Source organism: Pseudomonas putida, assembly GCF_001976065.1.
In the GTDB taxonomy this organism is placed as follows: Bacteria; Pseudomonadota; Gammaproteobacteria; order Pseudomonadales; family Pseudomonadaceae; genus Aquipseudomonas; species Aquipseudomonas serbica.
In genome coordinates this window covers 115,344-173,014 of sequence record NZ_MNAH01000001.1, presented here as the reverse complement: position 1 = coordinate 173,014, position 57,671 = coordinate 115,344, and the positions used below count along the sequence as shown (strand labels likewise).

At 60.3% G+C, this 57,671-nt stretch carries 53 protein-coding genes (2 of these 53 cut by a window edge); 31 read left to right on the top strand and 22 right to left on the bottom strand.

Features of this window, described 5'->3' with window-relative positions; all coding sequences use genetic code 11:
- Positions 1–294, bottom strand: the start of a protein-coding gene (gene mlaE / locus BKX96_RS00755; RefSeq protein WP_046820545.1) for a lipid asymmetry maintenance ABC transporter permease subunit MlaE. Its footprint begins 504 nt before the window's first position; the window shows 294 of its 798 coding nt (coding positions 1–294); it begins with the start codon at positions 292–294; its stop codon lies beyond the left edge, outside the window.
- The gene (locus BKX96_RS00750) at positions 294–1,103 is read right to left on the bottom strand and encodes an ATP-binding cassette domain-containing protein (protein ID WP_077182440.1); all 810 of its coding nucleotides are present in this window, start codon (positions 1,101–1,103) and stop codon (positions 294–296) included. The genes mlaE and BKX96_RS00750 overlap by 1 nt, the downstream gene beginning before the upstream one ends.
- Before the next feature lie 276 nt (positions 1,104–1,379).
- Here BKX96_RS00750 and BKX96_RS00745 point away from each other — a divergent pair, with 276 nt between their 5' ends.
- The 10 genes from BKX96_RS00745 to BKX96_RS00700 all read left to right on the top strand — a co-directional run bounded on the left by BKX96_RS00745 (position 1,380) and on the right by BKX96_RS00700 (position 8,408).
- Positions 1,380–2,354: a KpsF/GutQ family sugar-phosphate isomerase gene (locus BKX96_RS00745; RefSeq protein WP_046820681.1), complete on the top strand. Its 975-nt coding sequence runs from the start codon at positions 1,380–1,382 to the stop codon at positions 2,352–2,354.
- The gene (locus BKX96_RS00740; protein ID WP_046820547.1) at positions 2,354–2,878 is read left to right on the top strand and encodes a KdsC family phosphatase; all 525 of its coding nucleotides are present in this window, start codon (positions 2,354–2,356) and stop codon (positions 2,876–2,878) included. Before BKX96_RS00745 ends, BKX96_RS00740 begins: the two co-directional genes overlap by 1 nt.
- Before the next feature lie 8 nt (positions 2,879–2,886).
- Positions 2,887–3,459: an LPS export ABC transporter periplasmic protein LptC gene (lptC, locus tag BKX96_RS00735; RefSeq protein ID WP_046820682.1), complete on the top strand. Its 573-nt coding sequence runs from the start codon at positions 2,887–2,889 to the stop codon at positions 3,457–3,459.
- Positions 3,446–3,994, top strand: coding sequence for a lipopolysaccharide transport periplasmic protein LptA (lptA, locus tag BKX96_RS00730; RefSeq protein ID WP_046820548.1), 549 nt, complete (start codon positions 3,446–3,448; stop codon positions 3,992–3,994). The genes lptC and lptA overlap by 14 nt, the downstream gene beginning before the upstream one ends.
- Positions 3,994–4,719 carry an LPS export ABC transporter ATP-binding protein gene (gene lptB, locus BKX96_RS00725; RefSeq protein ID WP_008054366.1) on the top strand — a complete coding sequence of 242 codons (726 nt, stop codon included), beginning with the start codon at positions 3,994–3,996 and terminating at the stop codon, positions 4,717–4,719. The genes lptA and lptB overlap by 1 nt, the downstream gene beginning before the upstream one ends.
- Before the next feature lie 184 nt (positions 4,720–4,903).
- Positions 4,904–6,397 (top strand): RNA polymerase factor sigma-54, encoded by a 1,494-nt coding sequence (locus tag BKX96_RS00720; RefSeq protein ID WP_046820549.1) that lies wholly within the window; start codon positions 4,904–4,906, stop codon positions 6,395–6,397.
- Between the two features lie 74 nt (positions 6,398–6,471).
- Positions 6,472–6,780: a ribosome hibernation-promoting factor, HPF/YfiA family gene (gene hpf / locus BKX96_RS00715; RefSeq protein ID WP_046820550.1), complete on the top strand. Its 309-nt coding sequence runs from the start codon at positions 6,472–6,474 to the stop codon at positions 6,778–6,780.
- Between the two features lie 12 nt (positions 6,781–6,792).
- A complete protein-coding gene (ptsN, locus tag BKX96_RS00710) occupies positions 6,793–7,257 on the top strand; it encodes a PTS IIA-like nitrogen regulatory protein PtsN (protein WP_046820551.1) in 465 nt (154 codons plus the stop codon).
- A gap of 2 nt (positions 7,258–7,259) precedes the next feature.
- Positions 7,260–8,117, top strand: coding sequence for an RNase adapter RapZ (rapZ, locus tag BKX96_RS00705; protein WP_046820552.1), 858 nt, complete (start codon positions 7,260–7,262; stop codon positions 8,115–8,117).
- A gap of 15 nt (positions 8,118–8,132) precedes the next feature.
- On the top strand, positions 8,133–8,408 hold the full coding sequence (locus tag BKX96_RS00700; protein WP_075947622.1) for an HPr family phosphocarrier protein: 276 nt from the start codon (positions 8,133–8,135) through the stop codon (positions 8,406–8,408).
- 90 nt (positions 8,409–8,498) lie between these two features.
- On the opposite strand, the gene pmbA is transcribed toward BKX96_RS00700, so the two are convergent.
- A complete protein-coding gene (pmbA, locus tag BKX96_RS00695; protein ID WP_046820559.1) occupies positions 8,499–9,845 on the bottom strand; it encodes a metalloprotease PmbA in 1,347 nt (448 codons plus the stop codon).
- A 108-nt stretch (positions 9,846–9,953) separates the two neighbouring features.
- Here pmbA and yjgA point away from each other — a divergent pair, with 108 nt between their 5' ends.
- On the top strand, positions 9,954–10,478 hold the full coding sequence (gene yjgA, locus BKX96_RS00690; RefSeq protein WP_034148278.1) for a ribosome biogenesis factor YjgA: 525 nt from the start codon (positions 9,954–9,956) through the stop codon (positions 10,476–10,478).
- Between the two features lie 48 nt (positions 10,479–10,526).
- On the opposite strand, the gene tldD is transcribed toward yjgA, so the two are convergent.
- From tldD to mreB, 8 genes are all read right to left on the bottom strand, one after another.
- Positions 10,527–11,969 (bottom strand): metalloprotease TldD, encoded by a 1,443-nt coding sequence (gene tldD, locus BKX96_RS00685; RefSeq protein WP_046820560.1) that lies wholly within the window; start codon positions 11,967–11,969, stop codon positions 10,527–10,529.
- 18 nt (positions 11,970–11,987) lie between these two features.
- On the bottom strand, positions 11,988–12,836 hold the full coding sequence (locus BKX96_RS00680) for a carbon-nitrogen hydrolase family protein (protein ID WP_077182439.1): 849 nt from the start codon (positions 12,834–12,836) through the stop codon (positions 11,988–11,990).
- Between the two features lie 151 nt (positions 12,837–12,987).
- Positions 12,988–16,791, bottom strand: coding sequence for a YhdP family protein (locus BKX96_RS00675; RefSeq protein ID WP_077182438.1), 3,804 nt, complete (start codon positions 16,789–16,791; stop codon positions 12,988–12,990).
- A gap of 76 nt (positions 16,792–16,867) precedes the next feature.
- The gene (gene rng, locus BKX96_RS00670; protein ID WP_046820563.1) at positions 16,868–18,325 is read right to left on the bottom strand and encodes a ribonuclease G; all 1,458 of its coding nucleotides are present in this window, start codon (positions 18,323–18,325) and stop codon (positions 16,868–16,870) included.
- Positions 18,326–18,373: 48 nt separating this feature from the next.
- A complete protein-coding gene (locus BKX96_RS00665) occupies positions 18,374–18,970 on the bottom strand; it encodes a Maf family protein (RefSeq protein WP_046820564.1) in 597 nt (198 codons plus the stop codon).
- Between the two features lie 33 nt (positions 18,971–19,003).
- Complete coding sequence (gene mreD, locus BKX96_RS00660) at positions 19,004–19,495, bottom strand: rod shape-determining protein MreD (protein ID WP_046820565.1); 492 nt, start codon at positions 19,493–19,495, stop codon at positions 19,004–19,006.
- Positions 19,495–20,613 carry a rod shape-determining protein MreC gene (mreC, locus tag BKX96_RS00655; protein ID WP_077182437.1) on the bottom strand — a complete coding sequence of 373 codons (1,119 nt, stop codon included), beginning with the start codon at positions 20,611–20,613 and terminating at the stop codon, positions 19,495–19,497. The genes mreD and mreC overlap by 1 nt, the downstream gene beginning before the upstream one ends.
- Positions 20,614–20,755: 142 nt before the next feature.
- On the bottom strand, positions 20,756–21,793 hold the full coding sequence (gene mreB / locus BKX96_RS00650) for a rod shape-determining protein MreB (RefSeq protein ID WP_002555108.1): 1,038 nt from the start codon (positions 21,791–21,793) through the stop codon (positions 20,756–20,758).
- Positions 21,794–22,004: 211 nt separating this feature from the next.
- Between mreB and gatC the strand changes: the two genes are divergently transcribed.
- The 8 genes from gatC (at position 22,005) to BKX96_RS33030 (ending at position 28,977) form a co-directional block, all read left to right on the top strand.
- Positions 22,005–22,292 carry an Asp-tRNA(Asn)/Glu-tRNA(Gln) amidotransferase subunit GatC gene (gatC, locus tag BKX96_RS00645; RefSeq protein WP_046820567.1) on the top strand — a complete coding sequence of 96 codons (288 nt, stop codon included), beginning with the start codon at positions 22,005–22,007 and terminating at the stop codon, positions 22,290–22,292.
- Positions 22,293–22,308: 16 nt separating this feature from the next.
- Entirely contained in the window at positions 22,309–23,760 is a 1,452-nt protein-coding gene (gene gatA, locus BKX96_RS00640) for an Asp-tRNA(Asn)/Glu-tRNA(Gln) amidotransferase subunit GatA (protein WP_046820568.1), read from the top strand.
- 10 nt (positions 23,761–23,770) lie between these two features.
- A complete protein-coding gene (gene gatB / locus BKX96_RS00635; protein WP_046820569.1) occupies positions 23,771–25,216 on the top strand; it encodes an Asp-tRNA(Asn)/Glu-tRNA(Gln) amidotransferase subunit GatB in 1,446 nt (481 codons plus the stop codon).
- Positions 25,217–25,395: 179 nt separating this feature from the next.
- Complete coding sequence (locus BKX96_RS00630; protein ID WP_046820570.1) at positions 25,396–25,767, top strand: septal ring lytic transglycosylase RlpA family protein; 372 nt, start codon at positions 25,396–25,398, stop codon at positions 25,765–25,767.
- 50 nt (positions 25,768–25,817) lie between these two features.
- Positions 25,818–26,879 carry a calcium/sodium antiporter gene (locus BKX96_RS00625; RefSeq protein ID WP_046820571.1) on the top strand — a complete coding sequence of 354 codons (1,062 nt, stop codon included), beginning with the start codon at positions 25,818–25,820 and terminating at the stop codon, positions 26,877–26,879.
- The gene (locus tag BKX96_RS00620) at positions 26,876–27,247 is read left to right on the top strand and encodes a carboxymuconolactone decarboxylase family protein (RefSeq protein WP_046820572.1); all 372 of its coding nucleotides are present in this window, start codon (positions 26,876–26,878) and stop codon (positions 27,245–27,247) included. The genes BKX96_RS00625 and BKX96_RS00620 overlap by 4 nt, the downstream gene beginning before the upstream one ends.
- A 292-nt stretch (positions 27,248–27,539) precedes the next feature.
- Positions 27,540–28,238, top strand: a complete 699-nt coding sequence (locus BKX96_RS33035; RefSeq protein ID WP_256721359.1) for a PhoPQ-activated protein PqaA family protein — start codon at positions 27,540–27,542, stop codon at positions 28,236–28,238.
- Positions 28,204–28,977 carry a PhoPQ-activated protein PqaA family protein gene (locus BKX96_RS33030; protein WP_256721358.1) on the top strand — a complete coding sequence of 258 codons (774 nt, stop codon included), beginning with the start codon at positions 28,204–28,206 and terminating at the stop codon, positions 28,975–28,977. Before BKX96_RS33035 ends, BKX96_RS33030 begins: the two co-directional genes overlap by 35 nt.
- On the opposite strand, the gene BKX96_RS00610 is transcribed toward BKX96_RS33030, so the two are convergent.
- The 9 genes from BKX96_RS00610 to BKX96_RS00570 all read right to left on the bottom strand — a co-directional run bounded on the left by BKX96_RS00610 (position 28,974) and on the right by BKX96_RS00570 (position 40,592).
- Positions 28,974–29,915, bottom strand: a complete 942-nt coding sequence (locus BKX96_RS00610) for an AEC family transporter (protein WP_046820574.1) — start codon at positions 29,913–29,915, stop codon at positions 28,974–28,976. The two genes, BKX96_RS33030 and BKX96_RS00610, sit on opposite strands and share 4 nt — an antisense overlap.
- Positions 29,916–30,092: 177 nt before the next feature.
- Complete coding sequence (gene garD, locus BKX96_RS00605; protein ID WP_077182436.1) at positions 30,093–31,646, bottom strand: galactarate dehydratase; 1,554 nt, start codon at positions 31,644–31,646, stop codon at positions 30,093–30,095.
- Between the two features lie 11 nt (positions 31,647–31,657).
- Positions 31,658–33,028: an MFS transporter gene (locus tag BKX96_RS00600; protein WP_046820576.1), complete on the bottom strand. Its 1,371-nt coding sequence runs from the start codon at positions 33,026–33,028 to the stop codon at positions 31,658–31,660.
- A 176-nt stretch (positions 33,029–33,204) separates the two neighbouring features.
- Positions 33,205–34,650, bottom strand: coding sequence for an aldehyde dehydrogenase family protein (locus tag BKX96_RS00595; protein WP_077182435.1), 1,446 nt, complete (start codon positions 34,648–34,650; stop codon positions 33,205–33,207).
- 71 nt (positions 34,651–34,721) lie between these two features.
- A complete protein-coding gene (gene kdgD, locus BKX96_RS00590; RefSeq protein ID WP_020796617.1) occupies positions 34,722–35,633 on the bottom strand; it encodes a 5-dehydro-4-deoxyglucarate dehydratase in 912 nt (303 codons plus the stop codon).
- 397 nt (positions 35,634–36,030) lie between these two features.
- Positions 36,031–36,780: a FadR/GntR family transcriptional regulator gene (locus BKX96_RS00585; RefSeq protein WP_046820683.1), complete on the bottom strand. Its 750-nt coding sequence runs from the start codon at positions 36,778–36,780 to the stop codon at positions 36,031–36,033.
- Between the two features lie 171 nt (positions 36,781–36,951).
- On the bottom strand, positions 36,952–38,679 hold the full coding sequence (locus tag BKX96_RS00580) for an ABC transporter ATP-binding protein/permease (protein WP_046820578.1): 1,728 nt from the start codon (positions 38,677–38,679) through the stop codon (positions 36,952–36,954).
- A 97-nt stretch (positions 38,680–38,776) separates the two neighbouring features.
- Positions 38,777–39,337, bottom strand: a complete 561-nt coding sequence (locus BKX96_RS00575; RefSeq protein ID WP_046820579.1) for a response regulator transcription factor — start codon at positions 39,335–39,337, stop codon at positions 38,777–38,779.
- Positions 39,330–40,592: an ATP-binding protein gene (locus BKX96_RS00570; RefSeq protein ID WP_046820580.1), complete on the bottom strand. Its 1,263-nt coding sequence runs from the start codon at positions 40,590–40,592 to the stop codon at positions 39,330–39,332. The genes BKX96_RS00575 and BKX96_RS00570 overlap by 8 nt, the downstream gene beginning before the upstream one ends.
- A gap of 304 nt (positions 40,593–40,896) precedes the next feature.
- On the opposite strand from BKX96_RS00570, the gene BKX96_RS00565 reads away from it, so the two are divergent.
- The 10 genes from BKX96_RS00565 (at position 40,897) to BKX96_RS00520 (ending at position 54,274) form a co-directional block, all read left to right on the top strand.
- On the top strand, positions 40,897–41,613 hold the full coding sequence (locus tag BKX96_RS00565; RefSeq protein WP_046820581.1) for an SIMPL domain-containing protein: 717 nt from the start codon (positions 40,897–40,899) through the stop codon (positions 41,611–41,613).
- A 461-nt stretch (positions 41,614–42,074) separates the two neighbouring features.
- Complete coding sequence (locus BKX96_RS00560; protein WP_046820582.1) at positions 42,075–43,700, top strand: ABC transporter substrate-binding protein; 1,626 nt, start codon at positions 42,075–42,077, stop codon at positions 43,698–43,700.
- A 294-nt stretch (positions 43,701–43,994) separates the two neighbouring features.
- Positions 43,995–45,596 carry an ABC transporter substrate-binding protein gene (locus BKX96_RS00555; protein ID WP_046820583.1) on the top strand — a complete coding sequence of 534 codons (1,602 nt, stop codon included), beginning with the start codon at positions 43,995–43,997 and terminating at the stop codon, positions 45,594–45,596.
- 173 nt (positions 45,597–45,769) lie between these two features.
- Positions 45,770–47,203, top strand: coding sequence for an OprD family porin (locus tag BKX96_RS00550; RefSeq protein WP_046820584.1), 1,434 nt, complete (start codon positions 45,770–45,772; stop codon positions 47,201–47,203).
- A 78-nt stretch (positions 47,204–47,281) separates the two neighbouring features.
- Positions 47,282–48,877 (top strand): ABC transporter substrate-binding protein, encoded by a 1,596-nt coding sequence (locus tag BKX96_RS00545; RefSeq protein ID WP_046820585.1) that lies wholly within the window; start codon positions 47,282–47,284, stop codon positions 48,875–48,877.
- A 73-nt stretch (positions 48,878–48,950) separates the two neighbouring features.
- Entirely contained in the window at positions 48,951–49,961 is a 1,011-nt protein-coding gene (locus tag BKX96_RS00540) for an ABC transporter permease subunit (RefSeq protein ID WP_046820586.1), read from the top strand.
- 11 nt (positions 49,962–49,972) lie between these two features.
- Positions 49,973–50,899, top strand: coding sequence for an ABC transporter permease subunit (locus tag BKX96_RS00535; protein ID WP_046820587.1), 927 nt, complete (start codon positions 49,973–49,975; stop codon positions 50,897–50,899).
- A gap of 10 nt (positions 50,900–50,909) precedes the next feature.
- Positions 50,910–51,878: an ABC transporter ATP-binding protein gene (locus tag BKX96_RS00530; protein WP_046820588.1), complete on the top strand. Its 969-nt coding sequence runs from the start codon at positions 50,910–50,912 to the stop codon at positions 51,876–51,878.
- Positions 51,878–52,858: a peptide ABC transporter ATP-binding protein gene (locus tag BKX96_RS00525; protein ID WP_046820589.1), complete on the top strand. Its 981-nt coding sequence runs from the start codon at positions 51,878–51,880 to the stop codon at positions 52,856–52,858. Before BKX96_RS00530 ends, BKX96_RS00525 begins: the two co-directional genes overlap by 1 nt.
- Positions 52,859–53,086: 228 nt before the next feature.
- Positions 53,087–54,274, top strand: a complete 1,188-nt coding sequence (locus BKX96_RS00520) for a hypothetical protein (protein ID WP_077182433.1) — start codon at positions 53,087–53,089, stop codon at positions 54,272–54,274.
- 137 nt (positions 54,275–54,411) lie between these two features.
- Here BKX96_RS00520 and BKX96_RS00515 read toward each other — a convergent pair whose 3' ends face one another.
- A complete protein-coding gene (locus BKX96_RS00515) occupies positions 54,412–54,669 on the bottom strand; it encodes a hypothetical protein (protein WP_046820591.1) in 258 nt (85 codons plus the stop codon).
- A gap of 324 nt (positions 54,670–54,993) precedes the next feature.
- Entirely contained in the window at positions 54,994–56,577 is a 1,584-nt protein-coding gene (locus tag BKX96_RS00510; RefSeq protein WP_046820592.1) for a peptide chain release factor 3, read from the bottom strand.
- A 328-nt stretch (positions 56,578–56,905) separates the two neighbouring features.
- Between BKX96_RS00510 and BKX96_RS00505 the strand changes: the two genes are divergently transcribed.
- Both BKX96_RS00505 and BKX96_RS00500 read left to right on the top strand, forming a co-directional pair.
- Positions 56,906–57,622, top strand: a complete 717-nt coding sequence (locus BKX96_RS00505; RefSeq protein ID WP_046820593.1) for an ABC transporter permease — start codon at positions 56,906–56,908, stop codon at positions 57,620–57,622.
- Positions 57,623–57,642: 20 nt separating this feature from the next.
- On the top strand, positions 57,643–57,671 hold the 5' portion of the coding sequence (locus tag BKX96_RS00500) for a glycine betaine ABC transporter substrate-binding protein (RefSeq protein ID WP_046820594.1). It continues 865 nt past the right edge of the window; only the first 29 of its 894 coding nucleotides appear in the window; it begins with the start codon at positions 57,643–57,645; the stop codon falls past the right edge of the window.

The following is a 57,671-nucleotide window of genomic DNA, read 5'->3' as shown; positions in this document are numbered from 1 at the left end:
CGTCAGCGCAACCATCTGCCCCACCGCCTGCTCCGAACCGTAGCTGGAGAGGATGTTGAAGCCCTGGAGCGCCAGCACCATGCCGATGAATATCCCGGAGACCACGATGATCACCAGGGACATTACGCCCACCGAATGCAGTTGCTTGACCAGCAGGCCAAACCCGCCACCGATGCCACCGCGCCCCAGCAGTGCGTGAAACAGGAAAAGCGACGAGCGCCCGAACACTGCCAGCACATCGATGCCCGCGTGGCCGAAGCGGCGCACCCTCTCCAAAAGTGAAATCTTGCGCATCAACGCTTCCCCAGAAGATCTGCGCGGTAATCCGTCGCTGGAAAGTGATAGGCGACCGGACCGTCGGGATCGCCTGTCATGAATTGACGAATGCGCGGCTCGTCCGAGTTCATCAGTTCGTCCGGCGTGCCCTGCCCCAGTACCTGCCCGTCGCCCACCACATAGATGTAATCGGCAATGCTGGCGGTTTCGGCCAGGTCATGGGACACCACGATACTGGTAATGCCCAGCGCATCGTTGAGCAAACGGATCAGGCGCACCAGTACGCCCATGGCGATGGGGTCCTGGCCGACAAAGGGCTCGTCATACATGAGAATTTGTGGATCGAGCGCAATCGCCCGCGCCAGCGCGACGCGACGCTTCATGCCGCCGGACAGTTCGTCGGGCATCAGGTCGATGGCACCGCGCAGTCCCACGGCCTGCAATTTAAGCAGGACGATGTCGCGGATCATTTCCTCGGGCAGGGCGGTATGAACGCGCAACGGGAAAGCAACGTTCTCGAAGACATCGAGGTCGGTAAACAGTGCGCCACTCTGGAACAGCACACCCATGTGCTTGCGTGCATCGAACAGATCACTGCGCGACAACGCCGGCAGGTTCTGGCCATTGACCCAGACTTCGCCACTGGCAGGCCGCAACTGCGCGCCCATCAAACGCAGCAGCGTGGTCTTGCCACACCCGGAAGGCCCCATGATGCCGGTGACCTTGCCGCGCGGGATGCGGATATCAATGTTATTGAAAATGCTGCGCGAACCGCGCTTGAAGGTCAGTCCCTTCAGCTCGACCGCGTAGGCGTTATCGGCGCTCATCTAAACTCCTTGCGATGCAGCCTCACACTCGGACGCCTGGCTTCCTGACAAAAGCACACTACTTCCTGGGCGGGCCGAACTGGCGGCGAACTATATCACTGCAAGCGTCACGCGCCCAAGGCCAATGCCGGGCCATATTCAGCAAGATGACAGCCAGGAAGCTCCATCTAGAGGGTATTCGGTAACAACGAATGACGATGGGCAACGAACTTGCGTGAGGGTTTGAACCATACCGGCTATAATCGCCGCCTTTTCATCAGGCTAAACATTTTCGAAATGAGCCAATCCAGCGACCTGATCAAGTCAGCACAACGCACCATCCGCCTCGAACTGGAAGCCGTCAAAGGCTTGCTGCCCCGTATCGACGCGGATTTTGTGCGTGCCTGCGAAATGATTCTGGCCAGCAAAGGCCGCATCGTCGTGCTCGGCATGGGTAAATCGGGGCACATCGGCAACAAGATTGCCGCGACCCTGGCCAGTACCGGCACCACAGCCTTTTTCGTGCATCCTGCCGAAGCCAGCCATGGCGACATGGGCATGATCACCCGCGACGACATCATCCTGGCGCTGTCGAACTCCGGCACCACCCATGAAATTGTCACCCTGCTGCCACTGATCAAGCGCCTGGGCATCCAGCTGATCAGCATGACCGGCAAGCCCGACTCGCCGCTGGCCAAGGCCGCCGAGGTCAACCTGAATGTGCATGTCGAGCACGAGGCCTGCCCGCTGAATCTCGCGCCGACCTCGTCGACGACTGCCGCGCTGGTCATGGGCGACGCCCTGGCCGTCGCGTTGCTGGAAGCCCGCGGTTTTACCGCCGAGGACTTCGCCTTTTCCCACCCGGGCGGCGCATTGGGCCGACGCCTGCTGCTGAAAGTGGAAAACGTCATGCACGCCGGGCAAGAACTGCCGCAGGTAGAGCGCGGCACCCTGCTCAAGGATGCCTTGATGGAAATGACCCGCAAGGGTCTGGGCATGACGGTGGTACTCGAGGCCGACGGCAAGCTGGCCGGGATCTTCACCGACGGTGATTTGCGTCGCACGCTGGACCGCAGCATCGACGTCCACAGCGCCACCATCGATCAGGTCATGACGGCCCATGGCAAGACTGCCCGCGCCGAAATGCTTGCCGCCGAGGCCCTGAAAATAATGGAAGACCACAAAATCAACGCACTCGTCGTCGTCGACAGCGAAGATCGCCCGGTCGGCGCCCTGAACATGCACGACTTGCTGCGTGCGGGAGTAATGTAATGAGCACGGACCTGCTGCAACGCGGCAAACAGATCAAACTGGCGGTGTTCGATGTTGACGGCGTCCTGACCGACGGACGCCTGTACTTCCTCGAAGACGGCAGCGAATTCAAGACGTTCAACACGCTCGACGGCCAGGGCATCAAGATGCTGATGGCGGCCGGCGTGCAGACGGCCATCATCAGTGGCCGCAAGACTCCGGTGGTGGAGCGACGGGCGAAGAACCTCGGCATTCCCCACCTGTATCAAGGGCGCGAAGACAAACTGGTGGTGCTCGACGAGCTTCTTGGCCAACTCGGCCTAAGCTATGAGCAGGTCGCCTACCTCGGTGACGACTTGCCGGACCTGCCGGTGATCCGCCGCGTAGGCCTGGGCATGGCCGTGGCCAATGCCGCCAGCTTCGTGCGCGAGCACGCTCACGGCATCACCCAGGCCCGCGGTGGCGAAGGTGCCGCCCGTGAATTCTGTGAATTGATCCTGCGCGCCCAAGGCCGCCTCGATGAGGCCAACGGCGCGTACCTGTGAGCCAGATCATGCTAAGTAAAAAGTTTCGCAACATTCTGGTGTTCGGCAGCATCGCGGCGATTTTCGCCGCGGTGGGCTACTGGAACATCAGCCCGGAACGCTTCCTCGACAAGCAGGTAGTGCACGTCGATGAGAGTGCGATCGACTATTACGCCACCAACGCCCACAGCGTACAGTTCCTGCCGGACGGCAGGCTCCAATACGAGATGACGTCGGACAAGGTCGAGCACCTGAAAGCCACCGAAGTGACGCTGCTGACCAACCCCGACCTGAACATGTTCCGGGGTACCGAGTTTCCGTGGCATGTCCAGAGTGAAAAAGGCGAAGTCAATCCCGACGGCACACAGGTCGAGCTGATCGATTCGGTGCGCATTACACGTTTTGACGAGAAAAACCGCAGGACCCTGATCACCACCACTCGCATGACCGTGTTCCCGCAGCAACAATATGCGCAGACCGAGCAAGACGTTAGAATCGACGGCGCTGGCGGTGTATCGACTGGCAAGGGAATGAAGGCGTATTTGAAAGAAAGCAGGATACACCTGCTATCGAACGTAAGAGGACAGTATGAGGCTCGTTAAAACCCTCCCTATTTTGCTCAGTCTGGGCGCTGCACTGGGAAGCGTGAGCGCCTGGGCTCTGCCGGACGATCAACAGCAGCCTATTCGCATTCAGGCCGACGATGCCCAGCTGGACGACAAGCAAGGCATCGCCACCTACACCGGCGACGTCATCATCACCCAGGGTTCGATGAAGGTCACCGGCAACAAGGTGACCATGACCCGCGCCCCGAACGGCGACATCGACGTGGTGACCTCGGTGGGCAACCTGGCCTACTTCGAGCAACTGCAGACGGCTGGCGACGCCAAGCCGGTTCAAGGCTGGGGTGTGACCATCCAGTACCTCGCTCCGCAAAACCGCGTAGTGCTGATCGATAAGGCCAAGGTCATCGACAAGGACAACAACGTCACCCAGGGCGAGAAAATCGTCTATGACACCGAGAAGAAGCTGGCCAGCGCCGGTCGCGCCACGGGCAGCAAGGTGACCGAGTCGCGTCCGCGCATCGACATGGTGATCCAGCCGAAAAAGAAAACCGACGAGCAAAAGGCCCCGTAATGGCAACTCTGAAAGCCCAGCACCTGGCCAAGAGCTACAAGAGCCGCCAGGTCGTGCGTGACGTCAGCCTGTCGATCGACAGCGGCCAGATCGTCGGCCTGCTAGGCCCCAACGGCGCCGGCAAGACCACCTGCTTCTACATGATCGTCGGCCTGGTACAGGCCGATCAGGGCCGCGTGCTGATCGATGACCTCGACGTCAGCCACCAGCCGATGCACGGTCGTGCCAAGGCGGGTATCGGCTATCTGCCGCAAGAAGCGTCGATCTTCCGCAAACTGTCGGTGGCCGACAACATCATGGCCATCCTCGAGACCCGCAAGGAACTCGACAAGGCCGGTCGCCGCAAGGAACTGGAAAGCCTGTTGCAGGAGTTCCACATCAGCCACATCCGCGACAACCTCGGCATGAGCCTGTCCGGTGGCGAGCGCCGCCGCGTGGAAATTGCCCGGGCGCTGGCCACCAACCCGAAATTCATCCTGCTCGACGAACCATTCGCCGGCGTCGACCCGATTTCGGTCGGGGACATCAAGCAGATCATCCATCACCTCAAGGCCAAGGGCATCGGTGTGCTGATCACCGACCACAACGTCCGCGAGACCCTGGATATCTGCGAAACAGCCTACATTGTCAACGATGGCCAACTGATCGCCGAAGGCGACGCTGAAACCATCCTGGCCAACGACCTGGTGAAGGAAGTGTACCTGGGGCATGAATTCCGTCTGTAAGCGTGGAGGTGTCCGGCGGGTCGACCGAGCGCCTGGCGCAATAAAAAATCAACCTTTTTTTATTGTTACAGCGCTCTAGGCAAACGCCGCGGTTTCGGGCATATAATTTGCTTATGTTTGGCGCTCCGGCGCCCTGTAGTGGATGGCGCATGTGCGCCGGCGAATAAGGTGTTAAGCCCCTGCCATGAAACCATCGCTAGTCTTGAGAATGGGCCAGCAGCTGACGATGACACCGCAGCTGCAACAGGCCATCCGCCTGCTCCAATTGTCGACCCTGGACCTGCAACAGGAAATCCAGGAGGCCCTGGAGTCCAATCCGATGCTCGAGCGCCAGGAAGAAGGCGACGACTTCGACAATTCCGACCCGCTGGCCGACAACGCCGAACACAAACCCAGTACCGATATCCAGGAACCCTCCTACCAGGAAGCCGCCCCGACCGTCGATAACCTCGAGGAAGGCGACTGGAATGAGCGCATCCCCAACGAACTGCCTGTCGATACCGCCTGGGAAGACGTGTACCAGACCAGCGCCAGCAGCCTGCCAAGCAACGATGACGACGAGTGGGACTTCACCACCCGCACATCGGCGGGCGAGAGCCTGCAAAGCCACCTGCTGTGGCAATTGAACCTGGCCCCGATGTCCGACACCGATCGCCTGATCGCCGTGACCCTGATCGACTGCATCAACAACCAGGGTTATCTGGACGAGACGCTGGAGGAAATCCTCGAAGCCTTCGACCCGGAACTGGACATCGAACTGGACGAAATCGAAGCCGTCCTGCACCGCATCCAGCAATTCGAACCCGCCGGCATCGGCGCCCGCAACCTGGGCGAATGCCTGCTGCTGCAACTGCGCCAGCTACCCGCCAAGACGCCTTGGCTGGCCGAAGCCAAGCGCCTGGTGACTGACTACATCGACTTGCTCGGCAGCCGCGACTACAGCCAGCTGATGCGCCGCATGAAGCTCAAGGAAGATGAACTGCGCCAGGTGATCGAACTGGTCCAGAGCCTCAACCCGCGCCCGGGCTCGCAAATCGAGTCGACCGAAGCCGAATACGTGGTTCCCGATGTGATCGTGCGCAAGGACAACGAGCGCTGGCTGGTGGAGCTCAACCAGGAATCGGTGCCTCGCCTGCGGGTGAACGCCCAATATGCTGGCTTCGTTCGCCGCGCCGACACCAGTGCCGACAACACCTTCATGCGCAACCAGCTGCAGGAAGCCCGCTGGTTCATCAAGAGCCTGCAGAGCCGCAACGAAACGCTGATGAAAGTGGCCACCCAGATTGTCGAGCATCAGCGCGGCTTCCTGGAGTACGGCGACGAAGCCATGAAGCCACTGGTGCTGCATGACATCGCCGAAGCGGTCGGCATGCACGAGTCGACGATTTCGCGGGTCACCACACAGAAATTCATGCATACCCCTCGGGGAATCTATGAACTGAAATACTTTTTCTCCAGTCACGTCAGCACCTCCGAGGGCGGAGAATGCTCGTCCACGGCGATTCGCGCGATCATCAAAAAACTGGTGGCTGCGGAAAATCAGAAAAAGCCGTTGAGTGACAGCAAGATCGCTGGTTTACTGGAGGCACAAGGCATTCAGGTGGCTCGCCGCACCGTCGCCAAGTACCGCGAATCCCTCGGGATCGCGCCTTCGAGCGAACGCAAGCGGTTGATGTAGAGCCACGCCACAGCGTTCCAGTGGCAGGCATTTCTGCCTGCCGCTTTATGCACTGGCAACGAAGGAGAAGCTGTATGCAAGTCAACATCAGTGGACACCAACTGGAAGTGACCGAACCTCTTCGCACCTACATCGGCGAAAAACTCCAACGATTGGAGAGGCATTTCGACAAGATCACCAACGTGCAGGTCACGATGACGGTCGAAAAACTGAAGCAGAAAATCGAAGCCACGCTGCATATTCCCGGCAATGAAGTGGTCGCCAACGCGGAAGATACCGATATGTACGCCGCGATCGACTCACTCACCGACAAGCTGGATCGCCAACTCAAAAAGCATAAGGAAAAGACCCAGAGCCAGCTCCAAGGCGCAACCGGTCGTTAATACTCCCAACCCATGATCCGACTTGAAAGCATCCTGACCCCCGGCCGTTCCCTCGTGAACGTGCCGGGCGGCAGTAAAAAGAAAGCCCTCGAGCAAATTGCCAACCTGATCGCCCGGGAAGTGCCGGGTCTGGAGATGCAAGATGTCTTCGAGGCTTTGATTGCCCGTGAAAAACTCGGCTCGACCGGTTTTGGCAACGGCATCGCTATTCCCCACTGTCGCTTGAAGGGCTGTATATCGCCCATCAGTGCCTTGATGCACCTCGACGCCCCCATCGATTTCGACGCCATCGACGGCGCCCCGGTTGACCTGTTGTTCGTGCTACTGGTCCCGGAAGCTGCTACCGATGCGCACCTGGAGCTATTGCGCCAGATCGCCAGCATGCTCGACCGCAAGGAAGTGCGCGAAAAACTGCGTAGCGCCCCGAGCAATGAAGCCTTGTATCAGGTAGTCCTGGACGAGCAAAACGGTCATTAATCATGCGCTTGATCATCGTCAGCGGTCGTTCCGGCTCTGGTAAAAGTACCGCCCTCGACGTCCTTGAGGACAACGGCTACTACTGCATTGACAACCTGCCTGCCGGGTTGCTACCTGAACTGGCTGAGCGAGCGCTGATTCACACCGAGCTGGCCCAACCGCTGGTTGCCGTGTCCATCGATGCGCGCAACCTGCCCAGTCACCTGTCGCGTTTCCCCGAGCTGCTGGCAGAAGTGCGCAGCCGTCACATCCAGTGCGATGTCCTGTACCTGGATGCCGACGAGGAAACCCTGCTCAAACGTTTCTCGGAAACCCGCCGGCGTCACCCACTGAGCAACGCCAACCGCTCACTGGCCGAGGCGATCAACGACGAGACCACCCTGCTCGGGCCGATTGCCGACCTGGCCGACCTCAAGCTCAACACCACCAGCCTGAACCTGTATCAACTGCGCGATACCATCAAGCTGCGCCTGCTGAACCAGCCGGAGCCGGGCACGGCATTTCTCGTGGAGTCGTTCGGGTTCAAGCGTGGCATGCCGGTCGACGCCGACCTGGTATTCGATGTGCGCTGCCTGCCCAATCCTTACTGGAAGCCGGAACTGCGCGAGCAGTCCGGGCTCGATAAACCGGTGGCTGATTACCTGGCGGCGCAACCCGACGTCGAGGAAATGTTCCAGGACATTTCGACGTACCTGCTCAAATGGCTGCCACGCTTTGCCGCCAGCAACCGCGCCTATGTCACTATTGCCGTTGGCTGCACCGGCGGCCATCACCGCTCCGTCTACCTGACTGAACGTCTTGGCCAGGTCCTGCAGCAATCCCTGAAGAACGTCCAGGTTCGCCACCGCGACCTCAGCTAAAGGATTCACACCGCGATGCCTGCTCTGGAAATCGAAATCATCAACAAGCTGGGCCTGCATGCCCGTGCTTCTGCAAAATTCGTCGGGGTCGCCGGTGAGTTCAAGGATTGCACGATCAGAGTAGGACGCACTCCGGAATCCACGGTCGACGGCAAAAGCATCATGGCAATGATGATGCTCGCTGCAGGCAAGGGCACTAAAATCTATATCAGCACCGAAGGCGAAGACGCGCAAAGGGCACTGGATGCGTTGAAGGACTTGATCAACCGTTATTTCGACGAAGGCGAGTAAACGCCAGTCCAGACCAGAGACGCTCAGTAATCCGATAAAAAAAGGCGCACCACCCAATCAGGTGGCGTGCCTTTTTTGTGACGAGGGCGTTTAGCTGCCCGCCACCGTCATGCGCTCGATCAACACCGAACCGGTGCGAATGTTGCTGCGCAGCTCCAGGTCATTACCCACGGCCACGATCTGCTTGAACATGTCGCGCATGTTGCCGGCGATGGTCACTTCCTGGACCGCGAACTGGATTTCGCCGTTCTCGACCCAGTATCCCGCCGCGCCACGGGAGTAATCGCCGGTCACCATGTTCAGGCCCTGGCCCATCAGTTCGGTTACCAGCAGGCCACGCCCCATGCGACGCAGCAAGGCAGCCTGGTCCTCGTCACCATGGGTGACGAACAGGTTGTGCACGCCGCCAGCGTTGGCGGTGCTCGGCATGCCCAGCTTGCGGCCGGAGTAGGTACCGAGGATGTAGGACACCAGCTCACCTTTTTCGACGAACGGTTTAGCGTAGGTCGCCAGGCCATCGCCATCGAACGCCGCGCTACCCATGGCCCGCATCAGGTGCGGACGCTCGTCGATGGTCAGCCATTCGGGGAACAGCTTCTGCCCCAGCGTGCCTTCGAGGAACGAGGATTTACGGTATAGGCTGCCGCCGGAAATGGCCGACAGGAAACTGCCGAACAACCCGCCAGCCAATTCGGCGGAAAACAGTACCGGCACTTCGCAGGTCGGCACCGGACGCGCGCCCAGACGGCTCGCCGCACGTTGCGCAGCACGTTGGCCAATGCTCACCGGATCGGCCAGCAGGTTGCCCTGGCGATTCACGTCGTACCAGTAATCGCGCTGCATCTGGCCATCAGCCTCGGCGATCATGACGCAACTCAAGCTGTGCCGGGTCGATGCATAACCACCGACAAACCCGTGGCTGTTGCCGTAGACACGGCAGCCCTGATGGGTGCTAAGGGTGGTGCCATCGGCGTTCTTGATCCGGCTGTCGGCGGCAAACGCCGCGGCCTCACAGGCAAGCGCCTGCTCGATCGCCTGCTCCGGGGTGATGTCCCATTGGTGGAACAGGTCGAAGTCCTGCACATCCTTGGCCATCAGCGCGGCATCCGCCAGCCCCGAGGCTTCGTCTTCCGAGGTGTGCTTGGCGATAGCCAGGGCAGCGGCTACGGTTTCGCGAATCGCCTCCGGGCCACTGGCCGAGGTGCTGGCCGAGCCCTTGCGCTGACCGACGTACAAGGTGATGCCAAAACCTTGATCGCGGTTGAACTCGACGGTTTCGACTTCACGCTGGCGGACCGTGGTCGACAGGCCCTGCTCCAGGGACACCGCCACTTCACAGGCACTGGCCCCCTGGCGCTTGGCTTCAGCGATGATCTGCTCGACTTGTTCTTGCAGTGCCGGCAACGCTTGTGGGCCGACGCTTTCAACTGCACTCATGCTGTTCTCCACTCAAATTCTGCTTTCGGTAACGGTCATCGAGCGACCGGGCCGGACAAGCGGCCCCCGACTGGTTATCATGGCGGCGTTTCTTTGCGGACGGCCACCATGGTTGATTCTTACGACGACTCCCTCGATACGGGAGAAAAAAGCAAATCCCAGGTTAAACGCGAGCTGCATGCTCTGGTTGACCTCGGCGAGCGCCTTACAACGCTCAAGCCTGACTTGCTGGCAAAACTGCCTTTGACCGACGCCATGCGCCGGGCTCTGGCCGATGCGCCCAAGCACACCGCGAACATCGCGCGTAAACGGCACCTTCAGTTCATCGGCAAACTGATGCGCGATCAGGACACTGACGCGATTCTGGTTTTGCTCGATCAGCTCGATGCCTCCACTCGCCAGTACAACGAACGCTTCCATAACCTGGAACGTTGGCGCGATCGTCTGATCGCCGGCGACGATGCCGTACTGGAAAAATTCGTCGTCGACTACCCGGACGCGGACCGCCAGCAACTGCGTTCCCTGATCCGTCAGGCCCAGCACGAGGTTGCGCAAAACAAGCCTCCTGCTTCCAGCCGTAAAATCTTCAAGTACATCCGTGAGCTGGACGAGACTCAACGCGGTCTGCGTTAATTCTCGAAGCGGGTGAGCTGCCTGGCAGCTCACCCGCAGCCTCACTTCTTACGACCCCGTGCCACCCACGGTGATCGCATCAATCTTCAGCGTTGGCTGGCCGACACCCACCGGCACCGACTGCCCGTCCTTGCCACACGTCCCCACACCACTGTCCAGCGACAGGTCGTTACCGACCATCGACACCTTGCTCATGGCTTCAGGGCCGTTGCCGATCAGCGTCGCGCCTTTGACCGGAGCGGTAATCTTGCCGTCCTCGATCAGGTACGCCTCGCTGGTGGAAAACACAAACTTGCCGCTGGTGATGTCCACCTGGCCGCCGCCGAGGTTGGCGCAGTAGATGCCGCGTTTCACCGAAGCGATGATTTCCGCCGGATCGCTTTCACCGGCGAGCATGTAGGTGTTGGTCATGCGCGGCATCGGCAGGTGCGCGTAGGATTCGCGACGACCGTTACCGGTGCGGGCCACGCCCATCAGGCGGGCGTTGAGCTTGTCCTGCATGTAGCCCTTGAGGACGCCGTTTTCGATCAGCGTGGTGCACTCGGTCGGCGTGCCTTCGTCATCGACGCTCAAGGAGCCACGGCGTCCCGCCAGGGTGCCGTCATCGACGATGGTGCACAGCTTGGACGCAACCATCTCGCCCATGCGCCCGCTGTAGGCCGAGCTGCCCTTGCGGTTGAAGTCGCCTTCCAGGCCGTGACCGACCGCTTCGTGCAGCAATACACCCGACCAGCCGGAACCCAGCACCACTGGCAAGGTACCGGCCGGTGCCGGAATGGCTTCCAGATTGACCAGGGCCTGGCGCAACGCTTCACGGGCATAGCCCATGGCGCGGTCCTCAGCGAGGAAATAACGGTAATCGGTACGCCCGCCACCGCCGTGGCCACCGCGCTCGCGACGGCCGTTCTGCTCGACGATCACACTGACGTTGAAGCGCACCAGTGGCCGTACATCCGCTGCCAGTCCGCCATCGGTGGACGCCACCAGAATCCGCTCCCAGACACCGGCCATGCTCACGGTAACCTGCTGGATACGCGGGTCGAGCGCACGCGTGGCGGCATCGATGCGCTTGAGCAGATCGACTTTCTCGGCACGGGTCAGCACTTCCAGAGGATTGTCCGGCCCGTACAGCTGCGCCACATCCTGGGTGGTGAACGCTTGCACAGTGCCATTCTGCCCGGCCCGGGAGATCGAGCGGGCGGCACGGGCCGCCGCGCCCAAGGCTTCCAGGGTGATGGCGTTGCTGTAGGCAAACCCGGTTTTCTCACCGGATTGCGCGCGCACGCCAACCCCTTGGTCGAGGTTGAAGCTGCCTTCCTTGACGATGCCGTCTTCCAGCGCCCAGGACTCGGATATCTGCCCCTGGAAATACAGGTCGGCGGCATCGATGCCGGGGCCGGCCAGGTCGCCAAGCACACCTTGCAGGCTTTCGATCGTTACGCCACCGGGTGCCAGGAGGTGTTCACTGACTGAGGACAACAACTCGCTCATATGCTTTACGCCTTAAATTCATCGTTCTGAGGCAGGTCGCTGGGCGCCCTGCGAGAAAAAGCGCCGGTGACTGGACACCGGCATCCGCGCCCGGATGGACGCCTGTTCGCTGCTATCGCGTTCGGCCAGCAGCACGGCCTCGCCTTGATCCTGTTGTGCCAGCACCCGCCCCCATGGGTCGATGATAGCGGCGTGACCCCAGGTTTCCCTCGGCCCCGGGTGCGTTCCCCCTTGGGCGGCCGCGAGCACGTAACACTGGGTTTCGATGGCTCGCGCACGAATCAGCACATCCCAGTGTGCAGCACCGGTCACGGCAGTAAAGGCCGAGGGTGCGGTAATCAGCTCGGCACCGGCGGCTCGCAGTTCGCTGTACAGCTCCGGAAATCGCAGGTCATAACAGACTGTCAGGCCGACTCGCCCGACCGGTGTGTCCGCAACCACCACGCCACTGCCATAAGCATAGTCATCGGATTCGCGATAACGGCCGCGATTGTCCGCCACGTCCACGTCGAACAGGTGCAGCTTGTCGTAGCGCGCCACCGTCTGGCCCTGATCATCGACCAGCAACGAGCAGGCATGCACCTTGGCCGTCGGCTGATCCACCGGCGGCAACGGCAAGGTACCGGCCACTATCCATAACTTGAGGTCGCGGGCCGCCTGTTTCAACCACGGCAGGATCGGGCCGTCGCCATGCGCCTCGGCGCGACCGATGTCGGCGATGTCGCGCCGGCCCATGGCGGCGAAGTTTTCCGGCAGCACAGCCAGTTTCGCACCACCGGCGGCCGCCTGTTCCAGCAGCTGGCGCGCCCGGGCCAGATTGGCCGGCACATCGCCCTGGCTGACCATTTGAATCACCGCTACAGACATGGCCTTACCCTTATCTGGAAATCAACACATACCTGTAGGCGCTGCCGCAGGCTGCGATCTTTTGATGTGGCCTTGAAAAGATCGCAGCCTGCGGCAGCGCCTACAAGGGCGGGTAAGGCCATGCTACTCCATAGGCCTTCGGAGTGGTTTTTCAAAAAGCTTTATCGAAGGTGATTTTCGGCTCTTTCCACGGCCCCTTGACGGTGTACTTCACGCTGGCAAAACGCGACACACGGTCACCGATCAGCTTGTCGATCAGGAACAGCGCCCCGCCGATGGCCGGTGCACCGACGATCAGTGCGGCAATCGGCAGGTTGTTGGTCACCGGCAAGGTCACCATCAATTTCGCATCGATCTGATCGGCCACCATGTTCAGAGTGCCGTTGAGCTCGATGGTGCTGGACGGGCCCGTCAATCGGATAGGTTCGCGGGTCACGTACACCCCGTTGGTCGCCACCAGCAGGCCCTTGACCCGGTCATAGCTCAGGCCTTTGCCGAACAGGTCGGAGAAATCCAGACGCAAGCGGCGGCCAATCGAGTTGAAGTTGAGCAGGCCAAACACCCGCAACGCCTGGGCACTGCCTTCAACCTCGACAAACTGGCCTTCATTGAGCGAGGCATCGAGCGTGCCGGAGAAGCGCTTGGTGGCCAGCCATGCCGGCGAGCCGGGCCAGCGGCCATCGACATCCAAGTGAAATTCCTGGCTGGTGACGCTCGGGGCGAAGCCCCAACCCTTGAGCACATCCGCGAGATTCTTGCCGCTGATCCGTCCCTTGTACCAGCTGGAACTGGCGCCGGGCGCGCCTTCCCAACCGCCGCTGCCCTGCAACAGGATGCCCTTGAGGCCCATGTCCAGCGAGTTGAGCGCAATACCCTTGGCCGTCGGACGCACCTTCAGCGACCAGGCGCCGACCAGGTCGTTGCCCTGGTACAACTGGTTGATGATGATATCCAGCGCCGGGATCTTCTTCGGGTCCACCGAGGCCAGGGGGTCCGGCGAGTTTTCATCGGCCAGCACAGTCGGATCAGGTGCTGGCAGCCGCACGGTCTGCAGGTTGATCACCATCGGTGCGGCTTTGGCATCGGGGAAGCTAGCGTTGCCCTTGACCTGCTGGCTGTCGAGTTGCAAGGCCCAGGCGGACGGCTTGCGTGTCAGTTGCACCGCGGCCTGGTCCAGCGTGGTGCCAAAAGCGCTGAGCTTGCCGACCTTGATGTCCGCCCCGCTGAGCAACTGCTTGGCATTGCCGCCGGGGTCTTGCCCGACATACTTGCTCACCAGATCCTGCCACGGGCCGACATCCAGTTCCGACAGCGTGCCACGAATCCGCAGGCCCTTGGCACCGGGCAGCATTGCATTGCCATTGCCGAGGAACAACTCGCCGCGGCCGTTGGCAAAATTGTTGGCAGGAGCGGCAAACGTGAAGTTCGCCAGTTCACCGTAGTTCACCCAATAGCGTCGCTCTTCGCCTTGCAGGGTCATGCGAAAGGAGGTGTCGCGTCCGGCATCCGCCGACAGGCCAAATGGCGCTGGCAGGTCGACGGTGACACCCCTGAGACTGGAATTGACCATCAACTGGCTGTCGGCGCCGTTGAGGGTCAGTTGCAGTTGATACGGGATCACGCCACTGACCGGCAACGGCTGGGTCACGCTCAGCCACTCCGAGAGCTTCTTGACCTCGACCTGTCCGGAAGCGGTGACCCGGGTGTTGAGCTTACCTTCGCGACCCTCGGCGAAAATCTGCGCAGTTACCGGTTTATCAAAGGCGCGGGCGCTGATGTTCTGTCCACTCAAGCCTTTGCTGCTGTCGAAACGGAAGTCACCTTTGAGCTGAGTCAGCTCAAGGGGGGGATCCGGCAGTTTCAAGCGCGCCTTGGCCGTCTTGAAGTCGACCAGGATCTTCGGCTGTTCGCCCCTGGCCAGCGGAATATCCAGCTTCAGCTTGCCTTGCAGGTCGCCCTCACCTTCCCAGCCAGCGAAAGTCTCGGCAGTGCCTATTGGCGCTTCCTTGAGAATTTTCAGGCCATCGCCCAATCCGCCTGCGAACGCGCCATCAAGAAACAAATGGCTGTTCTGCCCGGCAGGCGCGTGGGGAATACTGACGTAGATGTCGCGCACCTGGGTGTCGAGCAACTGCCCCTGGCTGGCCAGAACCCGCACGCCACTGTCTTCGACGAACACATCACCCGTGACCTTGCCGACATGCGGCCAGCCAGGCTGAAACGCCAGCTCGGCATCGTGGACCTTGAAAAACAGGCTGATGCTGCGGGCCGTTTCCTGCGCACCATGATTCAACGAGCCCTGATACTGGAAGAAACCCTGGTCCACCGCACCTTTGAGAATCGCGGTACGCAGCCATTCGTCCAGCGCCGGACTGAGGACGGTCGGCAAGTACTTGGCGGTGTAGCGACCGTCGCCCTCGACCATACCGACCCGCAGGTCCATGTAGTCTTCCCGGGCGCCATCGAAAAACAGGCGGATCAGGAAGTCGCCGGCAATCTTGCCCTCCTCGCCCAGCACTTTCAGGTAGGGCGCAACCAGGGTGAAACTTTCCTTGTCGAGCTTCCAGGTCAAGGTCGCGTTGGCCTGGATGTATTGCCATGGCTTGGCGAAAATCGGGTCCAGGTGCAGCATGAAATCCTTGCTGTCCATGCGCAACTCGCCATGGCCAAGGTCGCCACTGATGCTGCCCGAGACATTGCGTGCCGCCGGCGCGCCGTGATACGCGTCAAAACCGACGTGATCAAGGTTGGCCGCGAAGCTGAACCTGCTGTCGTCGGTGGCATTGGGTTTCACATCGATCAGGACGTTGCGCAGTCCACCGGTGACGTTGAGCCGCTCGACCACCGTGGCAACGCCTTCCGGCAATGGCGCCAGGGCGTTGAGCAGCGGAGTGAGAGGCGTCAGGTCTAGGCGATCGGCTTGCAGGTGCCAGAGGTTTTGCGTGCTGTCGGCGGCCGTGGTCTGCTTGAATTGCAGGCGTGATTCCCAACGGTTCTCGCCCAGGTTCATGGCCAGGGAATCCACCGTGACCAGCATGCCCTCAGCGCTGCGCTGGAAATAACCGTTGAGCGCCAGATTGTTGATCTGGATCGGCTTGCGCTCGGCATAGGCCCCCTTGAGTCGGGGCGCATTCACACGAACGGCGGCACTTTGCAAGGCGCCCTTGCCCCAGGTCACCCACAGCTCGCCGCCGGCCTTGATCTCAGAGAAATTCCATTGCTGGGTCAGGGTTTCGGGCAACCATTTCGACCAGTCGCTTTGCGGCAGGCTCGCATAGACTTCGACCTCGCCGTCCTTCCATTCGCTGGCACGAATGCGGCTACGCAAACTCATGGCCACCGGCTGTCCATCGGGCAGGGTCAAGCGGACATCGAGGCGCTGGCGGGCGGCGCCGGTTTTCAGACTCAAGCCGACGTACGTCAGTGTCAGCGGTGATTCCCCCCACGGCTGCAACGTGACCTGGCTGTCGAGTACCGACAGCTGCTGGATCATTTGCATGCGATTGAGCAACTGCTCCGGGTCGAGGGGTTGATCATCCTTAACCGGCAAACCTTCCAGCGCCCAATTGCCATCATCGCCTTGCTTGAGGCTGATCTTCAGGCCATCGAGTTCCAGCCTGGCAAGGCGCACGTCCCGTGCCAGCAGACTGGCCCACAGGTCCGGGATAGCCCGCACCTGATCCAGGTGCAGGGCATTGGCACCCTCGCCTACCGTTACATCGTGAGCCGACAGTATCGGCGCAAAGCCACTCCAGCTGCCTTTCAACTCACCGATTTGCAGGGGCATGCCCAAGGCCTCGCTGGCCTTGGTTTCGACTTCGCTACGGTACTCGGCCACCAGTGGCGCCAGTTCCCGGCCAAGGCTGACGTACACCGCCATCAATACCAAAACCAACGCGCACAGGCCCAGACCCCAGCGGGTCAGTGCGGCCAATATGCGTGTCAGACGCTCCATGTCAGTTGGCTCCCCATGGCAAAAGTTTTGCAGAAAGCTGAAGCCAGCCGTTCAGGAAAATTCAAGACGCAGCAACTCAGAGCAGCACTACGTCGTATTGTTCCTGGGAATACATGGTTTCGACCTGGAACCTGATGGTGCGCCCGATGAACACTTCAAGTTCGGCGACGTTGCCCGACTCTTCATCGAGCAGGCGGTCGACGACTCTCTGGTTCGCCAGTACACGATAGCCTTCCGCCTGATAGGCGCGCGCCTCACGAAGGATTTCGCGAAAGATTTCATAGCAAATGGTTTCCGGAGTTTTCAGCTTGCCGCGCCCCTGGCAGCTGGTGCACGGCTCGCACAGGACCTGTTCAAGGCTTTCGCGGGTGCGCTTGCGTGTCATCTGTACCAGGCCCAACTCGGTGATGCCGATGATGTTGGTCTTGGCGTGGTCGCGCTCCAGTTGCTTCTCGAGGGTGCGCAACACCTGGCGCTGGTGCTCTTCATCTACCATGTCGATGAAGTCGATGATGATGATCCCGCCCAGGTTGCGCAGCCTCAGTTGACGGGCAATGGCGGTCGCGGCTTCGAGGTTGGTCTTGAAGATGGTTTCTTCAAGATTGCGATGCCCCACGAACGCCCCGGTGTTGACGTCGATGGTGCTCATGGCCTCTGCCGGGTCGACCACCAGGTAACCGCCGGACTTGAGCGGGACTTTGCGCTCCAGGGCTTTCTGAATTTCATCTTCGACGCCATACAGGTCGAAAATCGGTCGTTCGCCCGGATAATGCTCCAGACGATCGGCGATTTCCGGCATCAGTTCGGCGACGAACTGCGTAGTTTTCTGGAAGGTTTCCCGGGAGTCGATGCGAATTTTCTCGATCTTCGGGCTCACCAGGTCCCGTAGCGTGCGCAGCGCCAGGCCAAGGTCTTCGTAGATCACGCTGGGAGCGCTGATAGTCTTGATCTGCTCGCTGATCTGGTCCCACAACCTGCGCAGATAGCGGATGTCCATGAGGATTTCATCGGCCCCGGCACCTTCGGCCGCCGTGCGCAGTATGAAACCGCCCGCTTCCTTGATGCCCTCTTTGGCGACGCAATCGGTCACCACTTGCTTGAGCCGTTCGCGCTCGGCTTCGTCTTCGATCTTCAGCGAAATACCCACGTGGGCGGTGCGCGGCATGTACACCAGGTAGCGCGAAGGGATCGACAGTTGCGTCGTCAGGCGCGCACCTTTGGAGCCAATCGGGTCCTTGGTGACTTGCACGACCAGGCTCTGGCCTTCGTGCACCAGCGCGCTGATGCTCTCGACGGCCGGACCTTCACGCAGGGAGATTTCCGACGCATGAATGAATGCGGCGCGGTCCAGGCCGATATCGACAAACGCCGCCTGCATGCCCGGCAATACCCGCACGACTTTGCCCTTGTAGATGTTGCCGACGATCCCGCGTTTTTGCGTGCGCTCGACATGAACTTCTTGCAGGACACCGTTTTCGACCACCGCCACGCGCGATTCCATCGGCGTGATGTTGATCAGGATCTCTTCACTCATGGCAGGGTCTCGTTCAGGCATGTTCACGATAATGGCCGGATACAACGCTTAGCGCGCGTTATGGGGTTGCCAACAGGGTATGCCGAAATGGCCGAGCAGTTCCGCGGTTTCGCACAGCGGCAATCCAACCACCGCCGAGTAACTTCCAGTGAGCCCGGCGACAAACACCGCACCCAGTCCTTGAATGCCATATCCACCGGCCTTGTCCCGCGGTTCGCCGCTGGCCCAGTAGGCGGCGGCTTCATCAGGGCTGATATGACGAAAACGTACCTGGCTGGTGACCACTCGAGACTCGCAACGCTCGCCGTCGAGCACTGCAATAGCCGTGAGGACCTGATGCTCGCGCCCGGACAACATCTTCAGCATGGCGCACGCGTCAGGTTCATCAACTGGTTTGCCAAGAATTTTTCCGTCGAGCACCACAGCGGTGTCGGCACCGAGCACACAGCACTGGACGTCAGACGCGATCGCGCCGCGCCCGGCCTCGGCCTTGCCGCGCGCCAGGCGCTCGACATAGGCCGAAGGGGATTCGTGAGTCAAAGGGGTTTCGTCGATATCCGCACTGATGGCGCAAAACGGTACGCCGATCTGCGTGAGCAGTTCACGCCGACGTGGCGAGCCAGAGGCGAGGTATAACCGTTTCATCAAGACCTCTCCCTGTCTGAATGCCTGAGCGAATTAATTGATTTTGTAGCGTCGACGCAGTCCGCGCAAACCGAAGCTGATCCAGGGCCAGAGCAACGCGCTGACCAGGGCCGGCAACACCAGCGCCAGGGTCGGTTGACGATTGCCGGTCAGGGCGCTGAGCCAAAGTTGCACAAGCTGAGCGAGGCCGAAGATCACCAGGATCACCAGGCTCTGCTGCCACATCGGGAACATTCGCAGGCGTTGCTGCAGCGCCAGCACCAAGTAGGTGATGAGCGTCAGGATCAAGGCATTCTGCCCCAGCAGCGTGCCGTACAGCACATCTTCGGCCAGGCCCAGGCACCAGGCCGTGACCATCCCGACTTTCTGCGGCAGCGCCAGCGCCCAGAACGCCAGCAGCAAGGCCAGCCACAAGGGACGCAAGATCTCCATGAATTGCGGCAGTGGCGATACGCTTAGCAACATGCCGATGGCAAACGTCAGCCAGACGATCCAGCCGTTTCGGGAAGCTGTAGCACCGACCATTATTCTCGTCCCCTGGTAGTAGCCGGCGCGGAGACTGGCGGTTTGGCCGCAGGCTTGGCGGCGGCGGGTTGCGCCGCCGGTGGCTTGGCGGGTGCGGTCGCGGCTGGTTTGGTAGCAGGCTTGACCGGGGTCGTGGCAGCCGGCGCGGCCACTGGAGCAGTTGGGGCAGCGGGAGCGGTAACAGCCGCAGGAACAACCGCTGGCCTCGGCACGGTCGCCGGAATGATCGGCCCACCGCCCTGCGCATCCAGGCTTTCCTGGGCCTGGGCAGCATCGTTGGCGCGCTCTTCGGCGGTCCGGGTGTCGCTGAACACCAGCAGCAGGTAACGGCTGCGGTTCAAGGCGGCAGTTGGCACGGCGCGAACGATGGCGAACGGCTGGCCAGAATCGTGGATCACTTCCTTGACCGTCGCCACCGGGTAACCTGCCGGGAAGCGCTGGCCAAGGCCGGAACTGACCAGCAGGTCGCCTTCCTTGATATCGGCGGTATCGGCGACGTGACGCAGTTCCAGGCGCTCCGGGTTGCCAGTGCCGCTGGCAATGGCGCGCAGGCCGTTGCGGTTGACCTGCACCGGAATGCTATGGGTGGAATCGGTCAGCAGCAGGACCCGGGAGGTGTAGGGCATCAACTCGACCACCTGGCCCATCAGGCCTCGGGCATCGAGTACCGGCTGACCGAGCACCACGCCGTCGCGCTCACCCTTGTTGATGATGATGCGATGGGTGAACGGGTTGGGGTCCATGCCGATCAACTCGGCCACTTCGACCTTTTCGTTGACCAGTGCCGAAGAGTTGAGCAGCTCGCGCAGCCGGACGTTCTGCTCGGTCAGGGAGGCAAGCTTTTGCATGCGCCCCTGCAACAGCAGGTTTTCGCTCTTGAGTTTTTCGTTTTCGGCGACGAGTTCGGTGCGGCTGCCAAACTGGCTGGCCACACCCTGCCATAGCCGCTGCGGCAGGTCGGTGATCCAGTAAGACTGCATCAGCACCAGCGACATCTGGCTACGCACTGGCTTGAACAGTGTGAAGCGGGCATCGACCACCATCAGCGCGACCGACAGCACGACCAGCACCAACAAGCGCACGCCCAGTGAGGGACCCTTGGTGAAAAGCGGTTTAATAAGCCGCTCCTCCCAGGCAAATGTTCTCTTTATTCATACGGCATCAAACCGGCCTGGATGCAGACGACAGAAGATAAACGCGAACAGGCAGCACTGCAAAGTGCCGCCTGCGCGCTCAACAGCATAGAGGCGATCCGGCGAATTACTCGCTGGAGAGCAGGTCCATGGTGTGTTTATCCATCATTTCCAATGCACGGCCACCGCCGCGAGCAACGCAGGTCAACGGGTCTTCGGCGACGATCACCGGCAAGCCGGTTTCCTGGGCCAGCAACTTGTCGAGGTCTCGCAGCAAGGCGCCACCACCGGTCAGTACCAGGCCACGCTCGGCGATGTCGGAAGCCAGTTCCGGCGGCGATTGCTCCAGGGCGCTTTTCACGGCCTGAACGATGGTCGCCAGCGACTCTTGCAGAGCTTCGAGCACCTCGTTGGAGTTCAGGGTGAACGCGCGTGGAACACCTTCGGCCAGGTTGCGGCCACGAACGTCGACTTCGCGAACTTCGCCGCCCGGGTAGGCGGTACCGATTTCCTGCTTGATGCGTTCGGCAGTCGATTCACCGATCAGGCTGCCGTAGTTGCGACGCACATAAGTGATGATCGCTTCGTCGAAGCGGTCGCCGCCAACGCGTACGGATTCGGCATAAACCACACCGTTCAGGGAGATCAGCGCGATTTCGGTGGTACCGCCACCGATATCCACGACCATCGAACCGCGAGCTTCTTCAACCGGCAGGCCGGCACCGATCGCGGCAGCCATCGGCTCTTCGATCAGGAATACTTCACGGGCACCGGCGCCAAGCGCCGATTCACGGATGGCGCGACGCTCAACCTGGGTGGATTTGCACGGAACGCAGATCAGCACACGAGGGCTAGGCTGCAGGAAGCTGTTTTCGTGAACCTTGTTGATAAAGTACTGCAGCATCTTTTCGCAGACGCTGAAATCGGCGATCACGCCGTCTTTCATCGGACGAATGGCAGCAATGTTGCCCGGCGTACGGCCCAACATGCGCTTCGCTTCGGTGCCGACAGCAACGACACTTTTCTGGTTACCGTGCGTCCGAATGGCCACAACCGATGGCTCATTCAGGACGATACCGCGCTCGCGCACGTAAATAAGGGTGTTGGCAGTGCCCAGGTCAATGGAAAGATCGCTGGAAAACATGCCACGCAGTTTCTTGAACATGGGAAAGGGACCCTAGGCAACGCGTGGGTAAAAAAGTGCGGCAAACTCTAACAACGACAGGGATTTTGGGCAAGGCGCCAATATGTTAAATTGACCGCTTTTATGTGCACCAAACCCCACAATCGCGGCCATATGACCGTAGAAGTGCGGTAGTGTTCCGACAATCTAACACACGGACGCCGTCCGTTTTGTTTTCCACTGGAGAATCCCAATGGCGCTTGAACGCTCCGACGTGGAAAAAATCGCTCATCTGGCCTGTCTGGGCCTCAATGATGCCGATCTTCCACACATCACTTCGGCCCTCAACAGCATTCTCGGGCTGGTCGACGAAATGCAGGCAGTCGATACCAACGGTATCGAGCCGCTGGCCCACCCACTGGAAGCCAGCCAGCGCCTGCGTGCGGACGTCGTGACCGAGACCAATCACCGCGAGGCCTACCAGTCCATCGCACCAGCGGTCGAAAACGGCCTGTACCTGGTTCCGAAAGTCATCGACTAAAGGGAAAGAGCCTGCAATGCATCAATTGACTCTGGCCGAGATCGCCCGCGGACTCGCCGATAAAAAGTTTTCCTCCGAAGAGCTGACCAAAGCCTTGCTGGCGCGCATCACCCAGCTCGACCCGCAGCTCAACAGTTTCATCAGCCTCACCGAAGACCTGGCGCTGACGCAGGCGAAAGCCGCTGACGCCCGCCGGGCCAACGGTGAGAGCGGCGCCCTGCTCGGCGCGCCGATCGCCCACAAGGACCTGTTCTGCACCCAGGGCATTCGCACCAGTTGCGGCTCGAAGATGCTCGACAACTTTAAAGCACCGTACGACGCCACCGTCGTCGCCAAGCTGGCCGCTGCCGGGGCCGTGACCCTGGGCAAGACCAACATGGATGAATTCGCCATGGGTTCGGCCAACGAGTCGAGCTACTACGGCGCGGTGAAAAACCCATGGAACCTGGAACATGTACCGGGCGGCTCGTCCGGTGGTTCCGCTGCGGCGGTTGCCGCTCGACTGTTACCAGCAGCCACCGGTACCGACACTGGCGGTTCCATCCGTCAGCCTGCGGCCCTGACCAACCTCACCGGCCTGAAACCGACGTACGGTCGTGTTTCGCGCTGGGGCATGATCGCTTATGCCTCGAGTCTCGATCAGGGTGGTCCGTTGGCGCGCACGGCCGAAGACTGCGCAATATTGTTGCAAGGTATGGCCGGCTTCGACCCGAACGACTCCACCAGCATCGACGAACCCGTGCCGGACTACAGCGCCAGCCTCAACGGCTCGCTGCAAGGCCTGCGCATCGGCGTGCCTAAAGAGTATTTCAGCGCCGGTCTCGACCCGCGCATCGCCGAGCTGATCCACAACAGCGTCAAGGAGCTGGAAAAGCTCGGCGCCGTGGTCAAGGAAATCAGCCTGCCGAACATGCAGCACGCGATCCCCGCGTACTACGTGATCGCTCCGGCGGAAGCCTCGTCGAACCTGTCGCGTTTCGACGGCGTGCGCTTCGGCTATCGCTGCGAAAACCCGGTCAACCTGATCGACCTGTACAAACGCTCCCGTGGCGAAGGCTTCGGCCCGGAAGTGCAGCGCCGGATCATGGTCGGTGCCTATGCGCTGTCCGCCGGTTACTACGACGCCTATTACCTGAAGGCGCAGAAGATCCGTCGCCTGATCAAGAACGACTTCATGGCCGCTTTCAACGAGGTCGACATCATCCTTGGCCCAACCACGCCGAACCCGGCCTGGAAGCTCGGCGCCAAGAACAGCGACCCGGTCGCTGCCTACCTGGAAGATGTCTACACCATCACCGCCAACCTCGCCGGCCTGCCAGGCCTGTCGATGCCGGCCGGTTTTGTCGACGGTCTGCCGGTCGGCGTGCAACTGCTCGCCCCGTATTTCCAGGAAGGCCGCTTGCTCAACGTTGCGCACCAGTACCAGTTGAACACTGACTGGCACACCCGCACCCCAACCGGCTTCTGAGGAGACACACATGCAATGGGAAGTCGTGATCGGGCTGGAGATTCATACCCAGCTCACCACCCGGTCGAAAATCTTTTCCGGTAGTTCCACCACCTTCGGCTCCGAGCCGAACACCCAGGCCAGCCTGATCGACCTGGGCATGCCTGGCGTACTGCCGGTGCTGAACCAGGAAGCGGTGCGCATGGCGGTGATGTTCGGCCTGGCGATTGACGCCGAGATTGGCCAGCACAACGTGTTCGCCCGGAAAAACTATTTCTACCCGGACCTGCCCAAGGGTTACCAGATCAGCCAGATGGAATTGCCGATCGTCGGCAAGGGCCACCTGGACATCGCCCTTGAAGACGGCACGGTCAAACGCGTCGGCATCACCCGCGCGCACCTGGAAGAAGACGCCGGCAAGAGCCTGCACGAAGAATTCAGCGGCGCCACTGGCATTGACCTGAACCGTGCCGGCACGCCGCTGCTGGAGATCGTTTCCGAGCCGGACATGCGCAGCGCCAAGGAAGCCGTGGCTTACGTCAAGGCGATCCACGCACTGGTACGTTACCTGGGGATTTGCGATGGCAACATGGCCGAAGGCTCGCTGCGTTGCGACTGCAACGTGTCGATCCGTCCAAAAGGCCAGGTCGAGTTCGGTACGCGCTGCGAGATCAAGAACGTCAACTCGTTCCGCTTCATCGAGAAGGCGATCAACAGCGAAATCCAGCGCCAGATCGAGCTGATCGAAGACGGCGGCAAGGTCATCCAGCAGACTCGCCTGTACGATCCGAACAAGGACGAGACCCGTCCGATGCGCAGTAAAGAGGAAGCCAACGACTATCGTTACTTCCCCGATCCGGACCTGCTGCCGGTGGTCATCGAGAACTCTTTCCTCGATGACGTGCGCGCCACCCTGCCGGAATTGCCGCCGCAGAAGCGTGAGCGCTTCCAGGCGCAGTTTGGCCTGTCTGTGTACGATGCCAGCGTCCTGGCCACCAGCCGCGAGCAGGCCGACTACTTCGAGAAAGTCGCGAGCATCGGCGGCGACGCCAAGCTGGCGGCCAACTGGGTGATGGTCGAGTTGGGCAGCCTGCTCAACAAGCAAGGCCTGGACATCGAACAGTCACCGGTTTCCGCAGAGCAACTGGGCGGCATGCTGCTGCGCATCAAGGACAACACCATCTCCGGCAAGATCGCCAAGGTGGTCTTTGAAGCGATGGCCAACGGCGAAGGCAGCGCGGACGAGATCATCGACAAGCGCGGCTTGAAGCAAGTGACCGACACCGGCGCGATCTCGGCGGTGCTGGATGAAATGCTTGCGGCCAACGCCGAGCAAGTCGAGCAATACCGCGCGGCAGACGAAGCCAAGCGCGGCAAGATGTTCGGCTTCTTCGTCGGCCAGGCCATGAAAGCCTCCAAAGGCAAGGCCAACCCGCAACAGGTTAACGAACTGCTCAAAAGCAAGCTCGAAGGCTGATGAAAATGGAGCCAGCCCAACACACTGGCTCCATTCCCCTGTGGGAGCGGCGGTGGGACGATTCGACTTGCTCGCGAATGCGGTTGGGCACTCAATTCAAAGTTGACTGTCAGAATGCATTCGCGAGCAAGTCGAATCGTCGCACCGCCGCTCCCACATTTGTTTTTGGAAGTTTTCAAATGAAGCGTCTACTTGGACTTTGCGCCCTGCTCTCGTTCCTGGCCGGTTGCGCCAGCAACGATACCGTCGACCCCCACGGCTACGACAAAACCGGCGTTGCGTCCTACTACGGCGCCAAACACCAAGGCAAACGCACCGCCAGTGGCGAGCGTTTCAACAAGAATTCCCTGACCGCCGCCCATCGCCAGCTACCCTTCGGTACACGGGTGAAGGTCACCAACCTGAACAACGACAGATCCTGCGTGGTACGCATCAACGACCGCGGCCCGCATACCCGGGGCCGCTTGATCGACCTGTCCCAGGAGGCCGCCGAACGCCTGGGCATGCTCAAGAGCGGCACCGCGCGGGTTCGCGTGCAGGCCCTCGACTGACCGACGGAGTCCCGACCATTTTCGGACTAGCCGATTTACCCCTGATCAGCGTGATCGAATTGCTCAGCGGGCTGGTGCTACTGATTGCCGGCGCCGAACTGATGGTGCGCGCCGCCGTGCGCCTGGCCGCACGCCTGCACGTACGCCCACTGATCATCGGCCTGACCATCGTCGCCCTCGGCAGCAGCGCACCGCAGATGGCGGTCAGCCTGCAAGCCACCTTGGCGCACAACGCCGACATTGCCGTCGGCAGCGTGATCGGCAGCAGTATCTTCAACATCCTCGTCACCCTCGGGTTTTCCGCCCTGATCATTCCGTTGCGGGTTTCCCGACAGCTAGTGCGCCTGGACATCCCGCTGATGATCGGCGCCAGCCTGTTGGTGTTCTTCCTGGCGTGGAATGAAGAGCTGACCCGTGCCGACGGCGTCATGTTGCTGGTGGCACTGCTGCTGTACCTGGCCTTGTTGCTGCGCCAGTCGCGGCATTCGGTACGTCCGGTATCAAGCCATGACCACAGCGGCCAAGCACCCTGGCTGCGCAGCCTGTTGATGATCCTCGCCGGCCTGGCGATGCTGGTGTACGCCGGGCATCTGCTGCTGGGAGCGGCGGTCGCGGTCGCCACCGACCTGGGGCTGTCGGAGCGGATCATCGGCCTGACCGTCGTCGCCGTTGGCACTTCGCTCCCGGAACTGGCCACTTCGCTGATCGCCGCGTTGCGCGGCGAACGGGAAATTGCCGTGGGCAACGTGATCGGCAGCAATCTGTTCAACCTGTTGGGCGTTCTGGGCCTGACGGCGCTGATTGCACCCTCGCCCTTGTCGGTATCGCCCAACGCGCTGGATTTCGACCTGCCGGTGATGCTTGGCGTCGCGGCGTTGTGCCTGCCGGTATTCTATTCCGGTTACCGGGTGACCCGCGCCGAGGGCCTGGTGTTTCTCGGCCTGTACCTGGCTTACGGCCTGCACGTGGTGTCGTTCACCACCGGCATGCCGCTGGCCGGCAAGCTTGAACACCTGATGCTGTTTTTCGTCCTGCCGGCACTACTGGCGTACTTGTTGTTCACGTCATTGCGCGCCTGGCGTCGCCAACACCACAAGAGGGAATTGCCATGACCGAGAATAAAAAAGCCGGCGTCGAAGTACGTCGCCAAGTGATGGGCGACTCCTTCGTCGACCGCGCCCTGGACAATGCCACCGAGTTCACCCAACCGCTGCAGGATTTCGTCAACGATCATGCCTGGGGCGGCGTGTGGAATCGCGAAGGCCTGCCGTTGAAAACCCGCAGCCTGATTACCCTGGCCGCGTTGACCGCGCTGAAGTGCCCACAGGAATTGAAAGGTCACGTACGCGGCGCGCTGAACAACGGCTGCACCGTGGAGGAGATTCGCGAGGCACTGCTGCACTGCGCGGTGTATGCGGGTGTGCCGGCAGCGATAGATGCGTTTCGCGCGGCGCAGGAAGTGATTGAGCAACACCAGTAACCCTTACCGTTTAAAACTTGGTTCGATGGGGACCGTGATTGATTTCGCCGTCCCGTCGAATGCATTCGATTGCCAGAAATCCGACTAACGCTTACTTATAACGACACTTTCCATTACATATATTCCGAAAAACAACACTTCCAAAAAAACTTCCAATTTCAATGACACGAAGACAATATTTTCCGGCCGCAAAAATAATTTCGCGATAACAATCATAAAAAAATTGAAACAAGCGAGACTAGTCCAATGCGATCCACCCTTCGTGTCATTCTACCAAACATGTTAGTAATTCTTGGATTGGCAAGCTTCAGTGCACAAGCCGAAACATTGGTCGATACATGCGCTCCCCCCCAACGATTTCAGCGAAATACTGAACTGCTATAAAAACCAGGAAGCAAGCAAACCATTACTCTACTTCGCAAAAGGCTCCGAGACCTTTCCTGGCGTAGTGAAGCGCAGCTTTGACCTGTCATCTCAACAGTGGTCGCCTGAAGGACTGGTCAGCCCGGAACAATGGAAACATAGTGTCGATATTTATATCCCGCACAACGCCCTTCATGGACAGGCATTACTGGTCGCCAACAACGGAACCAACATACCCGCCGGCAACAAGGCTAAATCTGAACCTACAGATTTCACTCAAGCCATGGCCCTGGAAGTTGCACGCCAAACTAATACAATCGTCATTTCGCTCAGCGACATCCCCAATCAATATCTCACTTACGCCGATGACGGAGTTCCCCGCACAGAAGACTCAAGTGTCGCCCATAGTTGGAAGTTGTTTCTCGAAAGTCCTGAAACGCGCCCCTACATGGTGGCTCATGTACCGATGATGGCATCCTTGGTCAAGGCGATGGACCTTGCCCAGAAAGAACTGAAGCCATGGAAAGTTGAACGATTTATTGCCAGTGGGGTGTCGAAACGCGCCTGGGCAGCTTGGCTGGCCGCTATTGCCGATGAGCGCGTCAACGCCGTCGTGCCATTTGTCTGATGGACTCGGCACAGCCAAAGTGTTCGAACATACCTTTCAAACCTATGGCAAAAACTGGCCGCTGGCCTTCTATGACTATTACAGCGAAGGGGTGCTCCGTCTGCGCCACACCGAAAACTTCGAGAAACTGCTGAAAATCGTCGACCCCCTGGCTTATCTGGACAGCGCCTATGCCGAGCGCTTGGCCATTGCGAAATACGTCGTCAACGCCAGCAGTGACGACTTTTTCACCCCTGACAATTCGGATATCTATTTCGATCGACTGCCTGGGCCGAAGAGCCTGCGGGTTGCCCCCAATTCCAGCCACAACGGCATCAGGCAATTCGTTGAAAGCTCACTGATTCCTGTAGTCAATCGGTGGCAGCAAGATCGCCCGTTACCCTCCGTGACGACAAGCGCAACAACCCATGGAACGGGCAAAGCCGTTTCGCTGCACTTTACCGAGGCGCCGGTTCAGGTGACTCAATGGACGGCCGTGAACCCGATGGCGCGGGACTTCCGGGATGCTTGCGGAATTCGTTATCAGCCACGGCATGTCACCCCTTCCACCCCAATGCATGCACAGATACAGATAGAGACACCCGAACAGGGCTGGACAGCAACATTTGTCGAGGCGACCTTCGCCGATGGTTTTGTCGTCACCACACCGGTACAGGTCCTGCCTGATCGCTACCCGACCGCAGCACCTCCAGAGACCGGGCCACTGTGCAAAACCCTGCCCGAGATGGCCAGCCGCTAGATCCACCCACCCCACTGCAACAAAAAGATCCCGATGTTGGTGGTCACCGCCGCCATCAGCGTGGTGATAACAATGATCGCCGCCGCCAGTTCATGATTGCCGTCCGCCGCCCGGGCCATGACAAAACTGGCGGCGGCGGTCGGGCTGCCGAAGTACAAAAACAGAATCCCCAACTCAGCACCGCGAAAACCCCAGAGCCACGCGCCGAGCGTCGCCAGGATCGGCAGGCCGAGCATTTTCACCAGGCTTGAACTGAGCGCCATCGAGCCACTTTTGCGCATGGCCGCCAGCGACAGCGTGCCGCCAATGCAGATCAACGCCAACGGCAAAGTGGTTTGCGCCAGATACTGGCCGGAGGTCTCCAGCCATCCCGGCAGGCTGATCTTGAAATAGGCAAAGGGTGCCGCCGTAATCACGCTGATGATCAGCGGATTGACCATCACGCTTTTGCAGATGCTCCACGGATCGGACTTGATCACCGGGCTGTAGACCGCCAGCACGATGGTCGACAGCGTGTTGTAGAACAGGATCACCAGCGCGGCCAGAATCGCCCCCAGGGAAATCCCGTAGTCGCCGTACATGCTCGCAGCCAGCGCCAGGCCGATCACGCCGTTGTTGCCGCGAAACGCCCCCTGGGTGTAAATCCCCCGGTCTTCGCGCGGGCACCTGAAGATCGCCCAGCCCCAGGCAATGGCAAAGCACACCAGGGTGGCGACGGAGAAGTAGATCAGCAGTGCCGGTTGCAACGCGGCATGCAGGTCGGCATGCAGGATGCCCAGGAACAGCAGCGCCGGCATGGTGACGTTGAACACCAGGGACGAGGCGGTATGGATGAAGTTGTCGTTGATCCAGTCGATGCGCTTGAGCAACACCCCCAGAAACAGCATGGCAAACACCGGTGCGGTGATGTTCAGGGTTTCGAGGAAAATTGCCAGCATGCCGGTGGGAACCTTGGGGTGGGCGTCGTTAGGGGGCTAATGATAAGCCACTGAGGACGTTGGCGTCTGGTAGATCGCCTTCGCGAGCAAGCCCGCTCCCACATTTGATCGCATTCCTTCAGGCTGCATGCGGTCGAATGTGGGAGCGGGCTTGCTCGCGAAGCAGGCGACGCGGTCCTACGTGATCGGCGCCGGGTTGAACAAGGTGATGTCGTTATGCAGCTTGTGCTTTTCAGCCCACGTCTGCTGCTTGCCGCTGGCCACATCCAGGTAGTAGTGGAACAGCTCCCAGCCAAGCTCCTCGATGGAAGCGCGACCGGTGGCAATGCGCCCGGCGTCGATGTCGATCAGGTCCGGCCAGCGCTGCGCCAGTTCGGTCCGGGTCGACACTTTCACCACCGGTGCCATGGCCAGTCCATAAGGCGTACCGCGCCCCGTGGTGAACACATGCAGGTTCATCCCCGCCGCCAGTTGCAAGGTACCGCAGACAAAGTCACTGGCCGGGGTCGCGCAGAAGATCAGGCCTTTTTCCTTGAAACGCTCGCCAGGGCCGAGCACCCCGCTGATCGCACTGCTGCCGGACTTGACGATCGAGCCCAGGGACTTCTCGACAATGTTCGACAACCCGCCCTTCTTGTTACCCGGCGTGGTGTTGGCACTGCGGTCCGCCTCACCCTTGGCCAGGTAACGGTCGTACCAGTCCATTTCCCGCACCAGTTCCTGCGCGACTGCCTCGGTTTTAGCGCGGGAGGTCAGCAGGTAGATCGCATCGCGAACCTCAGTCACTTCGGAGAACATCACCGTCGCACCGGCACGCAGTAACAGGTCCGAGGCATAACCCAGGGCCGGGTTGGCGGTGATCCCGGAAAACGCATCACTGCCACCACATTGCATGCCGAGGATCAGCTCCGACGCCGGTACGGTTTCCCGACGGCGTTGATCAAGCTTCTTCAGACGGATTTCCGCCAGCTCCATGATCTGTTCGATCATCTCGGTAAATCCGTGACTGGAATCCTGCAGGCGATACAGCCACGGCTCGCTCAAGTCCACCGAGGCATCGTCCTCGTGCATCACTTGCCCGGCCTGCAATTTCTCGCAGCCAAGGCTGATCACCAAGGCTTCGCCTCCCAGGTTCGGGTTGCGCGCCAGGTTGCGCACGGTGCGGATCGGGATATAGGCGTCAGTCGCGGTGATTGCCACGCCACAGCCGTAGCTGTGGGTCAGCGCCACTACGTCATCGACGTGTGGGTACTTGGGCAACAGCTCGTCCTTGATGCGCTTGACCGCATGATCCAGTACACCCGTTACGCACTGCACCGTGGTCGTGATGCCCAGAATGTTACGCGTGCCGACCGTACCGTCGGCGTTGCGATAACCCTCGAACGTATAACCTTCCAGCGGTGCCTGCGCGGCCGGCACTTCGGTGGACAGCGGCAGGCTGTCCAGCGGCGGCGCGGTCGGCATGCGCAGTTGATCTTCCTTGACCCAACTGCCACGGGGAATCGGCTGCAGGGCGTAGCCGATCACCTGCCCGTAACGAATCACCTGGCCACCCTCGGGAATGCCTACAAGGGTGGCCTTGTGGCTCTGTGGCACGAAGTCCACGGTGACCAGGCCATCCGGGAACTCGGTTCCGGCCGGCACACCCTGGTCATTGACCACGATCACCACATTGTCCCGCTCGTGCAGGCGGATGTAACGCGGCGAGTCGGAATGTTCAATCAACTGCATGACGCCGCTCCTCAGGAATGCGCTTGTGACAATTTACCGGATGCTTCAGGACCGTTTACCGGCGGCTCCTTGAGCACCACTCGCTTGATCGGACCGACGATGACCAGGTAGCTGAACACTGCGACCAGTGCGTTGCAACCGACAAACACCAGCGCCCATTTGAACGAGCCGGTGGAGCTGATGATGTAGCCAATCACGATCGGAGTGGTGATCGAGGCCAGGTTACCGAAGGTGTTGAACAGGCCACCGCTCAAACCAGCGATCTGCTTCGGTGAAGTATCGGACACCACGGCCCAACCCAATGCACCCACGCCTTTGCCGAAGAACGCCAGGGCCATGAAGCCCACGACCATCCATTCAACGTCTACGTAGTTGCAGGCAACGATGCTGCTGGACACCAGCAGGCCGGCGATGATCGGCGCCTTGCGGGCGAAGGTCAGGGAATGGCCCTTGCGCAGCAGGTAGTCGGAAATCACGCCGCCGAGCACACCGCCGATGAAGCCGCAGATCGCCGGCAACGAGGCAATGAAACCGGCCTTGAGGATGGTCATGCCGCGTTCCTGCACCAGGTACACCGGGAACCAGGTCAGGAAGAAGTAGGTGATGCCGTTGATGCAGTACTGGCCCAGATACACACCGAGCATCATGCGATTGGTCAGCAACTGGCGGATATAGTCCCATTTCGGACCGTCGGCCTTTTTGCCTTTGCCCTTGTCCTGGTCCATGTCGACCATGCCGCCATTGTCGGCAATGTGCTTGAACTCGGCGTCGTTGATCATCGGGTGTTGGCGCGGGCTGTAGATAACCTTCAGCCAGATGCCGGAGAAGATGATGCCGATCACGCCCATGACGATGAACACGTGCTGCCAGCCGAAGCTGTAGACGATCCAGCCCATCAGCGGTGCAAACAACACGGTGGCAAAGTACTGCGCCGAGTTGAAGATCGCCGAAGCGGTGCCGCGTTCGGCAGTGGGGAACCAGGCCGCGACGATGCGTGCGTTGCCCGGGAAGGACGGCGCTTCGGCCAGCCCCACCAGAAAGCGCAGCATGAACAGCGCAACCACCGCCGTGGACATGCCGAACTCGCCGACATAACCCTGCAACACGGTGAACAGGGACCAGGTGAAGATGCTCAGTGCATAGATTTTTTTCGAACCGAAACGGTCCAGCAGCCAGCCACCGGGAATTTGCCCGGCCACGTAGGCCCAACCAAATGCGGAGAAGATATAGCCGAGGGTAACCGCATCGATGCCAAGGTCCTTTTGCAGGCTGGAGCCCGCGATGGCGATAGTGGCGCGGTCGGCGTAGTTGATCGTGGTCACCAGAAACAGCATGAGCAGGATCAAATAGCGGACGTGAGTCGGCTTCTTGGACGATTGCATGTAGATGTACTCCCACTGATTATTTTTATGCGGGGTGAATCTTTGGTTCTTCTGTGGGAGCGAGCCTGCTCGCGATGGAGGTCAACGATGACGCGGGGCATTAGGGTTAACGCCGCGACCTCAAGACCTTCGTGAGCAATCGAACGTCGACCGGCTGCTCCTACAGGGGTATTGCGTTACGAGCCGATGTAGCTGGTCTTCACGACCGTGTAGAACTCTTGTGCATAGCGACCTTGCTCACGTGATCCATAGGATGAACCTTTACGCCCACCGAACGGAACGTGGTAATCCACACCGGCGGTCGGCAGGTTGACCATCACCATCCCGGCCTGGGAGTGGCGCTTGAAGTGGTTGGCATACTTCAACGAAGTGGTGGCGATGCCCGCCGACAGACCGAACTCGGTGTCGTTGGCCATGGCCAGCGCAGCTTCGTAATCGGCGACGCGGACGATGTTGGCCACCGGGCCGAAGATCTCTTCACGGCTGATACGCATCGACGCTTCGCTGTCGGCGAACAGGGTTGGCGCGAGGAAGTAACCCTCGGTGTCGCAGGTCACCAGACCACCGCCACTGACCAGGCGCGCACCTTCGGACTGGCCAATGTCGATGTACTTCATGTCCTGTTCAAGCTGCGCTTGCGAAACCACTGGACCGATATCGGTACCGGTTTTCAACGCGTGGCCAACCTTGATCGACTTCATGCGCTCGGCCATGGCTTCGACAAACTGGTCGTGAATCCCGGCGGTGACGATAAAGCGGCTCGACGCCGTGCAACGCTGGCCGGTGGAGTAGAACGCGCTCTGTACCGACAACTCGACCGCTTGCTTGAGGTCGGCGTCGTCGAGAATGATCTGCGGGTTCTTGCCGCCCATTTCCAGCTGCACCTTGGCCTGGCGCGAGACGCAGCTGACGGCGATCTGCCGACCTACGCCCACGGAACCGGTGAAGCTGATGCCATCGACTTTCGGGCTATGCACCAGCGCATCGCCAACCACACGACCGCTGCCCATCACCAGGTTGAACACACCGGCCGGGAAGCCAGCGCGGGAGATGATTTCCGCCAGGGCCCAGGCACAACCCGGCACCAGGTCCGCAGGCTTGAGCACGACGCAGTTGCCGTAGGCCAGGGCCGGGGCGATTTTCCATGCCGGGATGGCAATCGGGAAGTTCCACGGGGTGATCAGACCGACCACGCCCAACGCTTCGCGGGTGACTTCTACATTGACGCCCGGACGCACCGACGGCAGGTAGTCGCCGAACAGGCGCAGGCATTCACCGGCGAAGAATTTGAAGATATTGCCGGCGCGGGTCACTTCGCCGATGGCTTCGGGCAGGGTCTTGCCCTCTTCCCGGGCCAGCAGGGTGCCGAGCTCTTCGCGACGGGCGAGGATTTCAGTGCCGACTTTATCCAGGGAGTCGTGACGCGCCTGGATGCCGGAAGTGGACCACGCCGGGAATGCGGCACGGGCGGCGTCGATGGCGGCGTTGACCTGGGCCAGGTCAGCCTTGGCGTAATCGCCGATGGCATCGGTCAGTTCGGACGGGTTGATGTTGGTGGAGTAATCGCCACCGGCAACCCACTCACCGTTGATGTAGTTGTCGTAACGCTTTGCATTTGCCACGGGACTGCCCTCGAAACAAAAAGATTTCACGCAAAAGGCCGCTGACTCAGCGGCCCCGTTAAATCGAAGTGTTACTGCGCGCCCTGCTTGTCGATCAGCGCGGCGAGCATTTCGTACTCTTCGCCGGTCAGGTCGGTCAGCGGTGCACGTACGGGACCGGCGTCGTAACCGGCAATTTTTGCCCCGGCCTTGACGATGCTCACGGCATAACCCGCCTTGCGGTTACGAATGTCCAGGTACGGCAGGAAGAAGTCGTCGATGATCTTGCCAACGGTGGCGTGATCTTCGCGAGCGATGGCATGGTAGAAGTCCATCGCGGTTTTCGGGATGAAGTTGAACACCGCCGAGGAGTAGACCGGCACGCCCAGGGCCTTGTAGGCCGCAGCGTAGACTTCGGCGGTCGGCAAGCCACCCAGGTAGCTGAAGCGATCACCGAGGCGGCGACGGATCGACACCATCAACTCGATATCGCCCAGGCCATCCTTGTAGCCGATCAAGTTAGGGCAGCGCTCGGCCAGACGTTCCAGCAACGGTGCGTTCAGGCGGCAAACGTTGCGGTTGTAGACCACCACGCCGATGTTGACCGACTTGCACACCGCTTCAACGTGGGCGGCAACGCCGTCCTGGCTGGCTTCGGTCAGGTAGTGCGGCAGCAGCAACAGGCCTTTGGCGCCCAGACGCTCGGCTTCCTGGGCGTATTCGATGGCTTGACGGGTCGAACCGCCGACGCCGGCCAGGATTGGCACGCTGGTGGCGCAAGTGTCGACGGCAGTCTTGATGATTTCCGAGTATTCACTGGCCGCCAGAGAGAAAAACTCACCGGTACCGCCTGCGGCGAACAAAGCCGAGGCGCCGTATGGGGCCAGCCATTCAAGACGCTTGATGTAACCAGCGCGATTGAAATCGCCCTGGGCATTGAAATCGGTGACCGGGAAAGACAGCAGACCGGAAGAGAGGATGGACTTCAGTTCTTGTGGATTCATTATTCGAACACCCTGGGTAGCGACGTTTGTGTGTGAGAAACCGTTCAGCCTTCGCCGAAGTTGTAGGTCATCGTACAACTTAAAATATAACCGTCAACTGCATTTCATCGTCAGGGGTAAAAATTGTTCGACAAGAAGGCGTGGACGCCAGTGGTTATGGGCGTTTCAGCGTTGGAAGAAGAAATGGGATGCACAGCATGGGGAGATACGTTGTCGGAAGATCATTGAGCGATTGCCGAGAATGAGGCGTGCTTTGCGGGCGCCATCGCGAGCAGGCTCGCTCCCACAGGGGGATCGCCTGCGCACACGAAAACCTGTGAGCATTTGCAATCAATTGTGGAAGCGAGCCTGCTCGCGATGACAGCTTACCGGGCGATGACTCGCCGAAGCAGCAAGACTAACCGCGCTGCGCCTCAGCCTCTTCATGGGCATGACGCAGCCGCTCGCGGCTGTTGGTCAGGTGCAGGCGCATGGCAGCGCGCGCCGCGTCGGAGTCCTGGCGGGCGATGGCGTCGTAGATCTCTTCGTGCTCGCGGCTCAGGCGGTTCATGTAGTGCTGCTGATCGTCATGGGCCAACCGAGCAGAGTTCAGGCGGGTGCGCGGAATGATGCTGGTGCCCAGGTGAGTCATGATGTCGGTGAAATAGCGGTTGCCGGTCGCCAGGGCGATCTGCAGGTGGAACTGGAAGTCCGAGGCCACGGCATCGCTGGCATGGGAAACACTTTCATTCAGTGCATCCAACGCCGCCCTCATTAAACCAAGCTGCTCGGGGCTGCGACGTTGCGCGGCGAGACCGGCGGACTCCACCTCCAGGCTGATGCGTAGCTCGAGAATCGCCAGCACGTCTCGCAGGGTGACCACGGTCGCCGGGTCAATACGGAAACCGCTCGGGCTCGGGGTGTCGAGCACGAAGGTGCCGATGCCATGACGGGTTTCCACTTGCCCGGCCGCCTGCAAACGGGAAATCGCTTCACGCACCACCGTACGGCTGACGCCATGGGCATCCATGATCGCCGACTCGGTGGGTAACTTGTCGCCACGCTTCAAGTGACCGTCGCGGATCTGCTCGGACAGCACCGTCACCAGTTCCTGAGCGAGGCTGCGGCGCTTGCGAGGGAGGCGTGGTGCGGCGTTCGGGTTTTCCATGGTGAACATCTGTCTCGAAAGATTCGGCTGCTGAATCCGCATCATAGCGCAACGCGGTTGTACGATCACCTTGTAGGAGCTGGCTTGCCAGCGATGGCCATAACGCGGTTTTCTGTTGAACTGCGTTATCGTTCATCGCTGGCAAGCCAGCTCCCAAAGAGCTCGTGGTGTTTATGCGGTCACGGCCTGGTCCACCAATCGCCCGTTCTCGATACGAACGTGCCGCGGGTGGAAACGCTTGAGGCTGCTGCGATGGCCGACACTGACAATGCTCAGCCCCGGCAACTCATCGATCAGTGCCTGGTACAGCGACGCCTCGTCTTCTTCATCCATCGCCGAAGTCGCTTCGTCCATGTACAGCCATTGCGGTGCAAAAAGCAGCGCGCGGGCAAAGGCCAGGCGCTGCTGCTCGCCCGGCGAGAGCATGCGCTGCCAGTGATTGGCTTCGTCGAGACGCGCCACCAGGTGCGGCAAACGGCAGGTTTCCAGGACGTGCACGTAGCGCTCGTTCGGGTAAGTATCGCCCGCCTGTGGATAACTCAACGCTTCGCGCAACGTGCCAATCGGTAGATAAGGCTTTTGCGGCAGGAACAGATAGCGCGCCGCCGGCAGCCGGATACTGCCGTGCCCGGCTGGCCACAGGTGTCCCATCGCCCGCAGCAAGGTCGACTTGCCGCTGCCGGAACGACCACTGAGCATGACGCGCTCGCCCTCTTCCACGGTCATGTCGGCATTGGTCAACAGGTGGCGACCGTCGGCCAGGTCGAGGCCGAGGTTGTGCACCTTCAAGGCAGCACCCGAGTTCTGCACGTCAATGGCTGGTGCACGTTGCTCGTTGTCGGACATGGCCTGGCGGAAGCTGAGCAGACGATCACAGGTGGCGCGCCACGAAGCGAGGCTCTGGTAGGCGGTGATAAACCAGCTGAAGGCATCCTGGACATTGCCGAACGCCGAGCTGATCTGCATCAGTTCACCCAGTTCGATCTTGCCGGCGAGGTAACGCGGCGCGGCCACCATGAAGGGGAAGATGATGGCGGCCTGCTCGTAACCGGACGTGAAGAAGGTCAGGCGCTTGGACACCTTCATGATGTCCCAGAAGTTGTGCCAGACCATTGAGAAGCGATGGGTCAAGCGGCGGTTCTCGTTGGGCTCGCCGTTGTACAGCGCGATGCTTTCGGCATTCTCGCGAACCCGTACCATGGAGAATCGCAGGTCGGCTTCGAAGCGTTGTTGCCGGTTGTTCAGGCCGATCAGGCGGCGACCGATCATGTGCGTCAACCAGCTACCCACCACGGCGTAGACCAGCACGCACCAGAACATGTAGCCGGGAATGGTCACACCGAACACCTCGATGCTGCCCGACACACCCCAGAGGATGATCGAGAACGACACCAGGCTGACGATATTGCGCAGCAGTCCAACGCCCAGGCTCAAGGTGTCGGAGGTGAAATTATTGAGGTCTTCGGAAATCCGCTGGTCCGGGTTATCGGTGTAGCCCCCCTGCTCCAGCTGGTAGTAGTTCTTGTTGCCCAGCCAACGGGCGAAATGCTTTTCGGTGAGCCACGCCCGCCAGCGAATCGTCAGCATCTGCGTCAGGTAAAGCCGGTACACCGCACCGACAATCGCCACTGCCGCAATCGCGCAGAAATACAGGATCAGTCGCCAGAATGCCTCCTCGTCCTTTTGCTGCAGGGCGTTGTAGAAATCCTTGTACCAGGTGTTGAACCACACCGAGATGCCCACGCTCATCAGCGACAGCGCAATCACGGCAATCAGCAATGTCCAGGCCTTTACCTTTTCTTCGCTCTGCCAATATGGCGTGATCATGGCCCAGACTTTTCGGAAAAAATGCCCGCGCACAGCATCATTGACCGCGCAATATTCAGCGTTCTGATTCATGGATAAGGCTCGATAAGAAAAAGTACATGCACGAACCGATCATAGATGATCGGTTCGGTTTGTCGCGAGGAACAGCCCGCATTCGTTCAGCGCCGGTTCAGCGACGAACGGGACGCTTCTGCAGTTTGCGCTGCAGCGTACGGCGATGCATGCCCAGGGCGCGGGCGGTGGCGGAGATGTTGCCCTCGTGCTCGGTCAACACGCGCTGGATGTGTTCCCACTGCAGGCGGTCCACGGACATCGGGTTTTCCGGCACCAGGCTGTCAAGGTCGGCGTGTTCGGACAGCAGCGCGGCCAGCACGTCGTCAGCGTCGGCGGGCTTGCACAGATAGTTGCAGGCGCCGCGCTTGATCGCCTCCACGGCGGTGGCGATGCTCGAATAACCGGTGAGGATCACCACGCGCATTTCCGGGTCCATTTCCAGCAGCTTGGGTAGCAGCACCAGGCCAGAATCACCATCCATTTTCAGGTCCAGCGCGGCATAGTCCGGCATATCGGCCTGGGCGATGGTCAGCCCCTCTTCGGCGGAACCGGCGGTGCTGACGCGAAAGCCACGGCGGGCCATGGCGCGGGCCATCACCCGGGTAAAGGTCGCGTCATCGTCGACCAGCAGCAAATGCGGCAGTTCTTCGCCTTCGACTTGGATTTCGTCACTCATGTTGGTCTCCTCGGGCGCCGTGGGGCAGGCGCAGCTCGGTGAGCGTGCCGCCTTCCTCATGACTGTAGAGTTTCACTGAGCCGCCGGCGCGTGTCACGCTGGCCTTGCTCAAAAACAGGCCCAGGCCGAAACCTTTGCCCTTGGTGGTAAAGAATGGCTTGCCGATCTGCTCGGCAATGGCCAGCGGCACACCGGCGCCGTGGTCACGGATGCTGATGGTCAGGTCCTCGGCATTCCAGTCCAGGGTCACCTGCAGCCCTTCGGGGCAGGCATCCGCCGCGTTGTTCAGCAAATTGAGCAATGCCTGGGTCAGGTCTGGCGGCGGCGCCATGCGTGGCACCGTGCCCTGGCCCAGGCGCTGGAAGCGATAGCTGGCTTCCGGGCGCATCAGGTGCCAGCGATTGAGCGCCTCATCGAGCCAGTCAGTGACGTCCTGCATCTGCACGGCGAGCCGGCGATTGGCCTCCGCCGCCCGCACAAGCTGCTGCAAGGTTTCTTTGCACAACTTGACCTGATCCTGCAGCACCTTGAGGTCATCCTGCAGCATCGGGTCAGGATGATCCTGTTGCATCTCCTTGAGCAACACGCTCATGGTCGCCAGCGGTGTACCCAGCTCATGGGCAGCGCCCGCCGCCTGGGTGGCGACGGCCAGCAGTTGCTGGTCGCGCAGGCCTTCTTCTCGGCGAATGGCCCGCAGCTCTTCCTGGCGACGCAGCTCTTCGGCCATGCGCGCGGCGAAGAACGTGATCACTGCCGCCGCCAGGGCGAAACTCAACCACATCCCGTAGACCTGCAGGTTTTCCTGGGCGATCGGGAAGGTTTGCAACGGGTAGAAGCGCGCCAGCAGCAGGGTGTACATGGTCAGGGCGATGCCCGACAGAATCACCGAGTAACGCCATGGCAAGGTCACTGCCGCGATGGTTAGTGGCACCAGGTAATAAGAGACAAACGGGTTGGTCGAGCCACCCGAGAAATACAGCAGCGCACTGTGGATAAACAGGTCGCAGGCCAGCTGCACCGCGTACTCGAGCTCGGTGACCGGCCAGGTGGTACGCAGCCGAATGGCCGTGAACGCACACAGCAGCATCGAGCAGCCGAGGGTCGCGGCCAGTTGGAACCAGGGCAATGGCAGTAGCTCGAGCCAGTAGGCCAAACCCACGGAACCGGCTTGAGCGGCCAATACAAGGGTGCGGATGAACGTCAGCCGCCAGAGATTCTGGCGCGTGGCGGAAGTGATTTGAACGGGGGCGAGCATGAGCTCTCCTGATGAGCGCTCCAGGCGGATCGAAGGGAGTATAACCAAGCGCGGGTCTGGCAGGCGAAAGTGCGGCAAAAGGACACATGCAGGAGCGAGCCTGCTCGCGATGGTCGTCAACGATGACGCTGGGACCTTGGCACCCCGCGGCGCCCTCAGGTTCATCGCGACAGGCTCGCGCCTACAGGGGGGGCATGTACATCTGTATACAAGTTGTAACTGTGCGAAACGGATCATCAACGCTAGAGTCTGATGACTCTCGCAGGCACGCACCATCAACCTGCGCACCCACCCAGGAGCCTTCATGCACACATTCCGCCGCAGCGCCGCCCTCCTCGCCCTGAGTGCTGGCACCCTCGCCGCACTCCCGTCCCTGGCCGCCGACGAGCTACATTACAACCAGATTTCCCTGCGCGCCGAAGTCAGCCAGGAAGTCGCTCGCGACCTGATGATCGTGACCCTCTACACCGAAGAACAGAACACCGACCCGGCCAAGCTCGCCGCCGACGTCAGCACCACCATGAACAAGGCCCTGGCCCAGGCCAAGCAAGTCAAGGACATCACCCTGCGCCAGGGCAGCCGCAACAGCTATCCGATCTACGACGCCAAGGGCCAGAAGATCACCGGCTGGCGTGAGCGTGCCGAATTGCGCCTGGAAAGCCCGGACTTCGCGGCCCTGTCGAAGCTGACCGGCGAACTGCTCGGCGACCTGAAAATGGGCGGCATGGATTTCGCCATCGCCACACCCACCCGCAAGGCCAGCGAAGACGCTTTGCTGAAGGAGGCCGTGACAGCCTTCAAGGCCCGCGCCCAACTGGCCACTGACGCCCTGGGCGGCAAGGGTTACAAAATCGTCAACCTAAACTTCAACAGCAATGGCTACCCGCAACCGTACATGCGCGCCCCGATGATGATGAAAGCGGCCAGCATGGACGCCGCTGCGGTGACGCCGGAAGTTGAAGCCGGTACCAGCCAGGTCAGCATGACAGCCGATGGCTCGATTGAAGTGCTGATGCCTTGACTCGATAAGTCTGGATAACAAAACGGCGATCATTGAAGTGATCGCCGTTTTTTTTTGGATCCTGAGCTATAAATGAATACGCACACCCAAAAAGCCGAGGGACTTCATCCGGTGCAACCGACCCTTTGGCTGATCGGGTTGCAACAATAACCACTCTTATTCACGCCATACCCACCCCACAAACAGGGGTATATATAAGTAACACCCCGCCCTGACCGGGCGCATCCAGATCGCGGCACGCACCGTTTAAGTGCGTCGATTGCACCTGAAAAACGTCGCGCAAACGGTCAAATGCGTCAAGTTTTATACAAATGCGACATTAAGGTACGTTCGTGCCACTGTTTAACGCCTGTAGTCGCTCTGGATCTTGCATTGGGTATGGCCCCTGCATAAGTATCCGCAGGCACGACTCACGAGGTCGTCCTCAAAATCAAAAAATGACAACAAATCATGAGGCCACCATGCTTAAACAAGCGGTCATTCCGTTTTTATTAGGTGCCAGCTTGCTCGCTAGCGCACCGTTCGCCCAAGCTGCGACTAACCTGGTGTTCTGCTCCGAAGGGAGCCCGGCCGGATTCGACCCAGGCCAATACACCACCGGAACCGACTTCGACGCCTCTGCCGAAACCATGTTCAACCGCCTGACCCAGTTCGAGCGCGGCGGCACCGCCGTCATTCCTGGCCTGGCGACCAGCTGGGACGTCTCCGATGACGGCCTGACCTACACCTTCCACCTGCGTGAAGGCGTCAAGTTCCACACCACCCCTTATTTCAAGCCGACTCGTGAGTTCAACGCCGACGACGTGCTGTTCACCTTCAATCGCATGATTAACAAGGATGACCCGTTCCGCAAAGCGTACCCGACCGAATTCCCGTACTTCACCGACATGGGGATGGACACCAACATCACCAAGATCGATAAAGTCGACGATAAAACCGTCAAGTTCACCCTCAAAGACGTCGATGCCGCGTTCATCCAGAACATGGCCATGAGCTTCGCCTCGATCCAGTCCGCCGAATATGCAGCCCAGCTGCTGAAGGAAGGCAAGGCCGCCGACATCAACCAGAAGCCGGTCGGCACGGGTCCGTTCGTGTTCAAGAGCTACCAGAAAGACTCCAACATCCGCTACACCGGGAACAAGGACTACTGGAAGCCGGACGACGTCAAGATCGACAACCTGATCTTCGCCATCACCACCGACCCGTCGGTACGTATCCAGAAGCTGAAGAAAAACGAGTGCCAGGTCACCCTGTTTCCTCGTCCAGCGGACTTGAAGGCACTGCGCGAAGACAAGACCCTGAAACTGCCTGACCAGGCTGGTTTCAACCTGGGCTACATCGCCTATAACGTGATGCCCAAGGTTAAAGGTCAGACCGACGCCAACCCGCTGGCCGACCTGAAGGTTCGCCAGGCACTGGACATGGCCGTCAACAAGCAACAGATCATCGACTCCGTATACCAGGGCGCCGGCCAGTTGGCGGTCAACGCCATGCCACCGACCCAATGGTCCTACGACACCACCATCAAGGATGCGCCGTACAACCCTGAGAAAGCCAAGGAGCTGCTCAAGGAAGCCGGCGTGAAGGAAGGCACCGAAATCGTTCTGTGGGCGATGCCGGTACAGCGTCCCTACAACCCTAACGCCAAGCTGATGGCTGAGATGCTGCAGTCCGACTGGTCCAAGATCGGCCTCAAGGTCAAGATCCAGAGCTACGAGTGGGGCGAGTACATCAAGCGCTCCAAAGGTGGCGAGAACCAGGCGATGCTGATTGGCTGGAGCGGTGACAATGGTGATCCCGACAACTGGCTGAACGTGCTGTTCGGCTGCGACTCGCTGGAAGGCAACAACTTCTCCAAGTGGTGCGACAAGAAGTTCGACGACATCGTCAAACAGGCCAAGCGTACTTCGGACCAGGGCAAGCGCACTGAACTGTACAAACAGGCGCAACACGTCCTCAAAGATGCTGTTCCAATGACACCTATCGCTCACTCGACGGTGTTCCAACCCATGCGCGCCAATGTGCAGGACTTCAAGATCAGCCCGTTTGGCTTGAACTCCTTCTACGGCGTCAGCGTCAGCAAATAAGGTTCTGTAGCGGCGACGTTTCTTGACGTCGCCGTTACTTTATCGACCGAGAAAGCAGGAATCCGCCTACCTCCAAATCGTCTACTGCCTTCAGCAGAGCATTAGGACGCGTCGCTTTTTCCTACGAGTCTTTAGGACTCTTCGTATTTACTGCCGAACCCACGATTCATACCGTCGGGATTCGACCAGTTCATGCGTGGGTTATCGGTTTTGCTGCACGTCATGGCTTGAGACCAATGAGACCTCCCTTTACCCGGATTTCTCATTGCCAAACATTGAACAAGAGAGAGCGTCATGCGCCATACCCTGGTTTTATCCGCATTGCTGGGCACAGGCCTGTTGGCCGCGACGTCCATGAGCCAAGCTGCCTCCAATAGCCTGGTGTTCTGTTCCGAAGGCAGCCCCGCCGGCTTCGACACCGCGCAATACACCACCGCGACCGATAACGACGCCGCCGAACCGCTGTACAACCGCCTGGCCGAGTTCGAAAAAGGCTCGACCAATGTCGTACCGGGCCTGGCCACGAGTTGGGATATTTCCGAGGACGGCCTCAAGTACACCTTTCACCTGCGTCCCGGGGTGAAATTTCACACAACCAAGTACTTCACGCCGACCCGTGACTTCAACGCTGACGACGTGCTGTTCACCTTCAATCGCATGCTCGATCCGCAGCAACCTTTCCGTAAGGCCTACCCGACGGAATTTCCGTATTTCAACGGGATGAGCCTGAACAAGAATATCGCCAAGGTCGAAAAGACCGGGCCGCTGACCGTGGTCATGACGCTCAACAGCGTGGATGCCGCGTTCATCCAGAACATCGCCATGAGCTTCGCCGCGATTCTCTCCGCCGAGTACGCCGACAAGCTGCTCGCCGAAGGCAAGCCGAGCGACATCAACCAGAAGCCGATCGGCACCGGGCCGTTCGTGTTCAAGAGCTACCAGAAAGACTCGAACATTCGTTACACCGGCAACCAGCATTACTGGGACCCGAGTCGGGTCAAGCTCGACAACCTGATTTTCGCCATCAACACCGACGCCTCGGTGCGTGTGCAGAAGCTCAAGGCCAACGAGTGCCAGATCACCTTGCACCCGCGCCCCGCCGACGTGACCGCGTTGAAGAACGACCCCGCGTTGCAGTTGATCGAAAAGCCCGGCTTCAACCTGGGCTACATCGCCTACAACGTGCGGCACAAGCCGTTCGACCAGCTCGAAGTTCGCCAGGCACTGGACATGGCGGTGAACAAGCAAAGCATTCTCAACGCCGTTTACCAGGGCGCAGGGCAACTGGCGGTCAACGCCATGCCGCCGACCCAATGGTCCTACGACGACACCATCAAGGATGCCGCCTACAACCCGGAAAAAGCCAGGGAGTTACTCAAGGCCGCCGGCGTCAAGGAAGGCACCGAAATCACCCTGTGGGCCATGCCCGTGCAGCGCCCCTACAATCCCAACGCCAAGCTGATGGCCGAGATGCTCCAGGCGGACTGGGCGAAGATCGGCCTCAAGGTCAAGATCGTCAGCTACGAATGGGGCGAGTACATCAAGCGCACCAAGAATGGCGAGCACGACATCAGCCTGATCGGCTGGACCGGTGACAACGGTGACCCGGACAACTGGCTCGGCACGCTGTACAGCTGCGACGCCATTGGTGGCAACAACTACTCCATGTGGTGTGATCCGGCTTACGACAAGCTGATCAAGCAGGCCAAGGTCGTCACCGACCGCGACCAGCGCACCCTGCTCTACAAACAGGCGCAGCAGTACCTCAAGCAGCAGGTACCGATCACGCCGGTCGCCCACTCGACGGTCAACCAGCCGCTGAGCGCCAAAGTCGAAGGGTTCAAGGTCAGCCCCTTCGGTCGCAACGTGTTCTCGGGTGTCGGCATCGAAAAGTAAAACCGTGTAGCTGAAAACGCTGGGGGCGCATTGCGCCCTCACGCAAGCGTATTGCCGTAATTCGCCATTTTGGCTCACAGCAAACGTTTGCGATGCGTGCAAGTGTTGCAAAACAAATAGCCGGACCACCCAAAAAGGCCGGCATTAATAATAGAAAGTAAGGAGCTTCACCCATGAAACTGAGCAGCACCGCGATACTGGCCTTGGCCATCAGCAGCATAACCGCCACGGCGTACGCTGAAACCCAGAGCCAGGCGTACACCCCAGTGACCGTGAATGAAAAAAGCGCCCAGAGCGAAGCCACCGGTTTCCTTGAAGGCCAGTCAATCAGCGGTACGACCCGTAACTGGTACGCCAACGAACAACTGAAGCGCGGCGCCAAGTTCACCTACAAGAAAGACGGCGTTTCGACCCCGACTGATCGTCGCATCAACTGGGTTCAGGGTACGATCGTCAAGTACAACTCGGGCTTCACCGAAGGTGCCCTCGGTTTCAGCACGGAAGTGGCGGCCTACAACGCCATTGCCCTGGATCAGGACCGCAAGGACCTGGCATCCAACAACGGCGGCGCACCGGGCACTCGCCCAGGCGCGGGCAACAACCGTACCCTGACCGAAGAAGGCGGCGACGCCGTTGGCCAGTGGAGCAAGCTGGGCCTGGCCAACGTCAAGGCGCGTATTTCCAACACCACCCTGACCGCCGGTCGCCAGAACTTTAGCAGCCCGATGGTCGACGTCATCGGTAACCGTGCGCTGCCTTCGAGCTTCCAGGGTGTAGCGATCCACAGCGAAGAGCTGAACAACCTGCAATTCGACCTGGCTACCTTCGATCGCAACTCTCCGCGTACCGAAGAAAGCCAGCGCAAATTCCGCACCGAATACGCCAACGGCATCGTTGAAACCGATCACGTCTATACCGGCGGTATCACCTACACCCCATTCGCCAGCCTGACCACCAGCCTCTGGGCCACCCAGGCTGAAGACATCTGGAACCAGTACTACTTCGGCGCCACTCACGTGCTGGGCGACAGCCAGGTGCTGAGCCTGACCACCGGCCTGAACTACTACAAGACCCAGGAAGAAGGCAAAGCGCTGATCGGCGACATCGACAACGACACCTACTCCCTGTCGTTCGGCCTGACCCACCAGGCGCACACCCTGACCTTCTCGTACCAGGAAGTGAACGGTAACGAGTACTTCGACTACCTGCACGAAACCAACGGCATCTACCTGGCCAACTCCCTGCTGTCGGACTTCAACGGCCCGAACGAGAAGTCCTTCCAGATCGCCTACGGCTTGAACATGGCCGAGTACGGCGTGCCAGGTCTGAAGTTCAACATCTACCAGGCCCGCGGCTGGGGCATCGACGGCACCCACTACACCGGCAACAAGGGCGTGGCGGACAAAGGCTACGACGGTATCCAGTCGCAAGACGGCGAACACCATTACGAATACGGCATCGGCGCCACCTACGCCGTACAGAGCGGACCGTTCAAGGCCACCACTATCCGTGGCACCTACACGGCTCACCGTGCCAGCGAAAACCAGGCTGATGGCAGCATCAACGAGTTCCGTCTGGTGACCACGGTTCCGTTCAACATCCTGTAATGCCCGTGCCTAACGGCTGATTCAATGACGAGTCGGCCGTTAGGCGTTTGTCCTTTAACTGATTGCAGAGGGTTCTTGATGAAAATGCTTCCCCTACGTGCGGCCATCGCGGCCGCATTGCTCAGTGTCGCTGTCGGCGTTTCGGCCAAGCCCCTGGTGGTTTGCACGGAAGCCAGCCCCGAAGGCTTCGACATGGTCCAGTACACGACTGCAGTCACCGCCGATGCCGTGGCCGAAACCATCTTCAATCGCCTGGCGGACTTCAAGCCCGGCACCACCGACGTGATTCCGGCACTGGCCGACTCCTGGGACATCAGTGAAGACGGCCTGACCTACACGTTCCATCTGCGTAAAGGCGTCAAGTTCCACACCACCGAATACTTCAAGCCGACCCGCGACATGAATGCCGACGACGTGGTCTGGAGCTTCCAGCGCCAGCTGGACCCGAATCATCCGTGGCACAAACTGTCGAGCGTGGGCTTCCCGTACTTTGAAAGCATGGGCTTCAAGGAACTGCTCAAAAGCGTCGAGAAAGTCGACGACAACACGGTCAAGTTCACCCTGACCCGCCGCGAAGCGCCGTTCCTGGCCGACATCGCCATGGCCTTCTCGTCAATCTACTCCGCCGAGTACGCCGACCTGTTGCTCAAGGCCAACAAGACCGGCGACCTGAACAACAAGCCAGTGGGTACCGGTCCGTTCGTCTTCCAGCGCTACAACAAGGACGCCCAGGTTCGCTTCAAGGCCAACCCGGACTACTTCCGCGGCAAGCCGCCGGCTGATGCGCTGATCCTGGCCATCGCCACCGACAACAACGTGCGCCTGCAGAAGCTCAAGGCCAACGAATGCCAGGTCGCGCTGTATCCGAAGCCGGATGACATCCCGAGCATCAAGAAAGACTCGAACCTGAAGGTCGACGAACTGAACGCGATGACCGTTTCCTACATCGCCATGAACACCACGCACAAGTACATGAGCGACGTGCGGGTGCGCAAAGCCATCGACATCGCCTTCGACAAAGAGGCGTACGTCAATGCGTTGTTCGGCAAAGGCAATGCGACCGCCGCGGTCAACCCGTACCCGGACACCCTGCTGGGCTACAACCACAGCCTGAAGAACCCGGCCCACGACCTGGACAAGGCTCGCGCCCTGCTCAAGGAAGCCGGCGTACCGGAAGGCACCACCTTCACCCTGTTCACCCGCAACGGTGGCGGCCCGACCAACCCGAACCCGATGCTCGGCGCGCAGATGATGCAAGCGGACCTGGCCAAGGTCGGGATCAAGATCGACATCCGCGTGATGGAATGGGGCGAAATGCTCAAACGCGCGAAAAACGGCGAGCACGACATGGTTTCCGCCGGATGGGCGGGCGACAACGGCGACCCGGATAACTTCCTGACGCCTATGCTCAGTTGCGAGGCCGCGAAGAACGGCGAAAACTACGCTCGCTGGTGCAATGAAAAATTCCAGGCCCTGCTTGACCAGGCCCGCGAAAAAACCGACCCGGCCGAGCGTGCAGCACTGTACGAACAGGCTCAGGTTATCTTTAACCAGGACCAGCCATGGATCAGCATGGCGCACACTAGAATGTTCACTGCAATGCGCAACAACGTAGAGGGCTACCAAATAAGCCCGCTCACCACCAATAACTTCGCCACCACCCAGGTGAAGTAGATAAGAAACTCCCGGCATTGCCGCACCCTGGCATGCCGGGCACGCCTAACCGGCTGATGAGGTACACCTTACGATGTTTAGTTTTATTGCCCGCCGACTGGGGTTACTGATCCCCACGTTCTTCGGCATCACCTTGCTGACTTTCGCGCTGATTCGCATGATCCCTGGCGACCCCGTGGAAGTCATGATGGGCGAACGCAGAGTCGACCCGGAAATGCACGCTCAGGCAATGGAACGCCTAGGTCTGAACAAACCCCTGTATGCCCAGTACCTGGATTACATCGGCAAACTGGCCCACGGTGATCTCGGGGAATCCCTGCGTACCCGTGAAAGCGTCTGGAACGAGTTCACCTCCCTCTTCCCCGCAACCCTGGAACTGTCCATGGCCGCCCTGCTGTTCGCCGGCATCCTGGGCCTGCTGGCCGGGGTGATCGCAGCCCTCAAGCGAGGGTCCCTGTTCGACCATGGGGTGATGGGTGTCTCCCTCGCGGGATACTCGATGCCGATCTTCTGGTGGGGCCTGATCCTGATCATGTTCTTCTCGGTATCCCTGGGCTGGACCCCGGTGTCCGGGCGGATCGACCTGCTCTATGACATCGAGCCGCGCACCGGCTTCATGCTGATCGATACGCTGCTGGCCGATGACGTCGGCGCATTCTTCGATGCCCTGCATCACCTGATCCTGCCGGCCATCGTGCTGGGCACCATCCCGCTGGCGGTGATTGCGCGCATGACCCGTTCGTCGATGCTCGAAGTGCTGCGTGAAGACTACATCCGTACCGCCCGCGCCAAAGGCCTGTCGCCGTCGCGCGTGGTGTTCGTGCACGGCCTGCGCAACGCGCTGATTCCGGTACTGACCGTGGTTGGCCTGCAAGTCGGCACCCTGCTGGCAGGCGCTGTCCTGACCGAGACCATCTTCTCCTGGCCGGGCATCGGCAAATGGCTGATCGAAGCCATTGGCGCCCGCGACTACCCCGTCGTACAAAACGGCATCCTGTTAATCGCCTGCCTGGTGATTCTGGTCAACTTCGTAGTGGACATCCTCTACGGCTTTGCCAACCCACGCATCCGTCATCAGCGCTGAGGTCAATACCCATGAGCACTCCAACATCCTCAGTAGCCACCGCCACGTCCGCCGTGGACCAAAGCCTGCTGTACCCGTCGCCGTACAAGGAATTCTGGCAAGCGTTTTCCAAGAACAAAGGTGCCGTTGCCGGCCTGATGTTCATGCTGCTGGTGATTTTCTGCGCCATCTTCGCCCCGTGGGTTGCCCCCCATGACCCGAGCGAGCAGTACCGCGACTTCCTGCTCACCCCGCCAGCCTGGCTGGAAGGCGGGCAGATCCAGTTCCTGCTGGGTACCGATGAACTGGGCCGCGACCTGCTGTCGCGCCTGATCCAGGGCTCGCGCCTGTCGCTGCTGATCGGCTTGTCGTCGGTGGTGATGTCGCTGATCCCGGGGATCCTGCTGGGCCTGTTCGCCGGTTTCTTCCCGAAAGCGGTCGGCCCGACCATCATGCGCCTGATGGACATCATGCTGGCCCTGCCGTCCCTGCTGCTGGCCGTGGCGATCGTCGCCATCCTCGGCCCTGGCCTGATCAACACCGTGATCGCCATCGCCGTGGTGTCCCTGCCGTCCTACGTTCGCCTGACCCGCGCCGCGGTGATGGGCGAGCTGAACCGCGACTACGTGACCGCCGCGCGCCTGGCCGGTGCCGGCCTGCCACGCCTGATGTTCGTGACCGTGCTGCCCAACTGCATGGCGCCGCTGATTGTCCAGGCGACTCTGAGCTTCTCCTCGGCGATTCTCGATGCCGCCGCACTGGGCTTCCTCGGCCTTGGCGTACAACCGCCAACTCCTGAGTGGGGCACCATGCTGGCTTCGGCCCGCGACTACATCGAACGCGCCTGGTGGGTCGTCAGCCTGCCTGGCTTGACCATTTTGCTCAGCGTGCTGGCAATCAACTTGATGGGTGACGGCCTGCGCGATGCGCTGGACCCGAAACTCAAGAACGCCGCCTGAGGAGATTCCAATGTCACTGTTAGAAATCAAGAATCTCAACGTTCGCTTCGGCGACAAGAACGCTACGCCCGTAGTCGATGGCCTCGACCTCAAAGTCGACAAGGGCGAAGTGCTGGCCATCGTTGGCGAGTCGGGTTCGGGTAAATCCGTGACCATGATGGCGCTGATGGGCCTGATCGAGCATCCCGGCATCGTCACCGCCGACTCGCTCAGCTTCGACGGCAAGGACATGCTCAAGCTCAGCAACCGTCAGCGTCGGCAAATCGTCGGCAAAGACCTGTCGATGGTCTTCCAGGACCCGATGACCGCGCTCAACCCGAGCTACACCGTCGGTTTCCAGATCGAAGAAGTGCTGCGCCTGCACCTGAAAATGTCCGGCAAGGCTGCGCGCAAACGCGCCATCGAACTGCTGGAAAAAGTTGAGATCCCGGGCGCGGCCAGCCGAATGGACGCCTACCCGCACCAACTGTCCGGTGGCATGAGCCAGCGCGTCGCGATCGCCATGGCGATCGCCGGCGAGCCGAAACTGCTGATCGCCGACGAACCGACCACGGCGCTGGACGTAACGATCCAGGCGCAGATCATGGACCTGCTGCTGGCGTTGCAGAAAGAGCAGAACATGGGCCTGGTGCTGATCACCCACGACCTCGCGGTCGTGGCCGAAACCGCCCAGCGCGTCTGCGTGATGTACGCCGGCCAAGCGGTCGAAGTCGGTCAGGTGCCGCAACTGTTCGACATCCCGGCACACCCGTACAGTGAAGCGCTGCTCAAGGCGATTCCGGAACACAGCCTGGGCGCCTCGCGCCTGTCGACCCTGCCGGGCATCGTGCCTGGCCGCTACGACCGTCCGCAGGGCTGCCTGCTGTCGCCGCGCTGCCCGTACGTGCAGGACAACTGCCGCGTGCAGCGCCCAAGCCTTGACCCGAAAAGCAACAGCCTCGCCCGCTGCTTCTTCCCGCTGAACCAGGAGGTGGCGTAATGGCCGTCGTACTTACCGCCCGCGACCTGACCCGTCACTACGAAGTGTCCCGTGGCCTGTTCAAGGGTCACGCAACCGTACGCGCCCTCAACGGCGTGTCGTTCGAACTGGAAGCCGGCAAGACCCTCGCCGTGGTGGGTGAGTCAGGGTGCGGCAAGTCCACCCTGGCCCGCGCCCTGACCCTGATCGAAGAGCCGTCCTCCGGCTCCCTGAAAATCGCCGGCCAGGAAGTCGCCGGTGCCGATAAGGCCCAGCGCAAGCAACTGCGCAAAGACGTGCAGATGGTGTTCCAGAGCCCGTACGCCTCGTTGAACCCACGGCAGAAAATCGGTGACCAGCTCGCAGAACCTTTGCTGATCAATACCAACCTGTCGGCCACCGAACGTCGCGAGAAAGTCCAGGCGATGATGAAGCAGGTGGGCCTGCGTCCTGAGCACTACCAGCGTTATCCGCACATGTTCTCCGGTGGCCAGCGCCAGCGTATTGCGCTGGCCCGGGCGATGATGCTGCAACCGAAAGTGCTGGTGGCGGACGAACCGACCTCGGCGCTGGACGTGTCGATCCAGGCGCAGGTGCTCAACCTGTTCATGGACCTGCAGCAGGAGTTCAACACCGCCTACGTGTTCATCTCCCACAACCTGGCGGTGGTGCGCCACGTCGCCGATCACGTGATGGTGATGTACCTCGGCCGTCCGGTGGAAATGGGGCCCAAGGAAGACATCTACACCCGCCCCCTGCACCCGTACACCCAGGCACTGTTGTCGGCCACTCCGACCATCCACCCGGATCCGGACAAACCGAAAATCAAGATCGTCGGCGAGTTGCCCAACCCGCTGAACCCACCACCCGGCTGCGCCTTCCACAAGCGCTGCCCATACGCCACCGAGCGTTGCAGCACTGAAGAGCCGGCCCTGCGCCTGCTCGACAGCCGCCAGGTGGCTTGCCACTACGCCGAGCAATTCCTCGACGGCGCGGCGTAAACAAACGCCCCGGTCAGCGGGGCGCTTGAATCAGGCAAACCCCTTCTCTTTCGATTGCACATCAATCGAGGGAGCAGGGGTTTTCTTTGGTTTGCACAAGCCCACTGCCATTTCTGACAGTTACGCACGCCCCGCTGTTTTGTTTGAATCCTGTCGCAGAGTCCTGTGTCACGCGACGCAAGGCGTAGACACGCAAACATTCAAACGACAGGGACAGGTGCAAACATCATGGAAATCCAAGCAACAGACGGAAACGCTGGTCAGCTAGACCCAGTATTCGGTGATTTTGGCCAAATCAGACCCGACTTTCTGGCCGGCTCGGTCAGGGCCGTTGTGTTATCGGCTGAAGGTGAACTGACCTACGCGACTCGGCAGGGACAGGGTTTCACTCTGTACCGCACCGATTCTGACGGCATCAAGGACGACGCGTTCGGCCACGACGGCAACACCGGTGAGTGGCGGTTTGTCTGCGGTAAACAGGCAACGCCGGTGCGCTTGCTACTGCAGGACGATCGCAAGATCCTGGTGATCGGTGAGACCCAGGAAGCCGACGGTATCCGCCGGGCCGCACTGCGACGCTTTCATGCCAACGGAAGCCCGGACCTGGTCTTCGGCAGTGTCGTCATTCCAGTCGCACAGCATGATTATTCCCAAGTGGAGCTGATCGACGGTTGCCTGCAGGATGATGGAAAGGTGCTCGTGTCGTTCACCTATTACATCAGTGACTCCCAAGGGGCACTGCTGGCGCGCTTGTACGGCAACGGTGAACTGGATACCGGATTCGGCAACGGCGGGTTCCTCGAGATCGAAAGCGAGGGCGATTTCATCCAGCTCAGTAGCGTGGTGATTCAAGACGGAAAAATCGTTGTGGGGGGGACCACCCTATCCGGTCAGCTGGTTCTGGCCCGTTATGATCTGCAAGGGCGAATCGATAGCCAGTTTGGTGTCGATGGTTTTGCTTTCTACGCATCAACCGATGGCTCACTCAGGATGCGTCAGCTCATCCCACAGGCGGATGGCAAGCTGGTATGTGCTGGCGGCCTGCAGGAGACCCTGGGCATGGTGATGAGGTTTACCGCAGACGGTCGCCCCGACAAGGAGTGGAATGGCGGTCGTCCTGTATTGACCGACACCGGTCCTGAAACATTCTGGAGAGCCTTGGCCCAGCAGCCGGACGGGGAGATTGTCGTGGTCGGTCACAACCGGGCGCTGCATATCCTCGCTGGCAGGTTGTTGCCCAATGGCAAACCTGACGCTCGCTTCGGCAGGACCGGGACCGGATGGATATCCTTTGGTCCTTCAGGGGGATTGGCGTGGGATGTGAAGGTGCAGAGCGCGGCCAGAATGATCGTTGGCGCCGAGGCGGTCATCGACATCGGTCATCACGGCCCGGTGGTCTACGGGCTGCAAGCCTGAGCCCGGCTTCCTGCAGGAGCGAGCTTGCTCGCGAAGGCGGACTGTCAGTCGCTTATGATGCTGACGGATATGACGCCTTCGCGAGCAAGCTCGCTCCTACAGTGGGTCCGGCGCAAGGGTTTGGTAGGGTCTGCGATTTACGTCTGGCTGTCGCCTTCGTCGACATCATCGGAGTCCGGTTCATCGGTGGTCGAGTCATCGTCGTTGTCGGCACCACCCTGCCCCTTGTCGCCCGGTTCCGATTCGGACTTGGCGATCATCAGCTCGCCGAGGGTCCCCTGCCCGCTCGACGCCTGGGTTTCATGATCCTCACACTCGGCCCAGACCGCCGAACTGCCGAGGGCCAGCATCACCAATACCTTCAACAGCAACACAACGCGTAGCAATCTGTTCATAGCCGAATCCATCCTTTCGTGGAGTGCCTGTCTGGCGCTGATTAAATCTAGTTCCAATCACCAGGGTTCACCAAATAGGACGCTAACGACCGGTCGGAAATGCCGAGAAAGGTGAGACTGGTTTTGAATAAGGGTTATACCCAAACTCAATAACAACACCGTCCAGTGTGGGAGCGGGCTTGCTCGCGAAGAGTCCATCACACCCAATATCCATGTCGACTGACACTCCGCTTTCGCGAGCAAGCCCGCTCCCACACTGAACCGCGCACCAACAAAAAACCCCGCAGCTTTCGCAACGGGGTTTTTGGTGTTTCAACTCAAAGCTTAGTGATGCTCACGCGTCGCACGGAATTTCACGTCCGGCCAGCGCTCTTCCATCAGGGCCAGGTTGACCCGCGTAGGCGCGAGGTAGGTCAGGTGACCGCCGCCGTCCAGTGCCAGGTTTTCCACGGCCTTGTTGGTGAATTCCTCAAGCTTCTTCTTGTCGCTGCATTCGATCCAGCGCGCGGAATAAACGGTGATCGGCTCGTAGGAGCACTCGACCTTGTATTCCTCTTTCAGGCGGCTGGCGACCACGTCGAACTGCAGCACACCGACGGCGCCGAGGATGATGTCGTTGCTGCGTTCCGGGAAGAACACCTGGGTCGCGCCTTCTTCGGCCAGTTGTTGCAGGCCCTGGCGCAGTTGCTTGGATTTCAGCGGGTCTTTCAGGCGTACGCGGCGGAACAGTTCCGGGGCGAAGTGCGGGATGCCGGTGAAGCCCAGGACTTCGCCCTCGGTGAAGGTGTCGCCGATCTGGATGGTGCCGTGGTTGTGCAGGCCGATGATGTCGCCGGCAAACGCTTCTTCCAGTTGCTCACGCTCGGAGGAGAAGAAGGTCAGCGCGTCGCCGATCCGTACGTCCTTGCCGGTGCGCACGTGGCGCATCTTCATGCCCTTCTCGTACTTGCCCGAGCAGATACGCATGAACGCGATACGGTCGCGGTGTTTCGGGTCCATGTTCGCCTGGATCTTGAAGATGAAGCCCGAGAACTTCTCTTCCACCGGTTCCACGGTGCGCTCGTTGGCTACACGCGCCAGTGGGCGCGGCGCCCAATCGACGACGGCGTCGAGGACGTGGTCGACACCGAAGTTGCCCAGTGCCGTACCGAAGAACACCGGGGTCAGCTGACCGTCGAGGAACTCCTGCTGGTTGAACTCGTGGCAGGCGCCCTGCACCAGTTCCAGCTGTTCGATGAAACGCTCGTACTCGTCACCCAGGTGGGCGCGGGCTTCATCGGAATCGAGCTTCTCGATGATCTTGGTTTCGGTGCGCTCGTGGCCGTGACCGGCGGTGTAGACGATGATGTAATCGTCGGCCAGGTGGTACACGCCTTTGAAGTCGCGGTAGCAGCCGATCGGCCAGGTGATCGGCGCGGCCTTGATCTTGAGGACCGCTTCGATTTCGTCGAGCAGTTCGATCGGGTCGCGGATGTCACGGTCGAGTTTGTTGATGAAGCTGACGATCGGCGTGTCACGCAGACGGCAGACGTCCATCAGGGCGATGGTCCGCGGCTCTACACCCTTACCGCCGTCGAGGACCATCAAGGCCGAGTCCACCGCCGTCAGGGTGCGATAGGTGTCTTCGGAGAAGTCTTCGTGGCCCGGGGTGTCGAGCAGGTTGATCATGTGCTCGCGATACGGGAACTGCATGACCGACGTGGTAATGGAAATACCCCGTTGTTTTTCCATTTCCATCCAGTCGGAGGTGGCATGGCGGTCGGATTTACGAGATTTCACCGTACCGGCTACCGCAATCGCCTTGCCCATCAGCAGGAGCTTCTCGGTGATGGTGGTCTTACCGGCATCGGGGTGGGAAATAATGGCGAAAGTGCGGCGTTTCGCGACTTCGGCGGCCTGTTTGGTCATGGGAAATCGCCTGGCAGGTGATTCAAAAAAGGGCGCAGATTATAGCCCAAGTTGAGTCAATAACCGAACCGTTGAGCACATCAGGGGTGGCCAAATGCTGCCTTAGATGGGAACCTTTTAAAGCACGGAGACGTCCACTCCCCCGTAACGACCACTCGTCGGGGGCCTGAAACACCCGCATTTCAGCCTGACGAGGCTGTGCTCATGGCTCGATTGCAGGCCGTTTTACCGGCCTGTTCGAGCTGCTTCTCGCGATCATTTTTTCGCCAGCCAGGAATGGCGTTGCCACGCGAAAAAGTGTTCGCCGACTGAAAAAAGGAGTCCGCCTGTGGCTATTCGCTATGGCAAAGGGCTGATAGGAGGCGCGCTGGTAATCGCCCTCCTGGCCCTGCTGGTCCACTGGATCGGCATCAACACGATCGAACACTACCGCGACGATTTGTTGTTTTACCTGCAAGCTCATCTGATTCTCGTCCTCGCGTCCATGCTGGCCGCCCTCGTTGTGGGCATCCCCGCCGGCATCTTCCTCAGCCGCCCGAGCATGGTGGGCCGCGCTGAGCGCTTCATGCAGCTCTTCAACATCGGTAACACCGTGCCGCCTCTCGCCGTACTGGCCATCGCCCTGGGCATCCTCGGCATCGGCAGTGGCCCCGCGATCTTCGCCCTGTTCCTCGCTTCGTTGCTGCCGATCGTGCGCAACACCTACGAAGGCCTGAAAAACGTCCAGGGTTCGCTCAAGGAAGCAGCCGTCGGCATCGGCATGACGCCGTCTCAGGTGCTGTGGCGGGTCGAACTGCCAAACGCCGTGCCGATCATCATCGGCGGCGTTCGCGTGGCCCTGGCGATCAACGTCGGTACCGCGCCCTTGTCGTTCCTGATCGGCGCCAACAGTCTGGGCAGCCTGATCTTCCCCGGCATCGCCCTGAACAACCAGCCGCAACTGCTGCTGGGCGCGGCTTGCACCGCCCTGCTGGCGTTGCTGCTCGATGGCCTGGTGACGCTCGCCAGCCGTCTCTGGCTCGAACGCGGTCTGCGCCCGTCTTAAGCCTCGGCAAAGGAATCATCATGAAGACATCAAGCTTTTTACTAGGCTG

Coding starts and splice junctions, on each gene's coding strand:
- BKX96_RS00515 (WP_046820591.1), bottom strand. CDS start 54,669: ATGAACAGATTGCTACGCGTTGTGTTGCTGTTGAAGGTATTGGTGATG.
- lptA (WP_046820548.1), top strand. CDS start 3,446: ATGAGGCTCGTTAAAACCCTCCCTATTTTGCTCAGTCTGGGCGCTGCA.
- BKX96_RS00740 (WP_046820547.1), top strand. CDS start 2,354: ATGAGCACGGACCTGCTGCAACGCGGCAAACAGATCAAACTGGCGGTG.
- kdgD (WP_020796617.1), bottom strand. CDS start 35,633: ATGAATCCACAAGAACTGAAGTCCATCCTCTCTTCCGGTCTGCTGTCT.
- BKX96_RS00560 (WP_046820582.1), top strand. CDS start 42,075: ATGCTTAAACAAGCGGTCATTCCGTTTTTATTAGGTGCCAGCTTGCTC.
- BKX96_RS33030 (WP_256721358.1), top strand. CDS start 28,204: ATGAGCGCGTCAACGCCGTCGTGCCATTTGTCTGATGGACTCGGCACA.
- BKX96_RS00570 (WP_046820580.1), bottom strand. CDS start 40,592: ATGCTCGCCCCCGTTCAAATCACTTCCGCCACGCGCCAGAATCTCTGG.
- BKX96_RS00675 (WP_077182438.1), bottom strand. CDS start 16,791: ATGGAGCGTCTGACACGCATATTGGCCGCACTGACCCGCTGGGGTCTG.
- mreD (WP_046820565.1), bottom strand. CDS start 19,495: ATGGTCGGTGCTACAGCTTCCCGAAACGGCTGGATCGTCTGGCTGACG.
- BKX96_RS00720 (WP_046820549.1), top strand. CDS start 4,904: ATGAAACCATCGCTAGTCTTGAGAATGGGCCAGCAGCTGACGATGACA.
- BKX96_RS00620 (WP_046820572.1), top strand. CDS start 26,876: ATGACCGAGAATAAAAAAGCCGGCGTCGAAGTACGTCGCCAAGTGATG.
- BKX96_RS00680 (WP_077182439.1), bottom strand. CDS start 12,836: ATGTCTGTAGCGGTGATTCAAATGGTCAGCCAGGGCGATGTGCCGGCC.
- gatA (WP_046820568.1), top strand. CDS start 22,309: ATGCATCAATTGACTCTGGCCGAGATCGCCCGCGGACTCGCCGATAAA.
- BKX96_RS00510 (WP_046820592.1), bottom strand. CDS start 56,577: ATGACCAAACAGGCCGCCGAAGTCGCGAAACGCCGCACTTTCGCCATT.
- BKX96_RS00530 (WP_046820588.1), top strand. CDS start 50,910: ATGTCACTGTTAGAAATCAAGAATCTCAACGTTCGCTTCGGCGACAAG.
- BKX96_RS00750 (WP_077182440.1), bottom strand. CDS start 1,103: ATGAGCGCCGATAACGCCTACGCGGTCGAGCTGAAGGGACTGACCTTC.
- BKX96_RS00630 (WP_046820570.1), top strand. CDS start 25,396: ATGAAGCGTCTACTTGGACTTTGCGCCCTGCTCTCGTTCCTGGCCGGT.
- BKX96_RS00520 (WP_077182433.1), top strand. CDS start 53,087: ATGGAAATCCAAGCAACAGACGGAAACGCTGGTCAGCTAGACCCAGTA.
- BKX96_RS00745 (WP_046820681.1), top strand. CDS start 1,380: ATGAGCCAATCCAGCGACCTGATCAAGTCAGCACAACGCACCATCCGC.
- BKX96_RS00540 (WP_046820586.1), top strand. CDS start 48,951: ATGTTTAGTTTTATTGCCCGCCGACTGGGGTTACTGATCCCCACGTTC.
- BKX96_RS00575 (WP_046820579.1), bottom strand. CDS start 39,337: ATGAGTGACGAAATCCAAGTCGAAGGCGAAGAACTGCCGCATTTGCTG.
- BKX96_RS00585 (WP_046820683.1), bottom strand. CDS start 36,780: ATGGAAAACCCGAACGCCGCACCACGCCTCCCTCGCAAGCGCCGCAGC.
- BKX96_RS00610 (WP_046820574.1), bottom strand. CDS start 29,915: ATGCTGGCAATTTTCCTCGAAACCCTGAACATCACCGCACCGGTGTTT.
- BKX96_RS00550 (WP_046820584.1), top strand. CDS start 45,770: ATGAAACTGAGCAGCACCGCGATACTGGCCTTGGCCATCAGCAGCATA.
- lptC (WP_046820682.1), top strand. CDS start 2,887: ATGCTAAGTAAAAAGTTTCGCAACATTCTGGTGTTCGGCAGCATCGCG.
- tldD (WP_046820560.1), bottom strand. CDS start 11,969: ATGAGCGAGTTGTTGTCCTCAGTCAGTGAACACCTCCTGGCACCCGGT.
- BKX96_RS00535 (WP_046820587.1), top strand. CDS start 49,973: ATGAGCACTCCAACATCCTCAGTAGCCACCGCCACGTCCGCCGTGGAC.
- BKX96_RS00580 (WP_046820578.1), bottom strand. CDS start 38,679: ATGAATCAGAACGCTGAATATTGCGCGGTCAATGATGCTGTGCGCGGG.
- BKX96_RS00525 (WP_046820589.1), top strand. CDS start 51,878: ATGGCCGTCGTACTTACCGCCCGCGACCTGACCCGTCACTACGAAGTG.
- BKX96_RS00555 (WP_046820583.1), top strand. CDS start 43,995: ATGCGCCATACCCTGGTTTTATCCGCATTGCTGGGCACAGGCCTGTTG.
- garD (WP_077182436.1), bottom strand. CDS start 31,646: ATGCAGTTGATTGAACATTCCGACTCGCCGCGTTACATCCGCCTGCAC.
- gatB (WP_046820569.1), top strand. CDS start 23,771: ATGCAATGGGAAGTCGTGATCGGGCTGGAGATTCATACCCAGCTCACC.
- pmbA (WP_046820559.1), bottom strand. CDS start 9,845: ATGAGTGCAGTTGAAAGCGTCGGCCCACAAGCGTTGCCGGCACTGCAA.
- ptsN (WP_046820551.1), top strand. CDS start 6,793: ATGATCCGACTTGAAAGCATCCTGACCCCCGGCCGTTCCCTCGTGAAC.
- hpf (WP_046820550.1), top strand. CDS start 6,472: ATGCAAGTCAACATCAGTGGACACCAACTGGAAGTGACCGAACCTCTT.
- yjgA (WP_034148278.1), top strand. CDS start 9,954: ATGGTTGATTCTTACGACGACTCCCTCGATACGGGAGAAAAAAGCAAA.
- BKX96_RS00665 (WP_046820564.1), bottom strand. CDS start 18,970: ATGAAACGGTTATACCTCGCCTCTGGCTCGCCACGTCGGCGTGAACTG.
- mreB (WP_002555108.1), bottom strand. CDS start 21,793: ATGTTCAAGAAACTGCGTGGCATGTTTTCCAGCGATCTTTCCATTGAC.
- gatC (WP_046820567.1), top strand. CDS start 22,005: ATGGCGCTTGAACGCTCCGACGTGGAAAAAATCGCTCATCTGGCCTGT.
- BKX96_RS00700 (WP_075947622.1), top strand. CDS start 8,133: ATGCCTGCTCTGGAAATCGAAATCATCAACAAGCTGGGCCTGCATGCC.
- rapZ (WP_046820552.1), top strand. CDS start 7,260: ATGCGCTTGATCATCGTCAGCGGTCGTTCCGGCTCTGGTAAAAGTACC.
- rng (WP_046820563.1), bottom strand. CDS start 18,325: ATGAGTGAAGAGATCCTGATCAACATCACGCCGATGGAATCGCGCGTG.
- lptB (WP_008054366.1), top strand. CDS start 3,994: ATGGCAACTCTGAAAGCCCAGCACCTGGCCAAGAGCTACAAGAGCCGC.
- BKX96_RS00545 (WP_046820585.1), top strand. CDS start 47,282: ATGAAAATGCTTCCCCTACGTGCGGCCATCGCGGCCGCATTGCTCAGT.
- BKX96_RS00600 (WP_046820576.1), bottom strand. CDS start 33,028: ATGCAATCGTCCAAGAAGCCGACTCACGTCCGCTATTTGATCCTGCTC.
- BKX96_RS00565 (WP_046820581.1), top strand. CDS start 40,897: ATGCACACATTCCGCCGCAGCGCCGCCCTCCTCGCCCTGAGTGCTGGC.